The sequence below is a fragment of the Streptomyces iranensis genome (assembly GCF_017874715.1).
Classification (GTDB): domain Bacteria; phylum Actinomycetota; class Actinomycetes; order Streptomycetales; family Streptomycetaceae; genus Streptomyces; species Streptomyces iranensis.
This window is the reverse complement of the sequence record NZ_JAGGLR010000001.1, coordinates 570,508-628,178: the sequence shown is the minus strand read 5'-3', so window position 1 is coordinate 628,178 and position 57,671 is coordinate 570,508. Positions and strand designations below refer to the sequence as shown.

The window sequence follows — 57,671 nt, the reverse complement described above, 5'->3', positions numbered from 1 at the left end:
CACCGTCCGTTCCCTCATCCCTATGGACTTCACGGAGCCTGAAGACCAGGTCGCACGCGACATCCAGGCCGGCTATCCGTACGTCGCCGTCACCGCAGACGGTACCCACCACGTCGTCTCCGTGGACGGCGGCAACCGGCTCTTCGCCGACGGCAGCCTCCTCGCGCAGCTGCCGCTGCGCAGTCCGCGAGATCACCCTCACACCGAGTTCTGTCAGGAGAGGTGGCAGGTGGCTGCCACGGACGCCTTCGAGTACCGCGCCCAACGACACCTCCATGGATGCTAGGCCATCGTCTATGTGGAGGATTCCTCCCTGTACCTGAGCTACAGTCGTGGCTTTCGTAAGCGGGAACAGTGATCGGTACACGGTCGCCGGGGACGTCGCCGAAGATGCAGGGTGGGTCTGCACAACTGCGGAACTGACCGTGCAGGCTTACCTTTCGCATCGCTGATCACGGCCATCGGCAGATGCTGCCTTCCGCCGCATCGGACAAGATGTCCCGACAGTGGATCTGTGGTTCGCGGATCGCGCCTTGGCCCAGCCGATCCACCCCTTGAGTAAGGGGCGTCATCGGCCCATGACCCTTGGGTTCATGGGGATCACGACGTCAGTATTCGTGAACTCGCAGACCATGGCGTGCATCCGGGCGTCGGTGTCGAACAGTTCGCGCTCGCGGGGGTGGAGGAGGTGCTGGGTGACGAAGGAGCGGCCCGCGACCTTCCACAGGCCGCGTCCCCTGGTGAGACCGGAGACGGCCTGGGTCTCGACACCGGTAAGCCCGAGCAGGGATGCTGCGGCGGCGAGTTGGTCCGCTTCCTGGCGGTAGATGATGCGGGTGGAGCAGTCGGTGAGCAGGCCCTCCGCCAAGGCGCGGCCCCGGGAACCAGCGTCGCCCGCCGTCAGCAGGTCCGAGAGGCGGTGGATGATCATCATGTTGGCGATGCCGAGGCCCCGGCTCAGCTTCCACTGGGACTGCATGCGCTCCAGCAGGGCGACGTGCCTCATCACGCGCCAGGCTTCGTCGTAGATCATCCAGCGCCGTCCGCCGGTGGGGTCGGCGAGGGCGGATTCCATCCATGTGCTCGCGCAGGTCATCGCCAGGACCAATGCGGTGTCGTCACCGGCACCGCTCAGGCGGGAGAGGTCGATGGACAGCATCGGTGCGCTCGGATCGAAGGCGACGGTCGATTCCCCGTCGAACATCCCGGCGAGGTCACCGTGGACCATCCGCCGCAGGGCGTGGGCGAGGTCTTGGGCCGCGTTCCCGAGGCGGCCGGAGGGCTCGCCGTTCGCGGCGTCGAGCTGCTCCGGTGAGCCGAGGACGTGCGCGATCTGCCCCAGCAGCGGGGTGCTGCCACTGGCCTCGGCGCGGGTGACGACCTCGTCGAGGGCGACGTCCAGCGCGGTGTGTTCCATCGGATGCAACTCGCGCCGCAGCACGGTCTTGGCCAGCGAGCCGAGCAGCAGGAGGCGACGCTTGCGGACCTCGTTGCGCCAGTCCTCCTCGCGGATTCCGCTTGGCCGCGCGGGGGCGTCCAGCGGGTTGAGGCGCCCGGGCAGGCCGGGGCCCAGCGCGATGGTGTGGCCGCCCAGCTCGCGTGCGACGACGGTCCACTCGCCCTTCGGATCGCAGGGCACGTAGATCCGGTAGCCGAAGGCGACGGCCCGCACCGCGAGGGACTTGGCCACCGCGGACTTGCCCATGCCGATCACCCCGGCCAGCAGGATGTTCGGGTTGGTGAACCCGTCGAGACGCCCGTATAGAGCGAACGGGTCGTAGCAGAAAGCGGCTTCGGCGTGGACGTCCCGGCCGACGTAGATGCCTTGTGCGCCGAGGCCGCCTTCGGCCAGGAAGGGGTAGGCACCGGAAGCGGTCGCGGTCGTCATGCGGTGGGCGGGAAGGTTGATGCTGCCGCCGCGGGCGGAAGCGGGACCGGACCGACCGGCTGCGGCGTAGGTGGCCCGCAGCTCGGGGTCGACGCCGGAGTGGGTGGGCCGGGTCCCAGGACGGGCGGAGTGCCGGGCCTGTTCGCGGGCGGTAGCCAGGTGGGCCCTCGCGGTGCGCGAGGTGCGACGGTCGCTCTTGGCCGGGACGAACAGCGGGCTGGCCGAGGCGCGGGTGCGTATCGAGGGGGCCATGCGGGGTGGTGCTCCTGGTGGTCAGTGGTGGATGAGGCCGGTGAAGGGGTCGCGCAGATCGGCTGGTGTGTGATCCCGGCGGACCCGTGCGGAGGTGGCCAGGTGGCGCTGGCACACGGTGAGGTCGGGTGTCCCCTCGGGAAGCCGGGTCCGGCATGCCTCGCGGCTGGGCAGGTGGCCGGTGTCCGGGCGCGGTGCGGTGTGGAAGGCGGTGTGGAGGTGGTCGGCGGCCTGCCACAGCCGGATCCGGCACGCCCGCAGGTGGTTGCCTTCGACGCCTGCGACCGGAGTGGTGCGGGCGGTATGCGCGTCGAGGAGCCCGTAGAGGGCGACCAGATGTGCGTGCAGGGAGTCCAGTTCGGCCCGGCCAGCGGCGAGGGGCTTGACAGGCATGTTGATCGCCCGGTGGAAGTCGAGAGCGGCGGTGGCGAACGGAACGAAGTCCGAGGCCGGTTCGGCGGGCAGGGGGTCGGTCGGCATGGGGATAGGGACCTTCGGTCGAGCGCGGCAAAGGGGGTCTGGCGCGGGTTGGCTACACCGCGAGGGCGAGTGGCAGGGCGGCGCGGGTGAAGGCTTCGGCCTGCTGCCAGGTCAGCCGCCGCAGGTCGGTCATGGTCGAGACGGCGGCGGTCTCGATGGCCGCGCAGGCGGAGTTGAGTTCGTCCTCGGAGGTGGCGCTGACGGTGAGCAGCCCGGTGAGGGCGACATCCGCGTGCCCGGCGAGTAGCTGCCGTTCGCGCTCCTTGACGTCGGCGTACTCGACCGCGTCCTCCTCGGAGTCGACCTGGCCCTTGCGGGCTCGCTCGGAGGCATCCGCGATGACGGACGCCTTCTTGCGCTGCACGTCCTTGAGCGCGGAGTCCAGCCCCTTGGGCGCGTAGGTGAGGGAGAGGGTGCGGTGCACCCCGGTGGTGAACAGCATCTGGTGCAGGAACCCGGGGCTGGTCTCGGTCCTTGGCCAGTTCTCGATCCAGTACGTCGCGTGGTGCGCGGAGTCGGTCTGGACGCGGTCGCCCTTCTCCACCAGGACCACCGGACCGGCGGCAGCGGGGTCAGCCTGCGGCCGCCCGGTCGCGGACCACTGGTCGAGTGCGGCGGAGGCATGCGGGTCGTAGGCGGTACGGACCACCGCTGCGATCTCGCGTGCGGCCAGCCAACCCCTCGGGGTGAGCCCGGCGTTGCGGGCGGCCTGGTCGAAGGTGGCGGTGAGCTGGCCCAGCACAGAGAAGGTCCCGGTAAGTCCGCCCCCGGCCTGGTTGATCAGGCGGCGGGCGGCCCGCATGTCGAGGGCGAGCGCGACGTATGCCTCGTGCGGCGCGGCGGCCGGTCCTGCGGCGTCCAGCAGGTCGCGGTAGACCGGGCCCGCCAGCGGGGTATCGGGAATGCCGTGCTCGTGCCAGTACCGGTTGAGCGCGTCACCGCTCTCAGGGACGGTGCGCTCCAGCACCTGTACACGGGCGACGTGGCCGGTGCGGGCGAGTGCGGCCAGCGTGCGGCCCCAGCCGGTCACGTTGGCGGACTGGGTTGCCGGGTCGAGCAGCGCGAAGGCACGGGCGGAGACGCGGACAACGGCGGTCAAGGTGCCCGCGTGCGGGTCGTGGACCGCGCCGAAGTGGCCGGTGGGAGCGGTGACGACCCGCAGGGAGGCTGCGGTACCTGGCAGGTGCAGCAGCCCTGCCCGGCGTGGCCGGGTGGCGGGGCGGGCGAGCCAGACCAACTGACCCTTCGCACGGCGCAGTACGTAGCGCAGGGCGATGGGCGTCCAGTCGGCCAGCGACCGTCCCCGGTGCCGCACGAAGACGGCCGCCAGCAGGAGGACCCAGACCGGTATGAGCTTCAGCGCTCCGAGAACGCCGGAGGTGAGCAGGACCGCGAGCAGAAGCAGGCCGGTGATCGCGACACCGAGCAACTGCGCGACAGAGAGCCCCATCAGAACGCCACGGCGCGTGCGGTGCGGGAACTTCACGGTAGCCGGGCCGTCGGAGGGGGAGGTTTCGGAGAGCATGAGACAGCCGTCCTTGAAGCACAGGGGAACGAGGGGGAGGCGACGGGGGCGGGCGGCCGGGCGCGGACTGAGCCCGCCCCCGTCAGATGAGGGCTCTAGGAGCCGGGATCGCTCGGCGGGCCGGGGTAGACCCACCGTTGCGGTGCGGCACCGCCCTGCGGGGGCGGGCTGCTCGATGGCGGCCGACCGCTCGCTCGCGAGGAGGAAGGCTGGTGCAGGGGCCCTGCCGGTCCGCCGGAGGCGCCCTGGGGCGTGGGACCGGAGGAGACCGGAGCCGAATCTGCACCCGACCCGGACTCCTGCCCCGGGCGCTGGATGAGCGGCTGGCCACGGTCGCCGTCGGTCGGCGGACGGCGGATCAGGGCCTTGCCCTTGTCACCCGAAGCATTGGGATTCTCGCCGAAGCGGAAATGGGTCTGCTTCGGCTCGCCCAGGCTGCCGCCGCCCGAGCCGCCACTCGGGTCGATGCCCGAAGCCACGCCACCGGCCCCTTGACCAGGCACCTTCGACGGACCCTGCGGTGCGATGCCAGCGGTCTTGGCCTGCAGCGCCAGCTGACCAGCGGTCTGCGCCGCACCAGCTGCCGTACGGAGACCGGACACGCCTGAGCGGTGCAGGTCGTCGTGCCCACCGCCGTCCGAGGCCCAGTGCACGAACTTGTACGTGGCGTAGGGGCACAGCAGCACCAGGACCATCACGACGATGCCCGCCATCGCGTCCGACAAGGCGCTCAGCCCGTCATGGGAATCCGATTTGCCCATCGCGGAGACGCCGAGGAGGAAGACGATCGTCATCAGCAGCTTGGAGACCACCAGGGTGGCGGTGGCCTCGATCCAGCCGCGACGCCACCGCTTGGCGACCTCCCAGCCTCCGCCGGCCCCGGCGAAGACCGCGAGCGTGACGAGCACGAGGATGCCGACCTTGCGCGCGACCATCACCGCCCAGTACAAGAACGCGCCGACCGCGCAGCCGAGAGCCACCAGGGTGGGAACGGCCCAGCCCAGGCCGTACATCCTCCCCAGCTGCTGCACCTTGATCAGGCGGCGGATCGCGTCATCGACGGAGCTGTTGGCCGCCTTGAACAGTCCTGCGGACAGGGCGTCGGTGACGGTGAGCGCGGCGGTGGTGCAGGCGATCGCGGCGAAGGCGAAGAAGACCCCGACCATCGTCCCGAACGCCGCCTGCGCCAGCGCGCGCTCGTCCCGGCGCCAAGCGGCCCGGGTGAGCTGGAGACAGAACGTGCCGACGGTGAGCACCAGCCCGATGGGGAGGACCAGTTCGTAGTTGTGGCGAAACCACTCTGCGTTCAGGTCCACCGCCGTGGTCTTGTCCACGGCCCTGGAGGCCAGGTCGGTGGCTGACTGCGCAAGCTCACCCATCGACTTGGCGATCCAGGCGCCCATGCCACTGGTGATGGCCTCACCGGTCTTGCCGACCACGCCACCCACCGCACCGCACACGTGGTTCATCAGGGGAAGGTCACAGGCCCTCATCGGGCACCTCCTTCCTCGTCGGGGCGGCGGTCATGGGGCGACCTCCGGCAGGACCCCGGACAGGGCGCAGTCGTGGTGGGGTCGGCACTGGATGGCGAGCGTGGCCGAGCGGGGCTCGGCGCCGGAACCGCCGTGCTTCCAACCGATGGACTGCTCGCCGGTGACGGTGACGGCGTAGACGTACGTCTGCGTGATCGCCCCGGGGTCCTGGGACATGGCGGTCTTGAACGCTTCGGGGAAGTGCCCCTCGCTCACCTTCGCCCTGGCCCGCTGGTGGTTGTCGTGCATCCGCAGCCACAGCACCTCGCTGGGTACCTGGCTGGTCACCGATTCCCAGTCGCGGTAGTTCCTCTCGCCGGTCATCCACGCCTTGAGCCCGGTCAGGTGCTCGGCGCGGGAGCCGTGCCGGGTGTCGTAGGTCCACAGCGCCTTGGTGGCCGCCTCCGCGAAGGTGACCGGATCGCTGGTGTGCGGCGGCTTCGCCACAGCGCGCTCGGAGCCGGGGGATGGGGTTTTGTGCGGCGCCGGGGAAGCGGAGCGCGAGCTGGACGGTGGCGGCGCCGGGGCACCCGGCCGGGTCAGGTAGCCGACCAGACCGGCTATGCCCGCCAGCATCGCGAGGATGATGCCGATCATCACCGCACGCCGCAGCACCGACGACGAGGCATCGACGGGCCGATTCGACGGCTTGAAAAATCGTTTCTTCGGCATCAGTGAACCTGCGTCCCCATCGCCGAGAAGAACGCGATGATCCCATTCGCCGCCCCCAGCAGCAGGGCGACACCTGCGGCGATCGTCGTGCCCTTCTTGCCGTTCTGCTCGGCTTGGTGACCGCCGCTGTGATGCCCCCAAGCCCAGATCATTGCCGAGAGGGCCAGGGCGCCGACGGTGGCGACGATCCCGAAGAGGTTGATGCTGCCCATCACCTTCTTCAACACGTCGAGGCCGGGAAGGCCGCCCTCCCTGGGGTGCACGCCTGGGTCGTAGGCCAGGTACTGGAGATGCTGTGCGAGCTTCAATAGGGAACTCCTGTTGTGTGGGCGCGCGAAAGCCCGGAGTTGGTGCGAGAGGGAGAGGAGAGAGGGAGAGGCGCGTCAGGCGACGCGGCGTGCGGCGAGGATGGAGGGACGCCAGTCGGCGAGCCGGGTGATCTTGACGACGTCACCGGTGCGCGGGGCCTGAAGGATCAGGCCGCGCCCGATGTACATGCCGACGTGTTCCGGCCGGGCGGCCGTGCCGCGGGTGAAGAGCAGGTCCCCGGCCTTCAAATGGTCCGGGCTGACGGCCTTGCCGTCCTTGACCTGCGTGTACGTGGTCCGGGAGAGCTGAACGCCGCTGGCCTTGTACGACGCCTGCATCAGGGAGGAGCAGTCGCACCGGCTCATCGGATCCTTGCCGTGCGCATTCGCGCACGAGCCGCCCCACTGGTACTCGGTGCCGAGCTGCCCCAGGCCCCAACGGATCGCCTTGCGCACCGGCACGGGCGCCGAGTCCGGGATCTTGTAGCCCTTGGGTGCGGACCCCTTCGGAATCGGGCCGAACGAAGAGCCGTCCTGGCCGCCGCACTCAGCCCCGGCGAGAGCCTCGGCCTCGCCACCCTTGGCTGCGCTCTTACCGGAACCGCCGCTGGTCATGGAGGACTTGGCGAGGGCCTTCTGCAAAGCGGTCGCCAGCGGCTCCCACTTCGCGTACGCGTCGGGCAAGGCACTCGCCTGGACCGCCTGGGCGGCCTGGGCGATGGTCATCGACTGCCAGCCCGAGACCTTCTTCAAGTGCGTGTAGAACGAGGTCGAGGCGTGCACCGGATCCCGCACCTGCTCGGCCGTTCCCCAGCCCTGGCTCGGCCGCTGCTGAAACAGCCCGAGCGAGTCCCGGTCGCCATAGGACAGGTTCCGCAGCCCCGACTCCTGCAAGGCCGTGGCCAGCGCGACCACCTGCCCCCGGGCCGGGACCTTCAGCGCGACACCGGTGTCCTGGATCTTCTTCGCGTTCGGGACCTGCCCCTTGGGCGCATCGAGCCCGGACGCGTGGCCCGGCCCGGCCTTGTCGCTCTTGAGGATCGAGCGCACCTGCTTCGCGACCGCCGCAGCGTCAACGTCGCCACCCGCGTCGTCTTTTACAGGCCGCGTCGGCGCCGTGCGTACCGGCCATCGCCATCGCCAGCGGAGCGATCAGCAGCAGCGGCGCGGTGACCACCGCGCCGACGACGTACAGGGTCTTCACGGGTTCGGGATTGGTGCGGGGTGAGAGACGTGTCGCGTACCGGGATATGGCGCCGGGCGTGCCAGGGCGTGCCGCATCGGCAACTCCTTGTGCGTAGGCGGCGCGGTGCGGGTGCTCTCGTCGAAAAGGTCACCGGCACCGCGCCGGTCAAGAATCTGAAATCCCCGTGCAGGGACAGCGACCGGTGGCCGGGGCCAGTTCACCCCGGCCGCCCGTATCGCTTTAGCGAGGAGCGGCAGTAAGCCGCGCTGGTAATCTCACGCGCCACATTAGAAGACGCCTTTCTCCGGTCAGGAGACGCTCGACAGCATGCCGATGCGCCCCGCCCATCGGACGACGCAGCAGGCATCAGCACCGCTCATCAGGGAGGTAACCGAGTCCTTCCCGATGAGCTTGCCGAGACTGTAGGGAGGAATTCCGGCCGCACCAAACGAGGAGATACCGACACCGAGGGAAGCCTCGTTCTGACTTGGTGCGGCCGGGATCCGCGATTAACCTCCGGCGAAATGGCCTGACTCCGAGGTATGCCGTTCGGCAGTTCCTGGAGCCGCTCACCTCCCCGCGCGCTACCCCGTAAGGAATTCACGCGCCCGGCTCCCGAAAGAGAGAAACCGCGTGCCCTATACCCTCCACCGAGGCGACGCACTGACCGTTCTGTCCGACCTGCCCGACAACAGCGTCGACGCCCTGATCACCGATCCGCCCTACAACTCGGGCGGACGCACCAGCGGCGAGCGCACCGGACGCACCGCGCGGGCCAAGTACACCGCCGCGGACGCCGAGCACCACCTCGCCAACTTCCCCGGCGAGAACCGCGACCAGCGCAGTTACGGATTCTGGCTCACCCTCCTGCTGACCGAGTCCTACCGGGCCACCGTCGAGTCCGGTACCGCTCTTATTTTCACGGACTGGCGCCAACTGCCCACTACGACAGACGCGTTGCAGGCGGCGGGGTGGACGTGGCGGGGGATCGCCTCCTGGCACAAGCCGGTGTCCCGACCGCAGAAGGGGCGCCTCAAGCAGTCCTGCGAGTACATCGTCTGGGGCACCAAGGGCCCGGTCGACGCCAACCGGAACCCCGTCTACCTTCCCGGGCTCTACACCGCCAGCCAGCCGCGCAAGGACCGCGTGCACATCACGCAGAAGCCGGTCGAGGTGATGCAGGACCTGGTGAAGATCTGCCCTCCGGCCGGCACCGTTCTTGACCCCTTTGCCGGATCCGGCAGCACCGGAGTCGCGGCTCTGCGCGAGGGACGGCAGTTCATCGGCATCGAGCTGTCCGACCACTACGCCGACATCGCCGAACAGCGCATGGAGCGCGAACTGACCCAGGACGACTTCGACCTTGCCGGACCCGAGGAGTGACCCCGGGACGAGAGACATAGGAAGAGGGCAGAACGCACGAAGGGGCGGTCGCACCCCCGATACGGGTATGCGACCGCCCCTTCGTCTGCCATGGTCAGGAAGCCGCGACGCTCCGCAGGATCAAGCCCTCGGCTCGCTCCAGATCGGCTCGCGAACGCAGGCTCACCTCGACCCCCGAGATACCGAGACAGCCGACCTTGGTCACGTCCCGGGTGAATCCCTCCTCCAGCTCCACCGTCGCCGGATCGAGATTCAGATTCACCGCCACGACCTCCTTGCGCGGCTGAACACGCACGGTGGCGAAGTTCTTCATCCGCCGGTAGGTGAAGTAGTGCTGCTGTGGCTCCATCCGCGCCCCCTCGGGCACCAGAAGCCGCTCATCGACCGCGTCGAACAGCTCCTTGAGCTTCGCAGGCGCCCCCTCCAGCCGCTGCTGCACACTGACCACCGGCCCCGACCCGGTCATGTGCGACGCGGCCGGGGCATTCGTGCGCGAGGAAGCCGCCCTGGTCCCGGCGACGGAGGTGATCAACTGGAGCGTGACCACGTCGTCGAAGACCCGATAGGTGACCAGATCGATCCGGCGACCGATCTCCTCCACGGCCACCGTGTCGTGGTACGTGAACTCTCCCGCCACGCACACCACCCGCGGATTGCTCCAGTCCACGGCCCCGGCTGCCTCCGGACCGAGCCGGTCCGCGACCAGCCGCTCGAACTCGTGGTGATGATCACGCAGCCACACCAGATAGGACAGCGCCTGGCTGATGACATTCTGATCCCTCGAACGCTTGTACTCGATGACCACCGGGGTGCCGTTCTCATCGAGCCCCAGCGAATCGACCCGGCCTCGGTGCCGACCAGTCCGGTACTCCGTAGCCAGGAACCGGATGCCGAGCATCGCCTCCATGTTGGCCTCGATCAGCGACTGCAGCTCACGCTCCACCGCCACCGACGCCCCTGGTATCTCCGTGGCCCGGGCGCCTCTCACCCGGAAGACCTTCAGATTGCTCATGTCCCTCCCGGGCCTCCTACGGGATCACTGTGCACGAACAATGGAGGTCAGCGGACCTTTATTCCCGGGGAATCACCGCAGACACTTACGGGCACGGCAGACGCCGCTGCGCGAAGCGCCCCCTTCAGCCACATCCAGCCGCCCGGCCACCTGGGACCGGTGTGCTGCAGCACCAGTCCGCCCAGCGGCCCGCCGACGAATCGCACGATCACCAGGCGTCCTGTGGGAGGAGAACGCCATGATCGGGGTGCTTTAGGGGCGGGGCGTATGCGCACGCCGCACGCGGACGCTAGTGTGGTGTCACATAAAACTTGACCGGAGGCACCTCTCCACACAGGAAGAGGGCACCCCGGGAAAGACGAAGAGCGTCGGCGCGGGTTGCAGCCCGTTGCGCCGAACGCCCTTCACCTGCTATTTGCAGTGCACAGCGGCCCGGTGCTCTTCCGGGCCGTTTTGCTGTGCGGTCACAGCAGCTCCCCGAGGAACTGGCGGGCCTTGTCGACCCAGTCCTCTGCCAGCGGCCGGAACGCGGCGGTTGCCACGGTCGTGACCACCACGGCGACTAAGCGCTTCCCGGTCCGCCGGATCCGCGGGAGCCAGCGGCTGTGCCTGCGGGGTGGTGATGCCGTCTGCACCTCCCCCCGGTCTCCCTCGGCTGGCTGGTCGCCAGCCTCCGCTCCCGGTGGTCGGTTTGGTGTATCCGACATCGCGTGTCTCCTCTTTGTCGAGTGAATGGGACGGTGGGTAGCACGAACATCTGCTCGTGCAGCCCGTCGGCCCATCCCGGCGACGGAGACAACGAGGTCACACTACCGGCCCCAAGTGCTCGTGAACCGCTCAGCCGGGCCCACGTAGCCCAAAAACACGGTGGCGACCGAGAACTGACGGGAAGTTGACAACGAACATCCCGCAACCGCAGCAAGGTTCATGAGTCTGACGGACAACCCCTGACCAAGCGTGTGATATACCTCACCTTTGATGGTTTCCGGGTGAGACGCCCCTGGCGCGGCGGAGAGGCCCGGCCGGACAGACCGGGCCCGACAGCCGTCACATCGCGGCCACGGCCCACCTCAGTGGCCGCGCGCGGTTAGTGGTGGGCCCCGCTCCCGTTCGCAGTGGGAGTGGAGGCCGTCGACGGCGCACCGCTATGGACATAGCCCCGCAACCCCAGCGGCCACCGCAGACCCTGGTAGCCGTAACAGGCTCAATCCAGGGCAGCAGTGCCACTTTTTCCGGACACCGCAGGCCCTCCTTTGGCTACCGCGCCCGGCGGGTGAACCTGACGGCCAGGAGTCACCGGCGGCCGCGAACCGGTGAGTGAACGCCCTCGCCGGAGCGCACGTGACGGCTGAGACACAGCAGGGCCTCGGTCGGTCGACCGTCCGTCGCCCTGCTGTCTGCCGGGTACGTCCGCCATCGCGTTGGTGTTGAATGATCGCCTGGTGAAAGGGGCGCCGGGTAGCGGCGCTCATTGGTCCCCTGTCATGGCTACCGGGTACCGCCCCGCGTGGTGGCGGCGGCTTGACCAAGATCCGTGTGTTGTGCACCGAGGCGCTTGAGCTTGCGGCGCACGCGCTCGCCATAAGCTGCCGGCAGACCGGCATCGCGCGCGGCCTGACGCCATGTGTCCCCAGTTTCTGACCAGCTGTGAGCCACTGTCGCCTCGTCGCGGTACAGCTTGCGCAGTACCGCGACTACTCGGCGGTCGGCGAGTACGGCGCGTAGCACGGCGTCTTCAGGCGTACTGCCGTCGGTGACCAGATCCGCAAGCACTAGTCCGTTGCTGACCGGCTTAGAGGCTGTTGTCTTTCCGAGTCTGAGGACTGCGTTTTCGCTGGTCAGGGGTAGGGGTGGCGTCCGTGTGGGAGTGATGGACCGTCGTTTCGTCGCTCCTGTGGAGGTCGTGAATGCCGTCGGTTGTCGGACTGCTGGAACAGCACGAGCTTGCCGCCCGTCGTCGCGTGGACGGGCTGCGCGAGGAAGCCGAACGCATCCAGGCCGAGCTCGCGACGGCCGAGCAGGAGTGGCTGGAGTGGACGATCGCCCGCGAGCGCGTTGGTGCGGTGCTGTCCGTGCCGGGCGGGAGTCCAGCCGACGTGGTGGTCACCGACTTGCCGGGCGGCGCCGGGACGGAAGGCGAGGTGCAAGCGTCGCCGCCTGTGGCGGCGAAGGCGAAGTCGCAGGTTCCGGTGTGGCGCGAGGGGTTGGCCTGGACGGCACTGTCGGCGGACTACCAGCGCATCCTGGCCGCGCTCGCAGATCGGGTCCGTCTCGGTCAGGGCCCGCTGACCTGCCAGGAGATGGCTGCCGCCTTCGGCATGGACGTGGTGCCGGCCAGGGTGGAGGCGCTGCGGTCGAAGTCGAAACGCCTGGTCGCCCGGGGCTGGCTGGCCGAGCCGGCGCCGGGCCGGTTCACGCTCGCGCGAGGCGTGAGCGGACCAGGCGGCGGGTCATGACCATGGTCATCGACCAGTAGACCATCGCCTCGGCGCTGGTGGTGCGGCGTTCGAAGTCGCGTACCAGGCGGCGGCTTCGCATCAGGTGGGCGAAGAGCCGCTCGACGATCCACCGCTTGGGCAGCACCACGAAGCCGCGCGTGTCGTCGCTGCGTTTGACGATGGCCAGGACCAGGGCGAACGCGGCCAGGCAGTGCTCGACGAGGCTGCCGGTGTAACCGCCGTCGGCCCAGACGAGTTCCAGCCGGTGATGGGCGTCGGCCACCTGGGCGAGCAGGACCTTCGCGGCGGCGCGGTCGCCGGTGTCCGCTGCGGTGACCATCACGCCCAGCAGCAGGCCGAGGGCGTCGACCACGACGTGCCGCTTGCGGCCGTTGATCAGCTTCCCGCCGTCGAAGCCGCGGCTGTCGGCGCCGACGACGGCGTCAGCCTTGACCGACTGCGAGTCGATCACGCCGGCCGTCGGCTCCGCATCCCGCCCTTCCTTCTGGCGGACCCGGCCGCGCAGCCGGTCGTGGAACTCCCTGACCAGCACGTGGTCGCGCCAACGGCGGAAGAACGCGTAGACCCGGTCCCACGGTGGGAAGTCGCCGGGCATAGCCCGCCACTTGATCCCGTTGTCCACGAGATAGCGCACAGCGTCCAGCATGGCCCGGTGGCAGTACGCCTCCGGCTGTCCGCCCCGGCCCCGCAGCCAGCCCGGCACCGGCAGCAGCGGCCGGACCACGGCCCACTCCGCGTCCGTCATGTCCGAGGGGTACCGCCGAACACGTTCCGGGTGATCGGCCGCATTCCCGAACCGGTGAGCGACGCAATCACACCTCGGTGCAGCCGAGTTGAACTCCACCGGCGCGAGCACGTACAACTGCGGCAACAGGGTCTCCTGGATCTCGGTCGGCTTCGCAACCCCGAGCTACCAAGAGGCCCTGCCTTCATGCCCGCGGCCGGCCGCGATCACCCAAACGAGACTCCCGTTCGACACCCACCCCTCAAGATCGGAACGACAACAGCTACTTATCGAGAAGGTGTGTCCGGCATCCGCCTGACCTGCGTGTCCACACCGGCTGTAGCCGCCGGTGCTCCATCAGCGTCTCTGTTTTGAGCAGTCGCAGCACCGACTCCTCGGCCATGCTTGGCGTGCTCAACGCTGCCGTCCAGTCTGTGAGGAGTGCTGTGGAGACTGCCTCGCGCCACTGCCCCGCCTTCGCCGGACGGATACCCAACCAGTCGACGGCAAAGTCGTCGACTGCACGATCGCGCCCTTCGATGGCTGCCTCCCGGGCAGCCATGGCCGCAATTAAGCCGGACCGTGAACCTGGCGCTGTCCACGTACGCGGCTGTAGCGCGGCTGAGAAGGACTTATCCCGGAAGCGGAAGGGCGGCAAGAGCACGGAGCTGGTCCCAGGAGAGTGATCGACATTCACCTCAACACGGGAGAAAAGGTTCAGTTGTTGGGACAGTCGCTGGGCAACGTCGATGAAGAATGGCGGCACTGTCAGCGGATCCATGCCGCACCCGTCAGTGGCGAGGCTCGTCTCGTAGCTGATGGAGACGGGGGTCTTGCAATCGAGTGGGAAGACGGCGCTGACACTGCTGATCGTCACGCCAGGCTTCGGCGTGTGGTGGGCGGGGGTAGAGGTCATGAAGGGAGGTCCTCCTCGGGGCAGGTCGTAGAGCCTTCACCTCTAGGTGCGGCAGGGTGCCGTAGCGGCAAAGAATCTGAGATCGCCCCCTGTGATCTCCGTCACTACCTGGGCCGGCATGGTCGTGCCCGCCAGTCGGAGCCATCTTCCGGCGGCCCGGGTGGAGCCCAGCTAACTCGTCCAGCCGGAAGTTGGATGGACGCTCTTGGACGGAGCAGCACGAGAGCGAAGTAGGTGGACGGGTGCACGTACTCTGATCAGGCGCGACTTCAATCCGCGGTATCAGCGGGCGCGAGCCAGCATGATCGCCCATGTGCTCGAACTGCGTGAGTTTGCGGCGCAGCTGCTGTGTGGCCTCGTTCTCGACTACGTATCCGGGCCCCGTGGCGCACTCGCAGACCTCGTAGCTGTCCGATGAAGAGTCGGGATCGTCGCCGAGCATATGGCGGACCAGTTGGGCAAGTGCCGGTCCCGTACCCCGCTCCCGGGGGAGCGAACATGCGGATGCTGTGCCCTGTCTGTGTCTCACACCGGAACGATCACACGCGGGAAACGGCGGCCCCACTGTTCGGTGATCGCGCCGGGCTGATTTTCGTGATCACCGCCGCAATGGTGGGATCCCAATGCGGTTCACGGCGAACTTGTCCTCGGGGGCAGCTGAGGTTGAGTGCACCGACGCTCTCAACTATCACGGCATGACGGTCGCGCCAAACCCTTGGTTCTCTAGATGCTGATCCTGCCCGTCAGTAGTAGTCCGTGCGGCTTCTCCGCGTGGTTGGCGGGCGGAATGGCATGCCCGCCTTCCTGGCGGCGTTCACCTCGGAGGCACGTCGATGCGTAATGAGCCGGAGCCCTCGATCGAGGCTGCGTTCCTGAATGCTAAGAATGCAGCGAAGTACATGGGGATCTCCGTGAATACCCTTTACATCTGGCGTCACCGGAGGCAGGGGCCGCCGAGCTTCCGCCTGGGGCCTGGTGGGCGAGTCATGTACCGGCGGGAACTGCTGGATGCGTGGCTGGCTGAACAGCAGGAGGCCGATTCGCGGTCCAACGCGGCTCTCAACCCGCTGAACAAGGCGCCGCAGCAGCGCGAGCGCCGCCGCGCAGCCTGACATGCAATCCGTCTTCAGGAAGTTCCAAGCACCCGGAATTTCATGCACGCGCAGATCGTCTGTGTGTCTGATCGCGAGATAGATCGCGTCGAGGCAGCTCTCATCAGGCCAGGAAGGAGCGGCGCATGGCGGGCTACATCGAGGACCGATGGCTCAAGAAGCGGCCGAACAAAGAGACCGGCAAGCGCGAGCGAACCGCGTTGTGGGGCAAGTGCACGCGCTACCGGGTCAAGGGCATCCCGGGGGTCCGCGACCGTTCCTTCGACACCGTCGCGGACGCCAAGGCCTGGCTGGCGGAGACGCAGACCGACGCGCGCCGGGGTGACTTCGTCGACTCGCGGGACGGGGCCATCAGCCTGAGCGAGTACGTGGAGAAGCACTGGTGGCCGTCTCAGGTGCACCCGGCACAGACGCTGGAGAGCATGAGGTACCGGATATGGGGGCAAGTGCTGCCGCACCTCGGCGAATTGGCTCTCATGGATGTTGGCATCGCCGAGCTGCGGAAGTGGTCGGCTGACGTTCAGCGTGAGGTCGGGTCGGCAACGGCCTATGTCGCGTGGGTGTACCTGAAGGCGATCATGCAGGCTGCGGTTGAGGACAAGCGTCTGTTCCGCAATCCGTGCAAGGGCAGCAGTTCGATCAAGCCACCGAAGAAGCCGGAGCGTAAGGCCCGCGCGTGGCAGCAGGATCGTGTGGACGCGGTTCGGGAGAAGCTGCGGGACCGCTACCGGATCGTGCTCGACCTTGGTGTGGGCTGTGGACTCAGGCAGGGCGAGGCGTTCGCCTTTAGCCCTGGCGACGTCCGCAGCGACTCGCTGCATATCGAGCGGCAGATCCTTCGGCATCAGTCGCAGCTCTACTTCGGACCGCCGAAGGGGCGCAAGGAGCGCGATGTACCACTACCTCCGGCGCTGGCGAAGAGGCTACTCGACCACCAGGAGCGATTCGCGCCCGTCGAGGTCACTCTGCCGTGGCTGGATCCTGAGGAGCCGGACCTGCCGCGGGAGCAGCGCCGGAAGGTAACCGTGCCGCTTCTGGTCTACTCAACCCGGTGTGGGGCGATCAATCGCACCACTTGGAACACCAAGACGTGGAAGCCCGCGCTTGCAGCCGCCGGAGTCATCCCGCCGCTCCCGAAGCAGGGTGAGGGGGAGAAGGTCACCCGCGTGTGGGAGCCGAGCCGGGAGCACGGGTTCCATGTGCTCCGCCATACGTACGCGTCGGTCATGCTCGAAGCAGGGGAGTCGATCGTGTCGCTCGCGAAGTGGCTGGGGCACTCCGACCCTGCCTTCACGCTCCGCACCTACACTCACTTCATGCCGCAGGCCGGAGCGCGCGGCCTCGCCGTAATCGAGTCTTGGTTCACGGATTCTGCGGAACGTCCCTGAAGGGTCTCAGGAGCGGAGGAGCGGGCAATGCTTCTGAGCTGGCTTCAGGCAGCAGATTCGCACCTTGGTGGAACACATGATCAGACGGAAGCCGCCTCAGAGTCCGGAGACTACCCAGGCGAACGGCGTAGGTGTGCTGTTCGGGGACGTTGATGACGTGGCTTTCGTCGTCGGCCATGAGGTGGTGGCCGCCGACGCGACCGCGGACGGGAGCGGTGTGCAGGCTGTTCTTCGTCTTGGCGGGCGCATGATGTCGCGGCGTGTCGGCCCTCAGCGAGCGCGAGCGCAGGGTCGAGGGTCATGGAGCGCTCGTAGTTAGTCGTCGATGACCTGGTAGAGCGTGGTCCAGAAGTCGTGGACGGCATGCCCCGCGTCCGGGGTGGACATTCCGGTCTGGGTGAGCAGGATTCCGGTGAGCTGATCGCTCGGGTCGGCGTATGCGGTGGTGCCGGTACCGCCGTCCCGGCCGAACTGACCGATGGGCGCGTAGTCGCCACGGTAGGTGCGCACCGCCATCCCGAAGCCCCATCCGCCGTGCAACCCCTGTCCGGAGGACAGATAGGCGATGTTCCTGTACATGGCGTCACGAGCGCCTTGTTGCTCGGGCGTAAGGCGATTGCTGGTCATCAGATCGACGGCGGGCCGGGACAAGAGCCGCTCGCCCCCGTGCATACCGTGATTCAGCAGCATCTGGAAGTAGGCGTGGTAGTCGTCGACAGTGGAGACCAGGCCACCGCCGGCGCCCTGGAACGCCGGAGGCTGGCCTCGTCGAGCAGAACCATCGCCGCCGCCATCGTGACCGGTTTGGACGTGGACGCCATCCGGAAAATCGTGTCCCCGCGCATCGGCGCGCCACCGTCATGGCGCATCGTCCCGAACGCTTCGACGTGGGTCTGGCCGCCGCGGCTGACCAGGAAGACGAGGCCGGGAATCTTCTTGGCTTCGATATGTTGTGCAAGCACGTCGCGCAGTCTGCGCAGTCCTGCATCGGAGAAGCCGTGGTTATTCGTTCCCCTCATGAATCTCCTTGTCCACGGTGTTGGACCTCACGGCAGCCACCACGGGAACCGTGGCTGATCATGCCGGGCACAGGTCCTCTACCGTCGGGTCCGGGAGGAGCTGTGCCCACCGATGCTCGGTGCTGAGACGACAGACGCGTGTGGCGACGTACTCGGCGTCGGTGCTCCAGACGCGGGCGGCGCTGGGCGGTCCGAAGGTTGCCAGGGCGTGGCCGCCGGGAGAGAAATACGCCGGGGACTCGGCGTCTGTGGGGCCGCTGAGAGCGGCGTGCAGGCGCGCGGTGCGGGTGTTCCACAGCCGTACGATGTCTTCGTTGCTGGTGGTGGCGAGGGTAGAGCCATCGGGGCTGAAGGACGCTCCGATGACTTGGCCGACCTGACGGGCCGTCAGGATGGCCTTGATGCGGCGGGCGGCGACGTCCAACAGGCGCAGACCGTTGTTGGTGCCGACGGCTAAGGTGCTCCCGTCGGGGCTGAAAGCCAGGGCCATGTTGGCGTCCCTGGGGCCAGGTAGACGCGTGGCGCGGTGTCCGGAGCGGAGATGCCACAGGCGTGTGGTGCCACCGCTGTTCACGAAGGCCAGAGCGCGGCCATCGGGGCGGAGTTGCAGAGCGGCCAGGCTCCGGGCTCCATGGAGGACAGCGGTGGTGCGTTGGCTGGCGACATTCCACACACGAATGGCGCCGTCGGCGGTACTGACGGCCAGGGTGTTGCCATCAGGGGTGAGAGCCACCTGAGTCACGGCGCCGGTGCCCTTTTGGAGGGCGGTGGTTCGCCTGCCGGTGTTCAGGTTCCACACTCGAACGGTACCGTCCCGGCTGCCCATGGCCAGGACACGGCCGTCGCGGGTGTTCGTGACTGCGGTGAAGGACCGATTGGTGCGGATGGGTGCCGGGCGGGTGCGCCCGGGCGGCGTGGACCAGCCCAGCATGTTGCCGTGGTCGACCGTGACGGAGGCGTCGCGGTCAGCGAAGGGCACGCGTGCAGTGGTGGTGCCGGAACGGCCGGCCAAGGTGGCGAGGGGACGATGCGAGGTCACGTTCCACAGGCGGATGGTCGAGTCTTTTCCCGTCGTGGCCAGAATACGGCTGTCGGGCGAGAACGCCGCTGCATAGGCGAACTCGTCTACGTGCAGGGTGGCCAAAGCCTTGTGCGTGCGGGGGTGCCACAGCCGGACGGTGCGGTCCGTGCTCGCGCTGGCCAAGGTCCGGCCATCGGGCGAGAACGCCACCTGCTGCACCGTGCGGGAGTGGCCGGTCAGGGTCGCGAGGCGAACGTGGGTGCGGGCGTCCCACAGCTTGACGCTGCCGTCGTTGCCAGCCGTGGCGAGGGTACGGCTGTCAGGGGAGAACGCGACGGTACGCCCGGCACCGGTGCGGTCGGCCAGGACCGCGAGGTTTTTGTGGGAGGAGACATCCCACAGGCGGGTCGTGGGCCCGCTGTCAGCGCTGGCCAGGGTACGGCCGTCCGGCGAGAACGCCAGGCGCAGTACCGCATCGGAATGCCCGGTCAGGACGGCGAGGGCCCGGTGGTCGCGCACCGACCACAGACGCACCGTGCGGTCGGCACTGGCGGTGGCGAGGGTATGACCGTCAGGGGAGAATGCGACGCCTTCGACCATGTTGGTGTGGCCGGTGAGGGTCGCAAGGAGGCGGTGGGAGCGGACGTCCCACAGTTTGACGCTGTCGTTGCCGGCGGTGGCGAGAGTGCGGCCGTCGGGAGAGAACGCGACGGTGTTCACGACGTCGGTGTGGCCGAGCAGGGTGGCAAGCAGACGGTGGGAGCGAACATCCCACAGCTTGACGCTGTGGTCGAAACTCGCACTGGCGAGGGTACGGCCGTCAGAACTGAAGGCCGTGCTCTGCACCGCGCTGGTGTGCCCAGTGAGCTGGTTGGCGTAAAAGCGGGAATAGGCGCTCAGTAAGCTGCCACGCGATTCCGTGGTAACGGCCTGCCGATATCCCCTCAGAGCAAGAATCATGGCCGCCTCAGGGTGATCATTGCTCAATTGGGCAGCGCGGGCCGCAGTTTCCCGGGACACGGCCAAACGCCGCTGGTGCTCAGCATCGTTGCGCTGATGATAAGCCATCAATGTGGCGATGAGGGCAAGGCACAGGAGAGTGGCGAGAGTGATCACGGTGCGGCGGGTACGACGTTCGTGACGGCGACCAGCGACGACCGAAGCATCGAGAAAAGCGAATTCCAGGGGGTTTAGGGCCTCCTGGCTGGTGCCGGTGAAGGCTTCCTCGGCTTGGGCCAGGCGCGTGCCGCGGTAGAGAACTCCTGCGTCGCGGTCGAGTTTGTGCCAGGCGAGGGCGTCGTGGGTGAGCTGGCGGTGCAGGCGGATGCGGTCGCGTTCTTCGTTGATCCAGCCCTGCAGACGGGGCCATGCGGTGATCAGCTTTTCGTGGGCGAGGGATACCGTTCCGTCGTCAAGGGTGAGCAGGCGGGCGCGTGCCAGCCGGTCGAGGACGGCCTGGGTGTCGGCCCTGGTGTTGAGGTCGAGGACCGTGAATTCGGTGCGGGGGGTGGGGCGGTGGGTGTCCTCGGTCCCGTCACCGGGGGCGATCAGGCGTAGCAGGATGCGTCGGGCGAGGGTGGCCTGGGTGGGGGTGAGCTGGTGGTAGGCGTCCTCGGCGGTGCGGGCGATGGCGCCGTGTAGGCCGCCGGCTGCGTCGTATGCGTCGTGGGTGAGGATGTGTCCGCGTCGGCGGCGCCAGGTCTCCAGTAGGGCGTGGGACATCAGGGGCAGCGCGCCGGGCTCGTCGGTGACCTCGTCGAGGATGTGGGCGGTCAGGTCTCGTTCAACGTTCAGCCCGCGCGCCTGTGCCGGGCGCACGATGGCCGCGCGCAGTTGCTCGGTGTTCATCGGGCCGACCAGGAGGGTGGCGTCGTTGAGGGCTGCGGCCAGGGCGTGGTTTTCGGTGCACCGGCCGAAGAAGTCGGCTCGTAGGGCGAGGACTACCCGTAACCGGTTTCCGGGTTCTTGGGCAGCCAGTAAGCGCTCCAGGAAGGCCGCGCGGTCGTCGGGAGAGGCACAGAGAGTGAACAGCTCTTCGAACTGATCCACCAGCACCCAGGTGTCCCCCGCGCCCTCGGCCGGTGTCAGCAGATCGAGACGGTCCATCGGCTGGGCGCCGGGGGTGAGAACTCGTACTGCGGCAGGCCTGTCGTCCGCGTCCTGATCGGAACGGCGCAGTCGTGGGATGAGGCCGGCGCGCAGGAGGGAGGACTTGCCGCTGCCTGAAGCTCCCACCAACACGCTCAGCCGGTGCCGATGGGCCATTGCCTCCAGCTGTGCGGTGGTCTCCTCGCGGCCGAAGAACAGCTCCGCATCGCCCGGTTCGAAGCGCTCCAGCCCCCGGTACGGCGGCTCACCGTCCTCCTCGGGCGGTCGCGGTACCGCCGTGATCTCCGCATCCGCCTGTTCCCATCGGTGCCGCCACTCCTCCACGTCACCTCGGCAGGCCCGCACATAGGCCAGAGCGGCCGGAAGCGTGGGCAGCCGCTCGCCACCCGCCGCCTGGGACAAGGTCGCGGCCGAATACCCCGCACGGCGAGCCATGCTCCGATAGCCCGGAGCCCCTGCCTCGTCGCGGAGCTTGCGTAACTCGTAGGCGAACCGCGCGATGGGCCCGTCCTGCGGATCGATCGGCTTCTCTGGACGCCCCACTGGCCCTTCCCCTCCACGGCAATTCGCCTGCCTCTTTCCACCAGCCTAAAGATCGACTCACGGCCACGGCAATGACGCCCACCACGAGCCGACGATCGCGGCCGGATTGATCAGACCAGCTCAGACGGGCTGCCAAACAACTTCCCGGCGGGTGAAGTCAGTGATGTCCGGGCTGCGGGAGGCACGACGGGGGGAGTGACCTCCTGCGGCCCGGATGGACAGCCTCGTCTTTCACAAGGAGTAGATGAAATGACGCGTAAGAAGAAGACAGTCGTTCTGTGGGCCCTTGCCACCAGCGTGCTCGCAACCTCGGCCAGCCCCGCGCTCGCTGACCGCAACAACACGGTGGCTCCGCCCGAGCGTAACCAGACCGTAACGGCTCTTCGCGTGAAGAGCTGTGTCACCACGGGAGGAGCAGGCAGTGTCCGGTACAAAGGTTTCTCCCAGCCCGTGCAGAAGCTCAAGCTCAGGCTGTGGGCATGGGACGCCGTCGCAGACGGTCAACACGTGCGCGTTCGGCTCGTCACGAAGAATCACAAGGACCACAAGAGGTATTGGAAGTGGCACAAGACGTCCTCCGACAATAAGTGGCGCACTACCGCCCGCGACAATCACGGGATCTTTAACGTGGGTGTCCAGGTAGCACAGTTCAAGGGAAACAAGCGCTTGGAGCTTTGCACCTCTTGGAAGTAGGCCGCGCTCGGCATCGTCCTGATCGCCCGGATCCGCACCTCCAATGACCCGGACGAGTCCAGAACCTGTGCTGGCCAAGCACCGCGCGGCTGTGGAGGGCCGACACCGGCGAGTCCCCCCGCGCCGCCCTCGTTGGCCACACCCGCTCAGTGATCTGTGGCGTTACGCGCTGCTCTCCCTTGCGAGCTCTGCTGCCCCGACTGCGCAGGTGACGACTATGGCTCGGGGCGAGGTTTGGACGATCTGATCAACCCACCAAAGGAGAATTTGGACAAATGCTCGAATTCCGTCGTGCATTCGCGTCTGCGGCCGTCATCGGGGTTGCCGTCATGGGGCCTGCCATCGTCGGTGCATCTTCGGCTAATGCGACGCAATCCGCCGCAGCAGCCGTTTCGTCGGCCCCCGCGCTCTCTGTCGAGAGCGCCTGCAATCCGGCCGAGCTCATGCACAAGGCGAAGGAGTACCAGCTCAGGTCCGACGACTACAAGGCCAAGGCGCGGCAGGAATCGTCGAGGGGACACAAGAAGAAGGCTGCCGCTTACCAGAAAAAGGCGAAGGCGTACGCGAAGAAGGCAGTGGCCTACCGCGCCAAGGCCAAGCGCTGCCAAGCGGATCGACGCACCCACGCGACAGCACTTGTGGGGTGACGCTCCGGCGGTGACTCGCCAGCACTTGAACACTGTGCGGCCCCGCGACGCGCGGGGCCGCATGCCCATTCGTAACCTTATGCCCGGCCGGGTGCCCGACGTCTTCAAGTAGGGGGTGACGTGCATGAGTGTGGGGTCAGCGGGTTGGATACGCGGGACAAACTGGCGCAAGTTCCTCGCCGCCGAGGTATCTCGTCCGTTCCTGGGGGCTGAGGTTTCGGCGAACGGTGCTGCAGAGTTGTTTGATGGACTCAGCTTCGTTGGGGATTGCCGTGTCCCACAGCCGCACAGTTGCGTCCTGACCGCCTGTGGCGAGGTACTTGCCATTGGGACTGAAGGAGACGGAGCTGACGACGTCAGCGTGTCCGGCGAGCTTGTAGCGTGCCTTTTGGGTGGCCACATCCCAGAGTTGAGCTGTGGTGTCCTCACTTCCGGTAGCCAGCGTCTTCCCGTTGGGGCTGAACGCCAAGGAAGTCACCAAGCCGGTGTGACCGGCAAGTGTGTACTGGGCTTTGCCGGTGGTGGTGTCCCAGACCTGCACGTCGTTTTCGTTCGTCGTGGCGAGCGTCTTTCCATCAGGGCTGAACGCCAGATCTGACAGTCGGCCGTGCTGCTTGAGGGTGTAGTGGGTCTTTCCTGTGGCAACTTCCCAGATGTGAATTGTGCCGTCATCGCGGCCAAAGGCGATCATCTTTCCATCGGGACTGAACTTCAGGGCCCGTACGGTATCGCTCTCGCTTTTGTTGGGGTTGAGGTATGTCTTGCGAGGTTTGCCCGTGGCCATGTTCCAGGTGTAGGCATTTCCGTAGACGTCATTGGCGGCGATGACTTCCCCGTCGGGACTGAAGGTGACATTTATCAGGTAACGCTTTTTGATTCTGTACCGGAGGTCTCTGGTGGTGCTGTTGAAGACGGATATTCCGTCCTTGCTGCCGACCGCCAGTGTCCTGTCGTCAGGGCTGAATGTTGCCGCGCCGGGGAGATTTAGCCATGTGGTGCGGTTTCTCCCGCGTCCCAGGTTCCATTGCCGCAATGTCCCGTCCCCGGTGCTGTTGGTGTTCAGGAAGGTGCCATTCGCGCTGAAATCAACGGAGGTCACGAGGCGGGTGTGACCTTTGAATGTGCGGCGCGTCGTGCCGATGGCCACATCCCAAAGCCGAACCTTTTCGTCCTCGCTTCCGGAAGCCAGGGTCTTGCTGTCCGGGCTGAAGGAGAGTGCCCACACCTTCCCGGCGCGGTCGGTGAGTGTGTCCTGGACCTTTCCGGAGGTCGCGTCCCACAGTCGCACTGTCCGATCGATGCCGGCGCTTGCCAGATGTTCGCCGTCGGGGCTGAACGCTACCGCGTTGACGACATCGTCGTGACCGCGAAGTGTCCGTTGGAGTTTTCCGGTGGCCGGATTCCACAGTCGCACGAGCCCGTCTTCGCCTCCAGCGGCGAGTGAACGGCCATCAGGACTGAATGCTGCAGGGGCGGCACCTGGGTCGGCTGTGGTGTACCAGTCGAGGGTGTGCCGCGTTTTCCCGGAGTCCACATCGACGATCTCCACCTCTCCGCGGATGTGGTTGTTGATGGCCAGGGTTTCGCTATCCGGGCTGAAGGTCAGGGAGGATCCGGTCCACACCGCAGGGGAATCACGGAAGGACTCGGTGGCCGTGTCCCAGAGTTTGAGTCGGCCGGTGTCGGTTCCTATCGCCAACGTTTTGCCGTCCGGGCTGAATGCCACTGACGTGACCTTCGAGTAACGGTTGCCCCTCAGTATCGTGTGGGGTTTGCCGCTGGCCACATCCCATACCACGGCGTCTTCGTCGCGATTGGACGCCAGGGATCTCCCGTCCGGGCTGAAGGAAAGCGACGTCACACTGGCGGGCTGCCCGGTGAATGCGCCGCGACTTTTGCCAGTGGTGGCGTCCCACAGCCGCACAAGGGACCTGTCTCTGCCGCCCCGTGAGGGGCTGTCATTGACGCTACCGGCAGCCACGGTTTTGCCGTCAGGACTGATTGCCACGGTTTTGAAGTGCTCGTCGTGGCCGGACAAGCGGCCCCTTAAACGCAGCTCGGCGGCTTTGTACAGACTGGCCGTGGATTCTTCAGTGGGGCTGAGCTGGTGGGCCTGTACTGCCAGCAGGGAGGCCAGGTCGGGGTTGGTCTTCAGCAAGGTGGCCGATTGCGAGGCCAACTCCCGGGACTGGGCCTGGTGCTGTGCGGTGACGGCTTCTTGCCGTTGCCAGAGGGCAGTCCCGGTGGCGATCAGGGCGAGGACGAGCAAGGTGGCCAGGACGGTGTTGATGCGTCGGGTTCTGCGAGCTGCGGCCTGCTCGTGTCGTCGGCTGGCGCTGAGAAGCCCCTCGACATCGGCCGGCAGCGGGCGTTGACGAGCCCACTCGGCGCCTTCCGCCAGGGCGGTTCCGGACAGCAGGTCATCGGGCCGACCACTGTCATCATGGCGTGCTGCTTGCTCGGCCGCGCGATGGAGCCAGACCTGAAACCGTCGGTCCTGAGCCACCCAGGTGCGTAGATCGCTCCAATCGCGGATGAGGGCATCGTGGATGAGTTCCGCCGCCGGGTCACCCGTGGCCCCGCCGGGCTGAGGCGTGCTGCTGCCCGTGGTGATGATGCGGTGGCGGGTCAGAGCAGCCAGCACATCGTCGAACACCGCATCTGCTCGCACTGCGTCGGCTGCGGGATCACGGGCCAGATCCCGCAGCCGGGCGAGCGGGACCTGTTGGCGTGTCGCCGGGATGGCGTGTGCTTCGTCCGCGGGCCGTACCAGCGCGGTGAGGAGGCGACGAGCGGTGGGTCGCTGATCGGCGGGCAGCTGGGCGAGGGCGGTGTCGCACCACGTCGCGAGGCTACCGGTGACCCCGCCGATGCGCTGGTAGGCCTGGTGTGTGAGCCGGCCGTCGGTGCGGCGCTCCCACAGCTGGCTGAGCGCCAGTTCCAAGGGAGGCAATAACGTGACGGGCGCCTGCTGGCCGGGAGCGGCGGCCAGGACGTCGGTGATGATGCGTTCCGGCAGACCGTCCTCTATGCGTGCGCCTGCTCGGAGGACCGGCAGGGTAATGATCGCTTGCAGCTCCGGGGCGCTCAGGGACGCCGGCACGTTGACCACCCCTGACCCGGCAGATGCCAGCAGTTTCGGGGCCATCGCGGCCAGCCGTGAGTAGAAGTCATCGCGCATGACCAGCATCACCGAGACGGGAACCGTCCCGTCGCACAGCGCCAGGAGCTGCTCCGTCGCTGCGGCACACCGGTCGCCGGACGAACTGTGCGCCTTGGGGGACTGCTGGGCGAGAAGTTCCTCGAACTGGTCGAGGATCACCAGCAGGCGGTCGTGGTCCGGCTCGCGGGACAAGCGGCGTTCCGCAGCGGCGGGGAGGCCGTCGGCTTCAGCACCGGGCAATCCAGCCCGCTCCAGCTCCGCGTTGATGTCTGTGCCCGGACGAGCAACAAGAGGCAGCCAGCGGTCGCTGCCGGGCAGCCGTCCTGCGGCCAGGGCTGGCAGAACACCGGCCCGCACGAGGGAGGACTTCCCGGCGCCCGAGGGCCCCAGCACCAACAGCAGCCGCTGCTGGCCACCCAGCGCGGCCAGCACACTCTCCACGGCGGCGTCCCGGCCGTGGAACCACTCGGCTTGCTCCTCGGTGAAGGGTTCCAGCCCCTGATAGGGGCGCACCTGGCTCTCGATAAGTTGCGGCCGGGCTCGCCGGAGCACCTCCATGGGGGTGCAATAGGCGATGCCCAGCCCCTTGAGGTGACTGTCCGGCGACGTGATCGAGGTGACCATGCCGATCACCAGACCGGTCACCTCATCCACGACAGGCCCGCCGCTGAACCCGGTGGTCAGATCGTTGGCCCCCGTCAACTGCAGCAGCCGGCCCACACCGTCGCCGCCTTGGAGGAGGTTGCCGACCGTTCCATAGCCGAAGTGACCGCCCTGAGGGGCCTGAGAGGGAAACCCGAACGAGGCCACCCGGTGCCCTCTGCCCCCTACGCTCGACCCCAGAGGCAGCTCATGGGCACCTGCTGGGATGCTTTCCAGCTGAACGAAGGCGATGTCTTCCCCTTCAGGCGCCCGCCACTGCTCAGCGATGACAGACCCCGCCACGCGCGACGCCTCCGGCAACTGGGGGAATCCGACCTCGACCCTGCTCTCCGGCCCGTGCCCGGCGGCGGTCACCACATGCGCACAGGTGACGAGAATGCCCTCCCCGACCAGAAACCCCGCACCGGCCACACCGCCGTCATCGCCGAAAATCTGCGCGACCGCAGTGGAAAACGGGGGCCTGTCCGAGTCCTTCATCCCCCGCGCCTCACCGCGCGTCCTCTGCGCCCTGGCCGTTCTTCCACAGCAGGCGGACCTTCAGATGGACGGCGATATCACCTTTGGCGATCACTGCCCCCGCCTTCGCGGAGACGTTGACCCCGAACTCCACCTCGACCTCCTCCGGACCGGCCTGCCGCAACTCCTCCAGAACCGTCCGTGCCGTTTCCCGAACGGGAGCCAATGACTCCCGCAAGGTATGCGGCATGTCGTGAAGAGTGTCCCCGACCCGTCCAGCCTTGACCGGACCCTCATGTTCCTGCGCCCCGTCGAACAGGATGTATCCGCCACCCTCAAGCGGCACACGCGCCATGTCCTGCATCAATTCCCCCTTGAAAAGTGCCAGTTTGCACCGCCGGAGCTCGACAGGACAACACCCGCAGGCAGGCTGCACGACATGAAGAGGTACGGCTCGCCAGGTGATACGAAGCTCAGGAGTTGCCATACTCCGCTGTGGAGTTGGTCGGGACGGGGGAGCAAGAGGGGGAATCATCGTGCCGGATTCGCGGAGCCCGGAGGCGGTGCTGGGGGCGGCGATCCTGCGCGTGCGCGCACCGGACAGCACCGACGGAGCTGCCGGCGACATCGGCGGGGCGGGATTTCTGATCACCAGCGAGCTCGCGCTGACCTGTGCGCACGTCGTGTGTGACGCGTTGTCGCTGCCGCGGGACGCGCCCCGGCCCGACGGGGTGTGCCTCACCGTGGACCTGCCGCTGGACGGCGGTGGGCGAGGACGCGCAAGCGCCGAGGTCGAGCATTGGGTGCCCACCGGGCCAGACGGCAGGGGCGACATCGCCGTACTACGGCTGACGGCTCCGATCCCGGGGGCGCGGCCGGCGCGCATGGCGGAGGCGGACACCGTCTGGGAGCACGCTGCACGCGTGGCCGGGTTCCCGGCGATCTCGCCGGGAGGTGTCTGGCACCGGGGGAGACTGTTGGGCGGGACCGCCGAGGGATGGGTGCAGTTCGCGGCGGCCGACGGCGAGGCCGCTCCCGTACAGGGCGGTTTCAGCGGCAGCCCGGTGTGGGACGAGCAGCTGGGTGCTGTGGTGGGGATGGTGACGCGAGCCCAGGTCACCGGGGAGCGGCGGCAGAGCTTTCTGATAGCGACGCGCACGATCGCACAGGCGGTCCCGGAGCTGGCCGAGGTCCTGCGCCCGGCGACGCCGTTCCGTGGGCTGGCCGCCTTCCAGGAGGAGGACGCGGCGGTCTTCTTCGGGCGGGAGACGGAGGCCCAGGACATCGCACGGCTCGTACGGGCGCATCCGTACGTGACGATCGTGGGGCCGTCGGGCAGCGGGAAAACCTCCCTGGCGTTGGCCGGTGTCGTACCGCGGTTGCGCACGGAGGGCTTCGAAGCCGTCGTCGTACGGCCGGCCGCCGGGCGGTCGCTGCTGACCGTACTCGCCTCCGAACTGGTGGCGCTGCTGCACCCGGAACTGCGCGGCACGGAAAAACTGCTCAGGACACGCGAGCTGGAGCCGCTGCTGAGCGAGCCTGGCAGGCTGGCGGAAACAATCAGGCTGACGTTGGAGGAGTCGGGGGCGCAGCGTCTGCTGGTCGTCCTGGACCAGAGTGAGGAACTGTTCGCGGGCGGCGGGGAGGCGGCCCAGGCTGCGGCCGGGGTGCTGTTTCCCTCCGACCCGTCAGAGGAGCTGCGTGTCCTGGTCACCTTGCGCGCGGACTTCCTGGAGGCCGCACTGTCCCATCCGGCAACTGGCCCGGCGCTCAGCCGTACGGTCCATGCCCTCGCGCCGATGAACCGCGAGCAACTGCGTGCGGTGATCACCCGGCCCGTGGAGACCGTCGCGGGCGTGGAGTACGACCCGGGACTCGTCACGGCCATGCTGGATGACGCGGGCGCCGAGCCGGGCGCGCTGCCGCTGCTGGGCTTCGTCCTGGAGCGCTTGTGGCGCGGACAGCGGCATGGAGTCCTGCGCTTCGACACCTACCAGGAACTGGGCGGCGTGCAGGGCGCCCTGGGCCGGCAGGCCGAGACCATCTGGCACGCGTGCGTGGCGGACCAGGACACGGATACGGCGCTGCGGCTGCTGACCGGGCTGGTGCGGGTGCTCCCGGGCGGCGAGGGCACCCTGCGCAACGTCCTCACCCGCGAGGAGGCGGGCCCGCAGCGGTGGCGGATCGCCCAGGCGCTCGCCCGGCAGCGGCTGCTGGTCCTGGGGAGCAGCCCGGAGGCAGGCGAGACCGTCGAACTCGCGCACGAAGCGCTGATCCGGGCCTGGCCCCGCCTCGCTCAGCGAGTGGAGGACGATCGGGCGTTTCTGACCTGGCGGGCGGGCCTGCGCCGGGACATGGAACGCTGGGAAGCCTCGGAACGGCGGACGGAACGGTTACCCGGCGTGGACGAGCTGCGGGCCGCACGGCCGTGGCTGGACAGCCGGAGCGCGGAGCTCACCGCAGGGGAGCGGGATTTCCTGCAGAGGGGCCAGCAGCACCGCCAGAAGGTGACGAGAGCCAAGCGTGCCGCGTGGGCGGCCGGAGCCCTGGTGATGGTCCTGCTCGTCACGCTCAGCACCAGCCTGGTCGTCACCTCGGGAGCCAAGGAACAGCGGGAGGCCGAGGCACACTCGCGGGAGCTGGCCGACATCTCGGCGGATCTGGCGGAGCGGGATCCGGTGCTGGCGGCCCGAGTGGCGATGGCGGCATACAAGGCCGCGCCGACGAGGGAGGCCGGCAATGAGCTGCTCCGGCGCTACATGGGTTACCGCGATACGCAGTGGGCCGTTTCCGGTACGCAGGGCGCCCTCGACGCGATGGCGACCAGTGCTGATGGCGCGGTCACTCTGATCACCACCGAGCTGGGCCGGGGGACCCTCTTCGTACGGGGCGCGGGCGGGAGAGTCCGCAGGGTCCAGTTCCCCGTCGAGCGGTACCTGAGCTATCCGATGGTCAGCGCGGACGGCAGACGAATCGCTTACACGACGGAGAAGGGCTCGCTGGTCTGGCACGAGGTGTGGCCCGACTCCAAGGCGCTGCTGGGGCGTGGCCGCACTCTCCATGGCGGTGGCACCGCACACGACGACGACAAGAGGATCGACTTCACCCAGCGCCGCGTTGCTGTCCTTTCCCAGGACGGCACGCGCGCCGCGACGATCTCCGGCAGGCAGATCGACCTGTGGGATCTGGAGGCCGGTAAGCACTGGACGTTGCCGGTCTCGGCGCCGGCTGCCCTGTCCGTGTCGTTCGGTCCTGACAATGACACGCTCGTGGTGGACGAGGCGGCCAAGACTCCCAACCTGGCCCAGATGGGCCCCGTGGTGGCCATGGACGCCCGTACGGGAAAGACCCGGAAGCTGGGAGCAACGATCACCTCGACCGCGGTGTCGGGTGGCGGCTCGACGGCCGTGATGTGCAAGCAAGGCGGGGGCGACTTGGACGGGCAGGTGGTCTACCGCGCGGTACGGGTTAAGGACGGCCGGGAGATCAGCCGTTATTCCGACGGGAAACTGATCAGCTGCAACGACATGGCCGTCGACAGCGCGGGGCACCGGATGGCTCTGGAGGACGAAAGCCGGCGCGTACTGGTCGACGTACCGAGCGGGAAGCAACTGGCCACGACCGACGGTTTTACCGAGTCCGGCGACGGCGAGCTGACCAACCCGCAGCTACTCGGAGGACCAGAGAAACCCGTCCTGGTCACCGCGCGGGGCACTCAGGTCACCGCGCGCCCCCTGGCCACCCGACCGCAGCCCGAACTCGCATTGCCCACCCTGCTCGACCACGGCCGACGGCTGATCGGACGAGAGGGAACGGCGGAACACCAAAGGATCAGGTTGGTCGACCCGTTGCGGCAGATGAGGTCCCTTGCCGCGAGCAGACCGCTGTCGAAGAAGGACCTCGGCGGGCATCCGGTGTGGGCGGAGGAACTGGAGGATCTACCGCTGGCAGTTGGCCGGAACGAGAAGCTGATGGCCGACGTGGTGGCGTACAACAAGGTCGTCGTCCGGTCCTTGCCGTCGCTGCGGGAGGTGTCACAGATCACCCTTCCCCTGGGCAGGGCGAACCACTTCGGCGACCGGGAGGCACCGTCCGCCCACTTCCTCAGCAGCGGTGCGCTCCTGACCCAGGTGGAGGGCCGGCTGGATCGCTGGGACCCCGAGACGGGCCGGCGGCTGTCGACGGTCGATCTACGTGACCTGAAGCTGTCGAAGCGCGGCCCCAAGCCGTTCGACCCGCAGGAAGATCCACCTGTCTCCGGCTTCTGGGTGGGTTCGTACCCCAAGAAGGACCACGTACTGGTCAAGGTCGAAGGCGACGCCAAGGTGCATGTGGTGGACCTGCGCGAGCAGCGGGAGGCGAAGGAACTCGGGTTCCGGGTGGGAGCGGATTCCGTGACCGTCCATATGGACCGAAGCGGCAAGTATGCAGCTGTGTACGCCCGAGGGGCGATGGTCGAACTGTGGTCCATGCGGGCCGACGGGGAGGCGAGACGGTCCCTGGGCCCGATCGGGCCCATCACACAATCCGGCGAAGGCCGTGGATTCGTGGCGAGCTTCCTTTCCGGACAGCGATTCCTCCTTGCCGAAGGCGACTCCGCTCGCATCTACAAGGCAGGCGGCCGTTCCTACGACATCTCATACGACTTCGGTGAGCCGCAGACCTTTTTGAACGCATCGCAGGACGGGAAGGTCTTGCTGAGCAAGACACCGGACGACTTCGACATCGTTCCCAGCGGGGGTTTCGATGTCGTCCGGCTCGACCCCGCCCTGTGGCGTGACAAGCTCTGCCGGGTTGTCGGCCAGCAGAGGTTCACGGCTCCGGAGCGGAGCGCCGTCCCCGCCGAGCTGCCGGATCGCGTCTGCCCCGACTGAGCCCGTCAGGTGCCAGCTGTCGGACGAGGCAAAGGCCACGCGCGCGTCGTGCACTCCCCGCTAACGACTTCACAGCGTCAGCCCCGGCATTCTGCTGAGGTATCTACCGGTCAACGCGCGGTGAGAGGGCGATTCCATGGTCTGGTTGAGCAGACGCAGCGCACTGGTGGGCCTGACAGCGCTGGGGGCTACGGCGGCAATGGGCGGCACGGCGCAAGCAGGTGCCTCCCGCGGCCCACACGTCCCGCCGTTGGACATCGTCACGGGAGAGGACGGCTTCTCTGCTCCCCAGTCAGCCGCCGCGGGAGCCGTCTCCTTCCGGTTACGGACCACGAGCCACCTGACGGGCGCTGTTGGTCTCGTCCGGTTGCGACGCGGCGTATCCGTGGCGGCATTCCGCACCCGGCTGCGGCGGATCTTCGCAACCGAAGGGAGGGAGAACATCGAGGCGACCAAGGCCCTGATGGCCTCCGCCGAACTGTACGGCGGCGGCTTCACCCACGTGGGTACCGACACCGTCTTCACCCTGGACCTGGAAGCCGGCCGCTACCTGGTTTTGGAGTTCCTTGACTTCGAGGGTGATCGCGGCCGCAACCCCGCGCCGGGGCAGGAGTACATACGCATCCTCACCGTCCATCGACCCCGCAACCAAGCCCAGACCCCACCCGCCGCCATCGTCACGGCAAGGGAAGTACCTGGCCTGGGGCCCCGGTTCGACTTGTGCGGCAATCCCAAGCCCAATCGCCCGCTCCGCTACGTCAATCACATGCGAGGTCAAGTCGACGAACTGGTTCTCTACCCCATCGCCGACGACGCGGTCACCGAAGCCGATATCCAAGCGTTCTTCGACGACACCACCCCCTCGCCCCCGCCCTTCGACATCAGCCGATGGCTGGGCAGCCCGCCGCTCTCCCCGGGGCGGACAGCAACCCTGACTCCTCCTCTTTCCCTTGGCCGGTACGCCGCTGTCACCTGGGTCACCAGCATCCACGACGCCCGCCCCTTGAGCGCCCACGGCCAGCATCGGATCCTCACCGTGGCCTAGAAGACTTGCGAGTACCGGGCCATCGAGGCCGAGCGCAGGCCGAGCATGTGCCAGGAGCGGAAGCCGCGCGGAAGGCCAGCGGCTGGCCCTTCCGCCTCTGCTCCTGACTCGGTACGCCTGCCGACCTCGGAACGGGGTAGCGTGAGCGGCGGGCCGGGCAGTGCGCCGGCCTCGCCGTCATCGAGTCCTGGTTCACGGCCGCGGCGGAAAGTCCCTGAGAAGTCCCAGGCGGCGTACTCAGCGGCGAGGTGCGGGCAAACTAGCAGGTCAGAGCTTGACCGACGCTGGAGCAGGACAGAACCCGGCGTACAGGCCGACTCGTCCGCCATCAAGGCTCTGACCAGGGAATATGCCCTGTTCAGGGAGCCGTCACCTGAGGCGGAGGTCCGGGAGCGCCCCGTAGTGCACGCTGCGCGGTGCGGTCGTGAGGGCGACCACGCCAGGTGCGGGGCGGGGACCAGTAGCCCTCATGGGTCACTTACTGTCATTATGACACTCCAAGTTGTCAGCGTGAGCAAGAAGCGGGGACGGTCAGCGTGGCATCGACCAAGCGTGGCGGGATGAGTGAGCAACGGCGCCATCGCTTGCGACTGGAAATCTCACGGGAGGCGGCCCGCCTGTTCTGGGAACAGGGCGTGGATGCGACCAGCGGTGACCAGATCGCCGAGGCCGTGGGCTTGTCGACGCGCACCATCTGGCGGCACTTCCGCAGCAAGGAGAGCTGTGCCGAGCCCATTGTGATGCAAGGCGTGAGCTGGGAGACGTCCATGATAGGCAGCTGGCCCCGGGATCTCTCCCTGGAAGAGCATGTCTCCGCGGAGGCCACCAGGTTCGGTCGGGAAGCCAGCGATATCGAGCGGGCCGACGAGATGCTCGCGATGAAAATGATCCTGCTGGCCGCCAAGGAGCCGGCCATTCGCACTGCCTGGCTGATGGCCTGCGACCAGGTGGAGCGCGAAATGGCCGGGATCTTCGCGGTGCGACTGCGACTTCCGGGCGACGACCTTCAGGTGCGCCTGCACGCCGCGGCGGCCTCGGCCGCTCTGCGGGTCATCAACGAGGACATCGGCGCCGCCCTCCTGACGGGCACCGACCGCGGGGAACTCACCGACGCCCCCGAACGTCTCGCGCGCGCGGTCCGCAACGCCACCGGGGGAGCGGTGGGGGACCCGGTCACCCCGTGACCCGACGCCCTGACACCGCGCCGAGCGGGTGATGACGGGGCGAGGCTCTCAACTCTCCAAACGCGGACGCCCAGTTGCTCGTCATGACTGCTCGTCATATGATCCAGTCTCACCTCCCGTATTTCGGTGTCCAAGCACAGGGAATCGATCAGTGAGATTCGACAGAACCCTATCCGCCGACGCTGCAAACCTGTTCCCTGTCTGAACCACCAATTCGTGAGATGGCGGGCACCTTGCGGTCGACGAAGTGCCCGCGAGATCCGCGCGCCCGGGAGACACCCGCATCTGTGGGGCCCAACCGGCGACATTGGCGGCCGGGTTCGCCGCCGAGACGAACCCGGTCAATGCTTGGGCCGTGACTTGCAGCATGCTGCTTGCGCGGGCCCAGCTTGTCGGTCTCGGCTTATCTTCAAGTTTGCGCAGAAGCGCGAAATCAACAGAAACGGGAAAGTTCAAGTGTCCCATAAACTTAAGTGGACCCTGCGGGTCAACTTGGCGGCGGTAATTACCGCGACCACCACTGTGGGTCTTTTCGCCTCGGACGCAAGTGCGGCCAACAATACTTTCATCAGAAACCTGTCATACAATCAATGCATCGCTTCCCTTAATAATCACGCTGGTCTCACTGCAAAGTATTGCCGATCTGGCAATCCCCTGCACCTCTGGGACCGACGCGGGGCCACGATCCGCATGGCTCACACGAACATTTGCCTCGACAGTAATTCGGCTGGGGATGTGTATATCAGGGAATGCAACGGCGGTAAATATCAGAAATGGACGTATCCAGCCGGGAACTACGTGCGAAACGTGAAAACCGGCAAGTATCTGACTCAGCATGGCCCCGCGATTGAAGCCTGGGGTGGGAAGTCAAACGCGGGTAAATGGAAATTCTCCGGCGGAAATTGATCGCCCTGCGGGCATAGGTGCCGACAGATTTGGGGCAGCCGCTGTGGTTGGGGTGCGGCTGAGGTTTGGGTGGAAACGCAAAAGTGCCTTCCTGAGCTGGGACGATGGACCTTGTCCAGGGGTTCTGTCGTCGCCAGAGGAAGGCACTTTCTGCGTGAAGGACATCGGTTCGCGGCCCCGGCTTGTGGTGTCCACCGACGGGTCGGGGGTGGTCGGGCACGCCGGAGCACGTTTGCCGGCGGACCTCGCCGAAGCAACCGGGCTGACAACGGCGTACTTCACTGTGCTTCGGCCGCTATCGATCTTCTGGCCTGGACCCGCGTCCCGCTGCTGGACGGAGAACCGGCTACCGCCGAACCCAAGAAACTCCGCTACCGGATCCTGCACGTCGCTCCACCCCAAGCGAAACAGCGAGGCTAGAAGGGGAGAAAATCGCCGGAGCGCGGCTCGGAGACGACGTCGGGCAGCCGAAAGGCCCGGCAGCGCGGCATCGATTCGCCGTTCGGATCGTTGCCGACGGTGCGCCAGGTCCCGGCCGTGAACGGGTCAGGAAGCGCGGTCCAGCCCAGATTCACTTCGAAGTAGTGGACCGCGGTGCGAACCGAGGGCTTGTCGGCGTCATCGATGACCACCAGCCCACCCGGCTTCACGACCTTCCGCAGGTAGTAGAAGTCGAGAAAGACTTCGTGGAACAGGTGGCTCCCGTCGACAAAAGCCGCATCGGCGATCAGTCCCTCCGCGATGAGCCGGGGAAAAGCATCCGAGGACCGGGCCGGAAGAAGCGTGGCGATCCGGTCGAGACCGGCGGAGCAGAGCAGGTCCCACCCCGTGTTGGCCCACATGTCTTCCTGAAATGGGTCGATCAAGATATGCCGGGGGTCGGCGTGACCCCGAGAAACAAGAGCCTCCCCCACGGCAAGTGCCGAACTGCCGTAGGCAAGCCCGACCTCGACGACGGTCTCGGCATGTTCGGCAATCAAGAGATCGCGAAGAAGGTCACAGTCACGCTCGGGAAGAGTGATGTACTCGAAGTCATGGTCGAAAGGCCGCGTCCGAGCAGGGCCATCATGCGCCAACTGACGCCGAACTTCCCGAACCCGAACAGCACGGTCATCTGTCTTCATGGACGTTTCATCCTTTGTTATGACATGTGGCAGCCAATGGCCGCCTCCACCATCCGCCGGTTTTTGCGCAGCCGCCGAATCCCGCTACGGGGGGCACGGCCGCGGGAGCGAATCGGCAGATCACTGCTCCGCGAGACGCGCCAGCGTGCGGTCCCGAACCACGGGATCGAGCATGTCGGCGTTTATATAGAAGCGCCGCGCTGCCCCAACGAGTTCGCTCATGCGCCGCTTCATCGCCGTGAAGGCGGCACTGTATCGGTAGAAGTCGCTGCCCAGATGGGCGAGCATGTCGTCCTTCAACCCGTAGGTGCCGGGCGCGCAGGCAAAGAGGTCCAAGAATGCCGTAAAGGGCTCCTCGCCGACCTCGTCGAAGCAGGGGGTCCGGTCCGGGTTGTAGTCGATGACGCACAGGTTGCGGACCGTGGCTTCGGCGATCGCCTCGTGACCGAAGATCATATCGGGATCAAGCCGATATTCGGATGCTTCCAGGTGTTTCTCCAGCCGACCCGAAACGATGAGCTGGTCGAAGCCCGGACCCTTCCGGATCCGCATCGCGGACGGTACGCCGTATACGGTGGCTCCGCCTGTCAGCACATGCGTATTGCTGAGGAACCGCGCACCCGCGGCACAGGCCTGGGTGAGGAAGACGGTCTTGCCGCCCTTCTGGCGGCCGAACAGCAGCGTGGCACCCTGCGGCTGGACAAAAGCCGCGGCTTTGAGGTGCACAAGGCCATGGTCGATGGCAAAGCTGGTGAGCAGACGTTTGGTGAAGTACGGCCAGAGAGTGCGCTCCAGCTCACGACCGAAGACATAGATCCGGTTGCCACGGGTCACCAGGTAGGCGGGTGGGCCGAAATGGTGGGTGATGTAAGAGCCTCCGCGAAAACGGTCGGCGCGGTATCCCTGGTCCGCAAAGGGCTCGATCAACGCTGGATCGATCGGGTCTTGGTCCAGATCTACAAAGACGAGCTCGTATGCGCAGGCCTGCTCGGGAGGGGCGAACCGAGTGTAGAAGGCGTACCCGGCGAAGTCCGTGACGTTGCTGGAGACGCGAACCTTGAACAAGTTGAGATCGATCACCCGGGATGACCTGATTGTGTAGCGTTGGCCGAGAGCGTCACGCACGTAATCATGTGTGTCCGGTTCGGCCGAGGCTGGAGTGATCAGCGAAGTCACGCTGCCCTGCCTTTCGAGAGCGCCCTCGGCCGTCCAGAATGAACGACCAACGACACCACCCTGGACCTGTGCATGCTGGTCTCCTATCCGTTTCCTGTGGTACCTGTCGTGGCCGTTACCCGGTCCACTGCCAGAGATCGCGAGTCGACCGACCAAGCGGACCGGCTCACGTCAGGAATGACTGGTTCGGCCTCCAGGTGTCGGGCGCTCAGGTGGGCTGCCACCGCTACCCGGTCCCAATGCGACCACTGCAGCCCAAGCCTGTCCGCCAAGGCGAGAAGCGACTGCCAGTCCTTACTCCGGCCGGCTCGCACCTGTTGGAGCAGCGCGGCCAATTCCGCGGTGTCCGGATGGCCGGACAACTGCGCATCCAGTCTGTCCAACGCTGAATTCCAGAACAGGTCGGATGCCTCGGTGCATGCCTCGACTTCTGTCAGGGCCGTCAGCACCTGCTGCGTAACGTCCTGACGGCTGTTGAGGGCGGCGAGGAGGCGCTTCCGCTCCGAGCTCTCGAAGAAGACGCCCAGCTCCCTCAGGATGTCGGCGGGTTCGTCCGCGACGTGAATGTACGTGAGCACCGAGGCTTGGGCCGCTCCTGCGATCCACCTCAGGTGGTGTGCCTCCCGATCCTCAGGGCGAGTCGGCCCTTTCATGTCGCTCAGTCTGGCGGTGGCCGGTATCCCCGACTCCGCCGTGTCCCGGAGAAGGATGTACAGCGACTCCGCCGCCGGCATGATCATGTCCATCACGTCAATGCGCTCGCGGGTCGCGACGTTCAGCTGGTATCGCCACAGTTCGCGGGTGACATGGCGGTCGAACCGGAACTTGCTCCAGGCAACCGGGACAAAGCCCGCGGCGCGCACTGCGGCCAGCAGCCTCGCTCCGCCCCGGATGGCCACAGTGTCCGGCTTCAAAATCATCGGGGCGACGCGATGGAGCTGATCGGCTACAGCCCATTCGGTGCCGAGGAGGGCGGTCAGATCGTCCCAGGCGTCTCGGTAGTAGGGATCGCCCGCGTAAATTTCCCGTTTGCGCCCCTCCCGACTCAGCCATTCCGGTACGACACACGCTCTTTCGGGCCGATCCACGCTCAATGCCCCTCGCACCTGACCCGGAAGCCGTCAATGCTCTCCGGGCGCGCGGGCAGCGTGTAGTGCGCTACCCGGGCCGCGTGCAGCGGGCGCGAAAACCCGTCGGCGGGATCTGCGTCCAGCAACTCGAACTGCATTGGAACAGTGATGTTGACGGACGAAACCGGTGTCTCGGCAGTGTGCAACGTCATGAATCAACTGTGGTAGCCGACTGCCCTTCATCTCAATGCGTTGTCCATTGTCCACCCCAGAGGCACCGGGCAACACCAGATTGTCCTCCCGATCGTCGACGCTTCCCTCGGGGCCGGTGATCTCTTGCGGAGCGATGTGCGAGAGATCGTTCGGCGGCCGCCGCTCAGAACAGATCGGCGCTGCCCAGGCCGCGGGCCCTGGCCATGAAGCGGTTGAAGGCCACGTACGCTCCCAGCAGCCATCCCGCGCCGCACAGCAGGGCGAGCCCGGCCGCGCCCAGGACCCGGGACGCCCCGGCACCGTCGGACACCAGCCTGATGGCGTGCAGGCTGTGCGTCAGCGGGAGGATGTCGGCCACCGCCTGTACCGCCGGCGGCCATTGGCTCACCGGGATGTTGACTCCGCAAAGGATCATCATCAGCAGGTAGGCGACGTTGGAGACGATGTTGCGCACACCGTTGGCGTTGAGCACGAAGGCCGCCAGGAACAGCCCGAAGCAGTAGGTGGTCAGCGCGGTGAGCGGCACCAGCACCACCAGCGCGGGCACTTGGCCGGGATGCCAGGAGACACCGAACAGCGGGGCCAGGAACAGGAGCGCGATCAGCGACGTACCGCTGCCGCTGATCGGCCACTGCAGGCTGCGGCCGAAGAACACCCACACCGGACGGGCCGGGACCGCGCACAGCAGCACCAGGGTGCCTGACAACCGCTCCCAGGTGGTGGATGCGACCACGGACATGCACTCCAGGGCGCACGTCATGACGCTGTTGCCCACCGCGATGTACGCGGTGTGCTCCTCGCTGCCCGTGGTGCGGGCGAGCAGGGTGAAGAACGTGACCTGTGCGAGCATCCGCCCGAGCCAGCCGAAGATCCACACCTTCCAGGTGTAGACGGCCCGCATATCGGCGAAGGCGATGGCCGCACTGTGCCGGACGACGCGGGCCGCCTGCACGGCGGGCCGCAGAGCGGGGAGAGCGGGAGCGGCCGCGGTAAAGCGCACACCGGCACCTTTCACGTCTGGGAGAGTGTTCCGGCGCGCCGGACTCGCATGATGACGCGGTGAAGCAGGACCATGCCTGTCCCGTAGCCGACGGCGCCGAGCGCGAGCACTGCGAGCAGCCGCAGCGCGGGCAGATGGACCGGGGGCGCGGCCAGGCTGTCGCGCAGCAGGTCCGCACACCAGGACAGGAAGATGGCACGGGAGGCCGGCTGGACCCAGTCGGGCAATGAGGAGGCCGGGACCAGGACCCCGCCCAGGAGGTAGAACGGAAAGCTGAGCGTGTTCTGCACGGTGCGCGCCGAGGGGGTGAGCACGAACAGCGGGGCGAGCAATCCCGCGGTCCCCGCGGTGGCGACCGCGGTGGCGAGCAGACAGCCCGTCAGGACGAAGGGATGCGGGACGGGCAGCCAGCGCCCGAAGAGCAGGCCGGCCACCAGCCAGGACTCGGCGAAGGCCACCAGCCCCACGACGACCACCGAGCACATCCGCCCGAGAAAGGTCAGCTCCATCGGGGCCGGGGCGGCGATCTGACCCTCCAGAGTGCCCAGGTCCCGGTCCTCGGTCAGCGCGGAACCGGCGGTGGACAGCGCCAGCATCCACAGCGACATGAGCGTGGGCGCGGCCACCGCGAAACTGGTGAGGTCCCCGGCCCCGGTGTACTTGTTGATGGCGAGGAAGATCACGGTCAGCAGGGGCGCGGTGGCGCAGACCTGAAAGGTGTCCGGCGACCGGCGGGCCAGCCGCAGCTGGAACACGAAGCCGTTCAGGAACAACTTCATGAACGCACCGCCATACCCCGGCTGCCGATCAGGCCGAGGTAGACCTCTTCCAAGGTGGGCGGGGCGGTGCTGATCCGGGTGACCCCGGCGTCCACCAGCAGCCGCAGCGCCTGTTCCGTGCCCGATTCGGCGTTCGGCACGACGCGCACCGTGCCGTTGTCGGAGGCGTCCACCGATGTGATGCCGGGCAGTTTCCGCAGCGCCAGGACCGTCGTGTCGGGGACGCCTGCGGCCTCGATCCGGTCACCGCGCGCCAGGAGCGAACCCACCTCGGTGACCGACTCGGTGACGATGACCTGTCCATGATCCACGAGCGTGACGCGGTCGCACAGCGCCTCCGCCTCCTGCATGTCGTGGGTGGTCAGCAAAACGGTGCGCTCCTCGGCCCGCAGCTGCTCGATCAGCTCCCGGAATGCGTGGGCGGCCACCGGGTCCATGCCGATGGTCGGCTCGTCGAGGATCAGCACCGACGGGTCATGGACCAGCCCGCGGGCGATGTGCAGCCGCTGCTTCATACCGCGGGACATGGTGTCGACCCGGTCGTGGGCCCGATCGCCCAGCCCCATGCGGGCGAGCAGCATATCGACACGGCTGTGCAGGTCCCGGCCGCTGAGCCCGTACAGTGCCGCCCAGAAGCACAGGTTCTGCGTGGCCGTCAGCCGGCCGTACAGCCCCCGCTCGCCGCCGAAGACGATCCCGATGGACCGGCGGACCGCGTCGGCCTCGGCCAGTACATCGTGCCCCAGCACCTCCGCGGTGCCGCTGGTCGGCAGCAGGACCGTGCACAGAATGCGGCACAGCGTCGTCTTGCCCGCTCCGTTCGGGCCCAGCAAGCCGTGTATCTCGCCGCGTTCGACGGTCAGGTCGAATGCGTCGAGCGCGAGGTGCGGACGGCCGTCGGAGCCCTTCCGCGCGGGGTAGGCGCGCGTCAGCCCGCGCACGCGTACAGCGGTCACCGCCCGGTGTCCTCACGATGCGCGGAGGTGCCCGCGGCCCTTGTCGGCTCATCCAGCGCGAGCCACCACATCACATGGTCGGGACGCCAGCCCTGAGACCTCAGGGCGGCGACGACTCGCTCACCCGGGTCAACCTCGCCGGTGAGGGTGTGGACGACATTGCCGATCAGGGGCAGCCGCCGGGCCCCCGCATGCCGTGCGGCGGCGGAGACGAGCGCCATGGTGGCTCTGCGCCGGTCGGCCGGCGGGGCCTCCACCAGAATGTCGAACAGCTCGGCGATGGGCTCGCCGGTCACGTCGTCCCGCTCATCGCAGAACACGGTGGCGTGGCCCGCGGGCGCTCCGTCGAGCAGCACCACGAAACTGGCCCTGCCGGGGTGATCCAGCAGGCTCTTCAGCACGTCCTCCTGCGGCCGCGCGTCCTCGGCGCCGTGGCAGAGGGCCGCGTTGGAGAGCGCCACGCCCAGCCAGGCGACGATCAGCCCCTCGTGCTCGGGCCGGGCCGGGACGACCTCGGGCAGGTCGGGTGCGTGGTCGCCGGCTTCGGCGGGTACGGCGGCCGCGCCGTGGTAGGACAGGTAGGTGAGGTAGCGGTGCCATGGCGTCGGGGGCCGGTGGTCCGACGGGACGCGGGCCACCACGGCCCGCGTGGCCGGGTCGGCCGTACGGGCGATCCCGGGCAGCTCGGCCCACCATGCGCAGGAGGCCGCCAGGTCCGGATCGACGTAGGTGACGAGGTACTGGAGTTCGCCGCGAACCGGTTCCTCGTAGGAGCCCGCGACATAGGGCGACCCGGCGAACCGTCCGAGCAGACCGGCCTCCTCGGCGCCGCGCAAATACATGTCCAGGCCGGTGCTCATGACTTCTCCGGGCGGATGGTGACCACCAGGTCGTCCAGGATGTTCGCCGCCGACGCGGCGATCTCCTCCGCGGTCACCGCCGCCAGGGCGGCCTCTTCGCCCTCAGCCGTCCACGACGGATCGGCCACACGTTGCCGTGCCAGCAACCGCGCGTGGTCCAGGGGGCTTTCCAGACCGAAGCGGATCTTGCTGCGGGCCTGTTTGCGGGCAGCGAGCAGATCGTCGGGAGCCGGGCCGCCGCGGGCCATTTCGCCGAGCGCCTCGATCACCACATCGACGACCTCCTCGCCCTTCCCCGCGTCGGTACCGACCAGGACCCGCCAGGCACCTGCCTCGGTGTAGCCGCGGTGCCATGCCTGGAACGAGTACGCGAGACCCCGCTCGCCCCGCAGCTTCCGGTAGAGGGGCGAGGAAGGACTGCCGCCGAACAGTTCGGCGAGGACCTGGTAGCTATGGCTTCCGGGCGCGTCGGCAGCCGCGGAGCGTCCCCCCACCGATACCCAGGTGAACGCATCCGGCCAGGCCGGCGGGCGATGGGCGACCCTGCCCAAGGGCTGTGGCACGGTGCGGCGAGGCGCGGCGCTCAGGGGTCCACCGACGGTGGCGCCGGCCGGCAGACCGGCGGGAGCCTCGGGCGCTACGACCACGAGCGCGCACCGGCTCGGCAGGAAGTACTCCTGGTGTCCGGTGTCGATGTCGGCGATGCCGAGCGAGCGCACCTCGTCGACGGAGCCGCCCACCGGACGGCCCAGCGGGTGGCCGGGAAAGAGGTCGGTGAGGAAGGCGTCTTGCACGACGTCCAAGGGATCGGCGGCGGCCGCTGCCAGTTCCTGCAGTACGACCTCGAGCTCGGAGGCCACCAGATCGGCGTCGTGTTGCGGACGCCAGATCGCGTCCTGCAACAGGGCGAGGACCTTCTCGGTGTCCTCGGCGAGGACCTGGGCGTGGAAGAGCATATGTTCCAGGCCCGTCTCGGCGTTGGCGCTGCCGCCAAGACGTTCGACATGCTCGCAGAGGGACGTGCCGGCGTTCACGGGGTAGGCCATCAAGAGGTGTTCGAGGCAGTGCGCGAGCCCGCCCCGGCCATCCGGGTCGTTCCGGGCACCGTAGTCGACCGCCAGGCATATCCCGGCCGTCCGGAGCCTGTCATCGACGACCAGATGAGTTGAAAGCTGCTCGAGCAAGTGACCACCTCGTTGGGCTACCGGTTGCATGAAAAATGGGTAGGGGCGCCCCGCGTATAACGCGGTGACGCCCCCACTCATCAAGGCACTATTCAGCGCGTCCTGGTCTTGATCTTGTCAAGGCGCGGGCGCAGGAGCACGATGTGCTTACGCATGTCACTCTCCTCTCTCTAAACGAGGGGCAGCTTCAATCGAATTGCTGGTCAATTACGAGCTGCCCTGCCTTCGCTCGAAACTCTGGCACACCGTCGTCAGGCGAATCCAGGTGTTGCTCATTGTCCACAGCCAAGGGCAACGGGAAACCCAGGGGCCTTGTCGGCGATCGGCCGTTGCCCCAGCACGGTGCCGGCGTGGTCCATCGCGGCCGACAGCCACACGGCTTTCCGGCCCGCCGCGCGGGATCCACACCACCCTACGGCGGCGCGAATCAAGAGGACTCGCGTTTCTCACTCAATGGACAATGGGCAACATGCTGTCCGGCACACGGCAACACTTGTCGACGCCGATTTGCTGGGCCAGGATGTGTGCCTATGGCAGAGGAACGAATGCCGGTTTCGCCGGAACTCACACTGGATATTCTCTACGATATTTTCGACGTAGTGCCTGACGAGGGCTTGGGGCGTCTCATGCTTGCCGCCCGGCAGGCTCATTACACTCTCCCGTTTCTCGTCCTTTCGGTCATCGAACGGGACGGCATCGCCATGGGCCCGGCCGCGGCGGGAGAACTCGCCCGCGCGCGGCGGCGAGCCCTGCACTACCGCGATGTGCTGGGGAGGCTGCCGGCCGAAACGGGGTTCACCGTCCTCAAGGGGCCGTCGCTGGCGTCCGCGTACCCTCCCGGGGTGCTTCGGCCGCAGGGCGATATCGACCTGCTGGTGCCGGACGAGGAACAGCTGTGGCGGCTGGTCGGGGAGTTGTCCGATCCGGCGCCCACGGCGGTGTGGGTGACCGTGCTGGGCCAGGAGCGCCATCTGCTGGTCACGATGGTATGGCCGCCGGAGGAACCGCTGCTGGACCCCGAGATCAGGATCGAACTCTGCACGGCGGCCCTGGTGGGCAACGCCGACGTACCGATCCGTGTCCATCCGCCCGACGGCCCCTGGCTGCGGAACCTGGTGTGCCTCGCCGAGGAGCGACTGCAGCGCCCCTTCCATCCGCGGGACGCCCTGGACCTGTACATGTTGACCGGTCAGGACATCCCTGACGCCGACGACCTGGTGCGCACCGCAGCCGATTTCCATCTGGCGGCCGAGGTGGCCGAACTGGTGAGGTACACGGCCGCCGAGCTGCCCGTCGATGGGCTCGTCACCATGCTGCCCGCCCTGGACCAGGCGGGCGACACGGAGCACGAACGGCGCCGCTCGCAAGAGGCGCCGTCCGCACCGGCGACCACGGCGGACTCACTGGCGTCGGGGCTGCCCCTGCATGGGATCCGTCTGGGGGCGCTGCCGCCCGGCGCGGCGGTGACCCGAATACGGATCCACAAGTATGGTGACGAGGCCCTACTGCTGACCCCGGTAGGTGTGTATTTGCTGGTGAGCGAGGCGCTCGTATCCCATGAGCGCCATGAGAGGGCCCACGCCGAACTGGCCGAGCTGCTGAAAGAAGCCGGCTGGTGATTTCCGCTCGGAGCCGAGGCACCGCACCTCCAAGTGGCCTACACCTGGCAGCCGTTCCGCTCGGACTCCACCGCGCCCGCCCGTTCGATCGCGAAGGCGCGGTGCACGGGATCGAAGGCGAACTGCCCATCCCGGTACTGGAGCAGGTGTATATCGGCCAGTTCGGACAGCAACTCCTCGGCCGCCGACTGTCCGGTGTCCAACAGTCTCGCGGCGTCGCGGACCGTGAACCACCCTTCGGCACAGGTGCCCAGCAGCCTAAAGGCCCACGTGGCCTCTCCGGTCAGCACCTCGTACGACCCCATCAGCAGGGACCGTAGCGACGTGGAGTCGTCACCGACCATGGAGAAGAGCCGCAGCATCGCGGCGCTCTCCCGCCGGTAGAGGCTGTCGTAGAACTCCGGGTTCATGTTCCGGCGGGAGGCGATGCGTATGAGCAGGGGTATGTGCCCGCACGCATCGAGATATTCGGGCCGCTGGGCCAGACGGCTTTCGGGATCGAGGGTGGCCAGCAGTTCCAGGCTCTCCTCCGGAGCCATGGGCGGGACCTGAAGGCGCAGCGCACCGTCTCTGGCCAGCAAGCCCGGCATACGGCTACGGCTGGTCACCACGGTCATGCAGCCGGGACTGGCAGGAAGTAAGGAACGCACCTGTTCGGGTCGGGTTGCATTGTCCAAGACGATCAGCATGCGTTTGCCGGTCAGCAAGCTGCGGAAGGGAACGCCCAGTTGCTGTGCGTCCATCCCCTTCAGATCGGCTCGCGTCTCGCCGAGGTCGTAAAGAAAGCGGCGGAGTACCTGCTCGGCGGTGAGGGGCGAACCGCCCTGCCGGAATCCGTTCAGGTCCGCGAAGAGCGTGCCATCGCGAAACCGTTCCGCTGCGACATGCCCCCAGTGCAGGACCGTCTCGGTCTTGCCGATTCCGGCGGGTCCGTCGACCAGGACGAGCGGAGAGCCTCGATACTGCCCGTCGGAAGCTTCCGGACACGTTCCGTCGAGTTGACGAAGCAGATCAACTCGGCCGACGAAATCGGTGATGGAACGCGGGAGTTGCCGCACCGAAGGAGTCGTCGTCGCCGCCTGTGTCCTGCGACGCGGAACGCTCATGGCGATACGGATAAGACGGCCTTCGCCGCCCAGCGCGTCGTCACAGTGCCGCGCCAGATCCGCGGTCGGCTGCTTCTTTCCGGTCTCCACCCGACTGAGGTAGCTCTTGCTGTAATTGACCAGGTGGGCGAGGTCTCCGAGAGATAAGCCCTGACTGCTCCTCAGCGTCCTCAACGCGGAGCCGAACTCCGCGGGTGCGACGCTCACCGGCGCCCCCATCCGCTCCGCACCGGCGCTCCGGCGGCGTCCGAGGAGCCGTATCCCATCTGCCGGGCCGGATTGGTCAGGCCGATTCGCCCGGCCTCCCGGGGGCTGCTCCGGTCCGTTCGGGAGGTGCCGGACGTGTGGGCCGTTCGGGGCGGCCGCCGGGTGGGAGGGGCGTACGCGTTCGGTCATGCGAAATCAACTCACCAGGTGGTTCTGTGCCGTGAGGCGTCGGCTACTGCGTATCGGGCCGTCCGCCCAGGTGGCGGCCGAGGAAGCGGTCGGCCGCGCGGAACATGTCGATGTTGTTCTCGGGGTTTACGAAGCCGTGGCCCTCGTTGTCCTTGACCAGGTATTCGACCTCGACGCCACGGGCGCGCAGCGCATCGACGATCTGGTCGGACTCGGCCTTGACGACGCGGACGTCGTTGGCCCCCTGGACCACCATCAGGGGTGCGCGGACCCGGTCCACCCGGCTGATCGGTGAGCGAGCCCGAAGGTCCGCCTCCTGCTCGGTGTCGTCGGGGTGGCCGGCGTAGAGGTACCAGTTGTTGACCAGCAGCGGTTTCGCGAACTCCGGCACGGTCCGAAGGAAGCTGACGAGGTTCGAGGGGCCGTAGAAGTCGATGGCGGCGGCGAAGACGCCGGGGGTGAAGGTGACGCCGACCAGGGCGGCGTAACCGCCGTAGGAGCCACCGAAGATCGCGACACGGCCCCGGTCCGCGTACCCCTCCTTGACGGCCCAGTCGACGGCGTCGATGAGGTCCTCGTGCATCTTCCCGGCGAGCTCGCCGATGCCGGCCTCGAGATGGTCCTTGCCGCAGCCGGTCGAGCCGCGGAAGTTGACCTGGAGAACCGCGTAGCCGCGGTTGGCCAGCAACTGCGCGGCGGGGTTGAACCCCCAGCTGTCGCGGGACCAGGGACCGCCGTGGACCAGCAGCACCAGCGGCAGCCCGGCCGGCTCGACCCCCACGGGCAGGGTCAGGTAGGAGGGCAGGGACAGTCCGTCGCGTGCGGTGATCGTGACCGGTGTCATGGGGGCGAGGGCCTCGGGCCGCCGCGACGGACGTCGGGCCCTGAACAGCCGCGGCGCCGGGGCACCCTTCAGCCGAGCAGCACGCCGAGGAGGGTTGCCAGGCCGTTGTTGACCGCGTGAACGATGACACCCGGCCACACCGACTTGGTGCGCACCAGCAGAATGCCGTTGATCGTGCCGACGACGAGCGCGGGGATCATGGCCAGGTTGATGCCGTGGGCCAGGGCGAAGATGACGGTGCTGCCGATGACGCTCACCCATGCGCCGTACCTGTTGAGCGCGGTGGAGATCACGCCCCGGAAGGCGAACTCCTCGCCGATGGGGGTGAGGACGGCGATGAACAGCAGCTGCAGAATCAGGGCGAGCGGACCGGCGTTGGCCGCGTCGTGGTAGTCGCCTTGCGGATCACCGTCCGTGCTTCCGATGATCGCCACGGCGATGCCGGCGACCACACGGGTCATGACGATCGCGAGCAGTCCGAAGCCGACCGAGAGGAAAATCCAGCGAGTCGTGATGGCGCGGACATTGAACGCGGACCATGAGCGGTCACGGATGACAAAAGCGGCGAAGAAGGCGAGCAGGCCCATGATCCCGGAGAGCGCCGCGAGAGACAGCCCGCTCGCGACCGACTCGTCGTGGGTGAGTGAGCTGATGATCGGCGGGCCGATGATGTAACACAGGATGTAGGCGACGGCGGCGGCGAGTATCTCAGGCCACCCGGGCCGCCGCTCTTCCGCACCGATCAAATCTGTCGGAGCGTGAGTGGTTTGGGGAACCATGGCAATTCCTCTCCTGCGGGTCGGATATTTCGACGGGTCGTTTGTATTGGTGTGGTTCGCGTATGTGGTGGCGCCGACCGGAGAGGTATTTCGCCGAGCGACCGGGAAGTCGGCCCGCGTGGAACCCGGGCCGCGACGACGCCGTCACCTCACGCCGCCGGCCCACTCAGGCCAGTACGTTGGCGTCGCGCGTGGCCGGCGCCGCGGCGACCGCGCCTGGGACCACGGGTTCCGGTCTCTTCCGATGCAGGCTGCGGCACGTGCGGCACACTGTACCGCACAGTGTGCCGCACGTCGTGCGGCACACTGTGCCGATACGCTCCGTGCTGCGGCTGAGGCGGAGCGTTGCGCTACGCCGCCCGCCGTACCGGTGAGGTTCCGCCTGGCCCGGGGTGGTCGATCACGACTCCGGAAGCGCTGTGCGGCTACGGGGTGTCCGGCGGATCGCGGCGGAGCCGCATATCGACGCTTTCCCCTCCCCGCCCTTTCCCGCACCATTTCGATATGCGGCTCCGCCGCATATCGTCAGGTGCCGGGAAGGGGCGGGGAGGGGAAAGGTCCGCCGCAGGCGCGAAGCCCCGCCGGACACCCCTGGCGCTCGAACCGTCCAGAGCGGTCTCGGGCCCCCGCGATCCTTCACGCCGGATTCGCGTCCGGGGCATCCTCGCCGGGAGCGGTCAGTGACTGTTCGGCGAACCAGCGAAGCGTGTTTTCCGCCCGGTCGAGCGCCCCTTCGCCCTTGTCGAACAAGAGGCTCAGGTGCAACCCGTCCACGAGGGCCACGAACCGGACGGCCAGCACCTCTGGCGCGTCCTGCAGCGCGCATCCGTCCGCTGCCAGAAGCGTGAACCAGCGCGTCACGATCACGACCGACTCATCGTGCCCGGAGAGCACCATTTCGAGAACCTCCTCATTGGCATGGGGGCCAAGAGCGAGGGTGACGAGTTCGAACCACATCATGAGCGCGGAATGCCGTTCCGCCGCGCCGGGGAGGAACTGCCGCAGGCTCGCGTACAAGCGATCCGCGGGGGCCAGGGAGACGTCCTGGATCCAATCGTCGCTCAGCGCATGGGAGACCACCCGCCCCGCGACGGCCCGGTAGAGCAACGCCTGTGATGGGAAATACGCCCGCAAAGTCGTCGCGCCAATACCGGCCGCGGCGGCGACAGATCGCACGCTCAGGCCCCGAAGACCGTCCGTTCCGGCGAGGCGCGTCGCCACGTCCAAGATGTGCTGTCGCTTGTCGGCATTCCCAACCACGTCGCGATCTTATAGCGCGGCAAGGCCCCGCGGGGGCCTGGGCCGCCGCACCGGCTCACGACACCACTCGGCCACCCGCCGCCCCGCCCGGAAGTGTGGTTGACACACTCAGGAGCCATATATACGTTAAGTATACGCCACCCCTTGGAGGGTAAATGCCAACGCCCATCACCGAGATCGAAGGCATCGTCGGACGTAAGGTGCGCCGCGACATCAGCCGGCTGGTCGCGTTCGCGCGGGGGGATCTGGAGCGCGCCGCCCAGTCGGTAGCGGACCACCCCTCGCCGCACATCGGCATCGTGTGCGGGTTCTTCGTCCGGCACGCGGAACCACCGTCCCCCGAGACGGACGGCCTGAACGGCATGGGCCAGCTCGCCGCGGGGTTCATCGAGGCCGGTATCCCCGTCACGGTGATCACCGACGCGCCATGCGCCAAGGCGGTATGGGCGGTCACCGGTGTTCTGCCGGGAAGGGTCGCGCTCGAGGTCGTATCGGTGGACGCCGATGCCGTACGGAGCCTGCGCGGACGCCTGGAGTCGGCGGAGCAGCCGCTCACCCACCTCATCGCGATCGAGCGCTGTTCGCTGGGCGCCGACGGGAGGGCGCACCGCGAGCACGGGTGGGACATCTCGGACGACACCGCTCCGCTGGACTACCTGTTCCAGGACGACGGCTGGAGCCCGCCCTGGACCACCATCGGCATCGGCGACGGCGGCAACGAGATCGGCATGGGTGTACTGCCCCGGGAGATCGTCGAGGAGGACATTCCGAACGGCGCCCTGGTCGCCGCACGGACCGGCGCCGACCACTTGATCGTCTCCGGTGTCGCCAACTGGGGTGCCTACGGGCTGCTCGGAGCGGTCGCAAGTCTGCGGCCCGACCTTGCCCCGTACCTGCTCAAGCACTTCCACGCGCAGTCCGAGCACGACGTCCTCACCGCGGCGGTCACCATCGGCCAGGCCATCGACGACAGCCGTGTCGATCGGCTCGGCCAGTTGCAGATGACGATCGACAGGCTGCCGCTCAGCGACCACATTGAGATCATCGAGTCCATCACAGCCGTTTTGTCACGAAACGCCTGACCGGCCGCTGTCGGCCCGCCATCAGCGGGCCGATGCCCGGTGCGACGCGAAGAGCAGAGAAAGCAATGACAGGCACAGCACGTATTGTCCTTATTCACGCCACGCCCGTCGCCATGGCACCCGTCCATGACGCGTTCCGCGGCGAATGGCCCGAGGCGAGGCTGACCAATCTGCTCGATGACGGGCTCACCACCGAGCGGGCACGCCGGCCGGAGCTGGCCGAGGAGCTGATCGAACGTTTCGTGGATCTGGTGCGCTACGCCCACCGCACCGGCGCCGACGGCATTCTGGCGACTTGTTCGGCGTTCGGCCCGGCGATAGAACGCGCGGCCGCTCTACTGCCGGTGCCCGTGGTCAAACCGAACGAGGCGATGTTCCGGGCGGCGCTCGCGCGCGGCACCGACGTCGGGATGCTCGCCACGTTCGCGCCCTCGGTCCCGACCATGGAGGACGAATTCGCCGCCGAGGCGGAACGGCTGGGCTCATCTGCGAAGCTCAGGTCGATCGTCGTCGACTCCGCGATCGACCTGCTGCGCGCGGGGGACGCGGGGTCACACAACCGGCTGGTCGCGGAGCAGGCACCGCGGCTCTCCGGCTGCGACGCCGTCGTCCTCGCCCATTTCTCCACGTCACAGGCGGCGGAGCGGGTCCGCGCACGGGTGGACGTGCCCGTCTTCACCGCGCCACAGACGGCCGTCCTCGCCCTGAAGGAGGCTGTTCATGGCGCCTCGTGACCGCTGCCGTCCCCCGGTGGGCCCGTCGGCCGATGTGATCGGAAAGAGGTGCGGGCATGTTGCTCGGATGCATCGCCGATGACTTCACGGGGGGTACCGATCTCGCCTCCGTACTGGTGGCGCAGGGCATTCGAACCGTGCAGGTCATCGGCGTCCCCGATACCTCGGAGGACGTTGTGCGGTCGGGGGCGGAGGCGGTCGTCGTCGCGCTGAAGACCCGCACCGCGCCGGTCTCCGACGCGGTCGAGCGGTCCCTTACCGCACTGCGGTGGCTACAGGAGATCGGCTGCGATCGCTTCTACTTCAAGTACTGCTCGACTTTCGACTCCACCCCGGCGGGCAACATCGGCCCGGTCGCGGACGCCCTGATGGACGCCCTCGGCATGGATTTCACCGTCGTATGCCCGGCGCTGCCGGCCAACGGCCGTACCGTCCGCGACGGTCGGCTCTTCGTGGGTGACGTACCGTTGGACGAGACGTCCATGCGCCAGCACCCCCTGACGCCGATGGATGACGCGAACGTGGTGCGGCTGATGCGGCGGCAGACTCCCTCGCGAGTCGGTCTGGTCGACCGCGGAACCGTGGTGCGGGGGCCGGAGCGGATCCACGCCGAGTTCAACGCGTTGCGCTCGGCGGGAGTCCGGTTCGCCGTCGTCGATGCGACCCACGACCAGGACCTCCTCGCCATCGGCCGTGCGTGCGCCGATCTGCCGCTGGTCACGGCGAGTTCGGGGCTCGCGATCGGACTCGCCGAAACTCTCCGTGGCCGGCCGGATGACCTCGCCAACCGTGCCCCGGAGGCCCACCTGCCATCCGGCGGGGCGCGGGCCGTCATCGCCGGTAGTTGCTCAGCGGCGACGAACGCCCAGGTCGAGGCGGTGCGAACGGTGTACCCGACCTTCCCCGTCGACCCCTTCGCGATCGCCCGGGGTGAGAACGTCGTCACAGCGGCACTGCGCTGGGCGCGCCCACTTCTGGCACATGGTCCGGTCCTGCTGCACGCTACGCAACCGGCGCCGAACGTCACAGCGGCGAAGTCACGGCTTCCCGACGACATCGCCTCGCGGATCGAGTCCACCCTCGCCTCGATCGCCCGCGGCCTCGTCGGCATGGGGGTCGGCCGGTTGATCGTCGCCGGTGGGGAGACATCCGGCGCCGTCGTAGGGGCACTGGGTGTTACGGGGTTGCTCATCGGGCCGGAGATCAGTCCAGGAGTCCCGTGGACCTGGGCGCTCGGCACCCCCCGGCCACTCGCGCTCGCGCTCAAGTCGGGGAATTTCGGCTCGCGCGACTTCTTCCTCGACGCCTGGGAGCGACTGCCATGAACCTGGCCACGAAAAGCCACGAAGCCCGGCCGCGGGAACGGCTCGCCACGCTGGGCGCCTCCCTGTTCGCCCGCGGGCTGGCCACCGGGACCAGCGGTAACCTCAGCGTGCGCGTGTCCGACGGATGGCTGATGACGCCGACCAACGCGAGTCTGGGCACCCTTGACCCGGATCGGCTGTCAAAGCTGGACGAGAACGGGCGCCACGTCGGTGGGGACCGCCCGACCAAGGAAAGCCTCCTGCATCTGGCGCTGTACGGGCAGCGACCGGACGCCGGTGGCATCGTTCATCTGCACTCGACCTACGCGGCGGCGGTGTCCTGCGTGGACGGGCTCGATCCTGCCGAGTGCGTTCCGCCGCTCACCGCCTATTTCGTCATGCGGATCGGCCGGTTGCCCCTCGTCCCGTACCACCGGCCCGGCGACCCGGCGCTGGCCACCGCGATCCACGACCTCGCCGCCCGTCACCACGCGCTTCTGCTCGCCAATCACGGGCCGATCGTCAGCGGTACGACTCCGGACTCCGCGGCGGCGGCGATCGAAGAGCTGGAGGAGACCGCGAAACTCTTCCTGCTTCTGCGCGGGATACCCACCCGCCCACTCAGCGATCAGGAGACCGCACAACTCTCCCATGGCCGCTGACCTCACCCCCTGGTGACAAGGCGACTTCCCGGCCCCGCGTCGCATGGCCGGCTGCCGAACCCGACAACCGCTTCCGAGAGGACGGCAATGAGTGACATCGAGCTCCAGCACCGCATGGTGTGGGCGGACGACCTCCGGTTCCACATCGTGGAAGCCGGCGAAGGACCCACGATCGTCCTGGTCGCGGGTTTCCCGCAGAGCTGCTACGCGTGGCGGCGTCTGATGCCGCTGCTCGCGGACCGTTTCCATGTGATCGCCGTCGACCTCCCCGGGCAAGGCGACTCCGACAAGCCCGTGGACGGCTACGACACCCTGACGACCGGCAAGCGGCTGCGCTCGCTGCTGAAGGTCCTCGGTGAGGACCGGTATGTGCTGGTCGGGCACGACATCGGCGCCTGGGTGGGATACGCCTACGCCCATCAGTTCGCCGCCGACCTGCGAGGAGTGGTGCTCCTCGACGGCAACATCCCGGGGGTCACCCTGCGGCCGACGATCACGCTCGGCCCGGACAACTGGCGGAACTGGCACTTCCTGTTCAACCCGATCCCCGACCTGCCCGAGGCACTGCTCCAGGGACGCGAGCGCATCCTCATCGAATGGTTCTTCAGCAGGAAGACCGCCAACTGGAGGTCCACTTTCAGCGAGGCCGACATCGACGAGTACGAGCGCGTGTACCAGGCCCCGGGAGGACTGCGGGGCATGCTCGGCTACTACCGCGCGGTCCTGGAGGACATCGAGCAGAACACCCCCCTGATGCGGCGGAAGATCGGCGTCCCGGTGCTCGCCCTCGGCGGCGAGGTCGGCTCCGCCCCCGACCTCTACGAGAGCATGCGGCCGCTGGGCAGCGATGTGCGCGGCGGAGTCATCGCCGGCAGCGGTCACTACATTCCGGAGGAGGAACCCGAGGCGCTCGCACGGGAGATCTCCGGCTTCGTCAATGATCTCAAGGCATAGGGAGCGGAAGACGGTGACACCGAACGAGAAGGCTTCCGCCCCGAGCGGCTACGTGACCCCCGTGGTGGTGCACCAGGGCGTCGCGTACGTCAGCGGCCAGCTTCCCCGGAAGGACGGCCGGATCGCGTACCACGGGAAGGTCGGCGCGGACGTCGACCTGGAGTCCGCCAAGGCCGCCGCGCGGCTGTGCGCACAGGCGTGCCTCAACACTCTGGACAGCGAACTCGGCGGAGAGGGGGGCCGGGTCCTGCGGATCCTCAAGATCACTGGATTCGTTGCCTCGGCCCCGGATTTCACCGCTCAGGGCAAGGTGATCGACGCCGCCTCCGAGGTCTTGATCGAGACCCTCGGCGACTCCGGTCGGCACGCACGAAGCGCCGTCGGCGTGGCGCAACTCCCCCACGGTGCTTGCGTCGAGATCGAGGTCGTCGCCGCGCTCGGCGCCCCGTCATGACGACGGACCATGGGCTGCGCTTCTGCGCGAATCTGGGCCGGCTCTTCGGTGAGGTGCCGTTCGAGGAGCGCTTCGACGCCGCGGCCGAGGCCGGATTCTCCGCCGTCGAGTACGCCTCGCCCTACGGCCGTTCACCGGTGGAGCTACGCCGGCGGCTGAAGGACGCGGGGCTGCGCCAGGTGCTGTTCAACAGCCCGGTGGGTGCTCCGGGAACGCCCACGGCCGCGGGAACGGCGTGCCTGCCGGACCGGGTCGGGGAATTTCGCGACGGCATCACCCGGGCGCTCGACTACGCCGTCGAGCTGGAGTGTCCGCTTGTCCACCTGCGGGCCGGCGTACGGCCCGCGGACGTCCCGCGCGACACGGCCTTCTCCCGGTACGTCGCGAACGTGGCATGGGCAGGGCAGCTCGCCGCCGGCGCGGGCGTCCGGCTGGTCATCGAGGCGGTCAACGCCCGGGACATCCCGGGCTACTTCCTCCAGACCCAGGAACAGGCCGCGGGTGTCGTGGCGGCTGTCGGCGGTGACCAGGTCGGGTTGCTCTTCGACATCTACCACTGCCAGATGAGCCAGGGCGACGTCAGTACCCGTCTGGAGGAATTCCTGCCGTCCATCGCCCATATCCAGGTGGCGGACGTGCCCGGCCGGGCGGAGCCGGGCAGCGGGGAGATCGCCTGGGATTTCGTGTTCGACCGGCTGCGGGCACTTGGATACCCGGGCTGGATCGGCTGTGAGTACCGTCCCGCGAACGCCACCGCCGACGGGCTCGGATGGCTGACGAGGTACGCCCCGGAATGGAATGGGTGAAGTAGCCATGTGCGCGTCCAGCCATGGGCATGTCACGCTCTTCAGTACCCTGGCGGTGCGGAGCGCCCTGGAACACCGACTGCTCGAAGAGTTCACCGAGACGACGGGGACAGCCGTCAGGACCGTCTTCGACCCGACGTCCGTACTGAGGAAACGGATGGCCTCGGGGGATCACCCCGACGTCCTGATCGCCATCACCGGTGACATCGGCCAACTTGCCGCGCAGGGCGTCGTCGACGGCGCGGCGCGACTACCGCTCGCCAGCACCGGAGTCGGCCTCGCGGTCCGTGCGGGAGCACCGCACCCGCGGATCGCGACCGTCGCCGAGCTCGTTCGTACGCTGCGCGACGCGCGGTCGGTCGCCTATTCGAGAACCGGGGCCAGCGGCATCTACTTCGCCCGGTTGCTGGCCGAACTCGGGGTGGCCGAGGAGGTGAACGCACGCGCCACGGTCGTGGAGAAGGGCTTCACCGCGGCCGCCGTGCTGGACGGCAGAGCAGACCTCGCCATCCAGCAGGTGAGCGAGCTGATGGCGATCCGCGGCGTGGACGTGGTCGGCCCCTTCCCGGCCGGTGCCGACCACGACACCGAGTTCAGCGCCGTACCGTCCACGGCCGCGGCGGGCCTGCCCGCCGCGCTGGAGCTGGTGCGCTTCCTCGCGTCCGAGCAGGCGCGTTCCGCCTACGGGGCATTCGGCCTCAGGGCCGCGACCGGCAACGGGACCCGGGCGAGCTGAGCCATGAGCCGGGTGTGCTCAGTCCCCCGGCAGGACGAGCGGGCGCAGCTTGACGGGGAACGGAGCGACCGTGTTGCTCTGCAACAGCCGTACCAGCCGGTCCTGCGTGGCGCCCGCGTGCTCCGGCAGCACCTCGGTGAGCGCCTCGCGGTCCTTGTCCCGCACCGCTTCGATGATGCGGTCATGCTGCCGGACATTGAGCTCGAACTGCTCGTCCTGCTGCTCGGGCAGTGCCGACTCGAGTGTGTAGAGATAGACGAGCAGCCGGCGCACATGGCGGTGGGTCGATTGGGCGAAGTCATGGAAGAAGCTATTGCCGATCGACTGGTTCATGCGCATGTGGAACTGCTCGTTCAACGCCGTGATGTTGAGGTACCTGCGGTTGTCGACCTCCACGCGGTACACCGACTGAATGCGTTCCAGATCGTCGGCGAGCGTCTCGTCGTCGAGCCTGCACAACTGAGCGAGGTTGTTCTCCACCAGTTGGTGGGCCACCACGATCTCGCCGATCTCCGCCAGATCGAGCTTGCGGACGAATGTGCCACCCCGGTTGGGAAGGATCTTCACAAACCCCTCCGCGGCCAGCTGGTTGATGGCCTCCCGCGCCGGGGTCCGGCCCAGCTGGAACTCCTTGAGCAGCAGCGGCTCGTCGATCCGGCTGCCCGGCGGAATCGTCAGGTCGATGATGCGGGAGCGAATCTTCTCCACGGCGGCACCGGTCTGGGAGACCTTCTTCGCATTCGAAGAGGCCGGGGGCCCGCCCATTTCGGCGCTCGTCCCCGCTGCCGAGACAGTGGGCTCAGTCGGTCCGGTCTTCGACATGGGAACCGCCGCTTTCCGGCTTTCCGGCATTCATCACTCTCCTGCGAACGGGAACGACGGGTGAAGCGTCATCCGGACGTTCCGCTGTGGTCCACGGCGCCGGCCCGGAAGGGAACGCCGTCGCGTAGCCCTCGGCCGCCCGAACGCCACCGATGGTAACCGGCGTCCGCCTCCGCGTACGGGGGCGGACGCCGCACCCCATGGGCCCGCCAGCTCGCCAACAGCCCCGCTTCCTGTCATTGCACCCGTGTGAGAACCCTGGACGCGCCACCAATACGCCAAGTATACGTTAGGTATCCATCGGAAGGGCGGAAAACACTGATGCCGAATACACCTGACAGCGACCTGTCTCGATCGCGACCGGCCGTGACCACTGCCGGTGCGGCGGCCGCATCGGCCGCCCACCACACGCCGACCGGACCGGAGGGCGATTCCGGGCTGACCCGAGGACTCAGTCCGCGGCACATACAGATGATGTCCATCGGCATGGCTATCGGCGTGGGGCTGTTCCTCGGCTCCGGGCAGGGCATCCATATCGCGGGTCCGGCGCTGCTCATCGCCTACGCCCTCGCGGGGGCGGTCGTGTACTGC

48 protein-coding genes and 2 pseudogenes (2 of these 50 only partly in view) are annotated in these 57,671 nt (G+C 67.7%); 21 read left to right on the top strand and 29 right to left on the bottom strand.

Annotated features, from left to right (window positions below):
- On the top strand, positions 1–286 hold the final stretch of the coding sequence (locus J2Z30_RS02760; RefSeq protein ID WP_209468517.1) for a hypothetical protein. The gene continues 626 nt to the left of window position 1, outside the view; the window shows 286 of its 912 coding nt (coding positions 627–912); the start codon falls outside the window, past its left edge; its stop codon occupies positions 284–286.
- A 282-nt stretch (positions 287–568) separates the two neighbouring features.
- Here J2Z30_RS02760 and J2Z30_RS02755 read toward each other — a convergent pair whose 3' ends face one another.
- The 7 genes and pseudogenes from J2Z30_RS02755 to J2Z30_RS02725 form a co-directional block, all read right to left on the bottom strand.
- Complete coding sequence (locus J2Z30_RS02755) at positions 569–2,140, bottom strand: putative type IV secretion/conjugal transfer ATPase (protein WP_044576362.1); 1,572 nt, start codon at positions 2,138–2,140, stop codon at positions 569–571.
- A gap of 21 nt (positions 2,141–2,161) precedes the next feature.
- Entirely contained in the window at positions 2,162–2,620 is a 459-nt protein-coding gene (locus J2Z30_RS02750) for a DUF6238 family protein (RefSeq protein ID WP_044576365.1), read from the bottom strand.
- A 52-nt stretch (positions 2,621–2,672) separates the two neighbouring features.
- Positions 2,673–4,145 carry an SCO6880 family protein gene (locus J2Z30_RS02745; protein WP_044576366.1) on the bottom strand — a complete coding sequence of 491 codons (1,473 nt, stop codon included), beginning with the start codon at positions 4,143–4,145 and terminating at the stop codon, positions 2,673–2,675.
- 95 nt (positions 4,146–4,240) lie between these two features.
- Positions 4,241–5,638, bottom strand: a complete 1,398-nt coding sequence (locus tag J2Z30_RS02740) for an SCO6881 family protein (RefSeq protein ID WP_044576369.1) — start codon at positions 5,636–5,638, stop codon at positions 4,241–4,243.
- Between the two features lie 30 nt (positions 5,639–5,668).
- Complete coding sequence (locus tag J2Z30_RS02735; RefSeq protein ID WP_044576371.1) at positions 5,669–6,349, bottom strand: hypothetical protein; 681 nt, start codon at positions 6,347–6,349, stop codon at positions 5,669–5,671.
- Entirely contained in the window at positions 6,349–6,657 is a 309-nt protein-coding gene (locus J2Z30_RS02730; protein ID WP_044576373.1) for a DUF6112 family protein, read from the bottom strand. Before J2Z30_RS02730 ends, J2Z30_RS02735 begins: the two co-directional genes overlap by 1 nt.
- Before the next feature lie 75 nt (positions 6,658–6,732).
- Positions 6,733–7,861, bottom strand: a pseudogene (locus J2Z30_RS02725) (C40 family peptidase).
- Positions 7,862–8,476: 615 nt separating this feature from the next.
- Here J2Z30_RS02725 and J2Z30_RS02720 point away from each other — a divergent pair.
- The gene (locus tag J2Z30_RS02720) at positions 8,477–9,226 is read left to right on the top strand and encodes a DNA-methyltransferase (RefSeq protein WP_044576375.1); all 750 of its coding nucleotides are present in this window, start codon (positions 8,477–8,479) and stop codon (positions 9,224–9,226) included.
- A gap of 94 nt (positions 9,227–9,320) precedes the next feature.
- On the opposite strand, the gene J2Z30_RS02715 is transcribed toward J2Z30_RS02720, so the two are convergent.
- Both J2Z30_RS02715 and J2Z30_RS02710 read right to left on the bottom strand, forming a co-directional pair.
- Positions 9,321–10,238 (bottom strand): DUF5655 domain-containing protein, encoded by a 918-nt coding sequence (locus tag J2Z30_RS02715; RefSeq protein WP_044576377.1) that lies wholly within the window; start codon positions 10,236–10,238, stop codon positions 9,321–9,323.
- A 464-nt stretch (positions 10,239–10,702) separates the two neighbouring features.
- A complete protein-coding gene (locus tag J2Z30_RS02710) occupies positions 10,703–10,873 on the bottom strand; it encodes a hypothetical protein (protein WP_209468516.1) in 171 nt (56 codons plus the stop codon).
- A 1,272-nt stretch (positions 10,874–12,145) separates the two neighbouring features.
- On the opposite strand from J2Z30_RS02710, the gene J2Z30_RS02705 reads away from it, so the two are divergent.
- On the top strand, positions 12,146–12,694 hold the full coding sequence (locus J2Z30_RS02705; RefSeq protein ID WP_044576379.1) for a hypothetical protein: 549 nt from the start codon (positions 12,146–12,148) through the stop codon (positions 12,692–12,694).
- On the opposite strand, the gene J2Z30_RS02700 is transcribed toward J2Z30_RS02705, so the two are convergent.
- On the bottom strand, positions 12,651–13,442 hold the full coding sequence (locus tag J2Z30_RS02700) for an IS5 family transposase (protein ID WP_078956928.1): 792 nt from the start codon (positions 13,440–13,442) through the stop codon (positions 12,651–12,653). The genes J2Z30_RS02705 and J2Z30_RS02700 overlap by 44 nt on opposite strands.
- 262 nt (positions 13,443–13,704) lie before the next feature.
- The gene (locus tag J2Z30_RS02695) at positions 13,705–14,337 is read right to left on the bottom strand and encodes a hypothetical protein (RefSeq protein ID WP_044576381.1); all 633 of its coding nucleotides are present in this window, start codon (positions 14,335–14,337) and stop codon (positions 13,705–13,707) included.
- A gap of 833 nt (positions 14,338–15,170) precedes the next feature.
- Between J2Z30_RS02695 and J2Z30_RS02690 the strand changes: the two genes are divergently transcribed.
- Together J2Z30_RS02690 and J2Z30_RS02685 are read left to right on the top strand one after the other, a co-directional pair.
- Complete coding sequence (locus tag J2Z30_RS02690; protein ID WP_044576385.1) at positions 15,171–15,449, top strand: helix-turn-helix transcriptional regulator; 279 nt, start codon at positions 15,171–15,173, stop codon at positions 15,447–15,449.
- Positions 15,450–15,574: 125 nt separating this feature from the next.
- Positions 15,575–16,837, top strand: coding sequence for a tyrosine-type recombinase/integrase (locus J2Z30_RS02685; RefSeq protein ID WP_044576387.1), 1,263 nt, complete (start codon positions 15,575–15,577; stop codon positions 16,835–16,837).
- Positions 16,838–17,152: 315 nt separating this feature from the next.
- Here J2Z30_RS02685 and J2Z30_RS02680 read toward each other — a convergent pair.
- Both J2Z30_RS02680 and J2Z30_RS51255 read right to left on the bottom strand, forming a co-directional pair.
- A pseudogene (locus J2Z30_RS02680) lies at positions 17,153–17,856 on the bottom strand (serine hydrolase domain-containing protein).
- A gap of 58 nt (positions 17,857–17,914) precedes the next feature.
- On the bottom strand, positions 17,915–21,529 hold the full coding sequence (locus tag J2Z30_RS51255) for an nSTAND1 domain-containing NTPase (protein WP_052701626.1): 3,615 nt from the start codon (positions 21,527–21,529) through the stop codon (positions 17,915–17,917).
- 249 nt (positions 21,530–21,778) lie between these two features.
- Between J2Z30_RS51255 and J2Z30_RS02670 the strand changes: the two genes are divergently transcribed.
- Both J2Z30_RS02670 and J2Z30_RS02665 read left to right on the top strand, forming a co-directional pair.
- Entirely contained in the window at positions 21,779–22,222 is a 444-nt protein-coding gene (locus tag J2Z30_RS02670) for a hypothetical protein (protein ID WP_209468515.1), read from the top strand.
- A gap of 275 nt (positions 22,223–22,497) precedes the next feature.
- Positions 22,498–22,869, top strand: coding sequence for a hypothetical protein (locus J2Z30_RS02665; RefSeq protein ID WP_044576390.1), 372 nt, complete (start codon positions 22,498–22,500; stop codon positions 22,867–22,869).
- Between the two features lie 136 nt (positions 22,870–23,005).
- Here J2Z30_RS02665 and J2Z30_RS02660 read toward each other — a convergent pair whose 3' ends face one another.
- Together J2Z30_RS02660 and J2Z30_RS02655 are read right to left on the bottom strand one after the other, a co-directional pair.
- Positions 23,006–27,172 (bottom strand): nSTAND1 domain-containing NTPase, encoded by a 4,167-nt coding sequence (locus tag J2Z30_RS02660; RefSeq protein WP_044576393.1) that lies wholly within the window; start codon positions 27,170–27,172, stop codon positions 23,006–23,008.
- A 10-nt stretch (positions 27,173–27,182) separates the two neighbouring features.
- A complete protein-coding gene (locus J2Z30_RS02655; RefSeq protein ID WP_044576396.1) occupies positions 27,183–27,515 on the bottom strand; it encodes a CU044_2847 family protein in 333 nt (110 codons plus the stop codon).
- Positions 27,516–27,687: 172 nt separating this feature from the next.
- On the opposite strand from J2Z30_RS02655, the gene J2Z30_RS02650 reads away from it, so the two are divergent.
- The 4 genes from J2Z30_RS02650 to J2Z30_RS51620 all read left to right on the top strand — a co-directional run bounded on the left by J2Z30_RS02650 (position 27,688) and on the right by J2Z30_RS51620 (position 35,160).
- Positions 27,688–32,025 (top strand): serine protease, encoded by a 4,338-nt coding sequence (locus J2Z30_RS02650; protein WP_209468514.1) that lies wholly within the window; start codon positions 27,688–27,690, stop codon positions 32,023–32,025.
- A gap of 250 nt (positions 32,026–32,275) precedes the next feature.
- Positions 32,276–33,070, top strand: coding sequence for a hypothetical protein (locus tag J2Z30_RS02645; RefSeq protein ID WP_209468513.1), 795 nt, complete (start codon positions 32,276–32,278; stop codon positions 33,068–33,070).
- A gap of 536 nt (positions 33,071–33,606) precedes the next feature.
- Positions 33,607–34,254 carry a TetR/AcrR family transcriptional regulator gene (locus J2Z30_RS02640; protein ID WP_308279653.1) on the top strand — a complete coding sequence of 216 codons (648 nt, stop codon included), beginning with the start codon at positions 33,607–33,609 and terminating at the stop codon, positions 34,252–34,254.
- 126 nt (positions 34,255–34,380) lie between these two features.
- Positions 34,381–35,160: an RICIN domain-containing protein gene (locus J2Z30_RS51620; RefSeq protein WP_372453224.1), complete on the top strand. Its 780-nt coding sequence runs from the start codon at positions 34,381–34,383 to the stop codon at positions 35,158–35,160.
- Positions 35,161–35,576: 416 nt separating this feature from the next.
- On the opposite strand, the gene J2Z30_RS02630 is transcribed toward J2Z30_RS51620, so the two are convergent.
- From J2Z30_RS02630 to J2Z30_RS02590, 9 genes are all read right to left on the bottom strand, one after another.
- Complete coding sequence (locus J2Z30_RS02630) at positions 35,577–36,284, bottom strand: class I SAM-dependent methyltransferase (protein ID WP_044576404.1); 708 nt, start codon at positions 36,282–36,284, stop codon at positions 35,577–35,579.
- A gap of 120 nt (positions 36,285–36,404) precedes the next feature.
- Positions 36,405–37,460 (bottom strand): FomB family phosphonate monophosphate kinase, encoded by a 1,056-nt coding sequence (locus J2Z30_RS02625; RefSeq protein WP_209468511.1) that lies wholly within the window; start codon positions 37,458–37,460, stop codon positions 36,405–36,407.
- Positions 37,461–37,543: 83 nt separating this feature from the next.
- A complete protein-coding gene (locus J2Z30_RS02620; protein WP_044576406.1) occupies positions 37,544–38,548 on the bottom strand; it encodes a nucleoside-diphosphate kinase in 1,005 nt (334 codons plus the stop codon).
- Between the two features lie 2 nt (positions 38,549–38,550).
- Positions 38,551–38,742: a hypothetical protein gene (locus tag J2Z30_RS02615; RefSeq protein WP_044576407.1), complete on the bottom strand. Its 192-nt coding sequence runs from the start codon at positions 38,740–38,742 to the stop codon at positions 38,551–38,553.
- 164 nt (positions 38,743–38,906) lie between these two features.
- Positions 38,907–39,743: an ABC transporter permease gene (locus J2Z30_RS02610; RefSeq protein ID WP_052701628.1), complete on the bottom strand. Its 837-nt coding sequence runs from the start codon at positions 39,741–39,743 to the stop codon at positions 38,907–38,909.
- A gap of 11 nt (positions 39,744–39,754) precedes the next feature.
- Positions 39,755–40,522: an ABC transporter permease gene (locus J2Z30_RS02605; RefSeq protein WP_044576408.1), complete on the bottom strand. Its 768-nt coding sequence runs from the start codon at positions 40,520–40,522 to the stop codon at positions 39,755–39,757.
- Positions 40,519–41,478, bottom strand: coding sequence for an ABC transporter ATP-binding protein (locus J2Z30_RS02600; RefSeq protein ID WP_044576409.1), 960 nt, complete (start codon positions 41,476–41,478; stop codon positions 40,519–40,521). Before J2Z30_RS02600 ends, J2Z30_RS02605 begins: the two co-directional genes overlap by 4 nt.
- The gene (locus J2Z30_RS02595) at positions 41,475–42,338 is read right to left on the bottom strand and encodes a hypothetical protein (RefSeq protein ID WP_044576411.1); all 864 of its coding nucleotides are present in this window, start codon (positions 42,336–42,338) and stop codon (positions 41,475–41,477) included. The genes J2Z30_RS02600 and J2Z30_RS02595 overlap by 4 nt, the downstream gene beginning before the upstream one ends.
- The gene (locus tag J2Z30_RS02590; protein ID WP_044576414.1) at positions 42,335–43,522 is read right to left on the bottom strand and encodes a M16 family metallopeptidase; all 1,188 of its coding nucleotides are present in this window, start codon (positions 43,520–43,522) and stop codon (positions 42,335–42,337) included. Before J2Z30_RS02590 ends, J2Z30_RS02595 begins: the two co-directional genes overlap by 4 nt.
- Positions 43,523–44,121: 599 nt before the next feature.
- Between J2Z30_RS02590 and J2Z30_RS02585 the strand changes: the two genes are divergently transcribed.
- Positions 44,122–45,141 carry a nucleotidyltransferase family protein gene (locus tag J2Z30_RS02585; protein ID WP_209468510.1) on the top strand — a complete coding sequence of 340 codons (1,020 nt, stop codon included), beginning with the start codon at positions 44,122–44,124 and terminating at the stop codon, positions 45,139–45,141.
- Between the two features lie 38 nt (positions 45,142–45,179).
- Here the strand turns inward: J2Z30_RS02585 and J2Z30_RS02580 are convergent, their stop codons facing one another.
- The 4 genes from J2Z30_RS02580 to J2Z30_RS02565 form a co-directional block, all read right to left on the bottom strand.
- Positions 45,180–46,454 (bottom strand): helix-turn-helix domain-containing protein, encoded by a 1,275-nt coding sequence (locus J2Z30_RS02580; protein ID WP_209468509.1) that lies wholly within the window; start codon positions 46,452–46,454, stop codon positions 45,180–45,182.
- Between the two features lie 232 nt (positions 46,455–46,686).
- A complete protein-coding gene (locus J2Z30_RS02575; protein WP_209468508.1) occupies positions 46,687–47,487 on the bottom strand; it encodes an alpha/beta hydrolase family protein in 801 nt (266 codons plus the stop codon).
- 68 nt (positions 47,488–47,555) lie between these two features.
- The gene (locus J2Z30_RS02570) at positions 47,556–48,233 is read right to left on the bottom strand and encodes a CPBP family intramembrane glutamic endopeptidase (RefSeq protein WP_209468507.1); all 678 of its coding nucleotides are present in this window, start codon (positions 48,231–48,233) and stop codon (positions 47,556–47,558) included.
- A 669-nt stretch (positions 48,234–48,902) separates the two neighbouring features.
- Positions 48,903–49,526: a TetR family transcriptional regulator gene (locus J2Z30_RS02565; RefSeq protein ID WP_052701631.1), complete on the bottom strand. Its 624-nt coding sequence runs from the start codon at positions 49,524–49,526 to the stop codon at positions 48,903–48,905.
- Between the two features lie 155 nt (positions 49,527–49,681).
- On the opposite strand from J2Z30_RS02565, the gene J2Z30_RS02560 reads away from it, so the two are divergent.
- From J2Z30_RS02560 to J2Z30_RS02525, 8 genes are all read left to right on the top strand, one after another.
- Entirely contained in the window at positions 49,682–50,608 is a 927-nt protein-coding gene (locus J2Z30_RS02560) for a glutamate cyclase domain-containing protein (RefSeq protein ID WP_044576420.1), read from the top strand.
- Between the two features lie 113 nt (positions 50,609–50,721).
- Positions 50,722–51,342: an aspartate/glutamate racemase family protein gene (locus J2Z30_RS02555; RefSeq protein ID WP_209468506.1), complete on the top strand. Its 621-nt coding sequence runs from the start codon at positions 50,722–50,724 to the stop codon at positions 51,340–51,342.
- Between the two features lie 56 nt (positions 51,343–51,398).
- Positions 51,399–52,667 (top strand): 3-oxo-tetronate kinase, encoded by a 1,269-nt coding sequence (gene otnK, locus J2Z30_RS02550; RefSeq protein WP_044576423.1) that lies wholly within the window; start codon positions 51,399–51,401, stop codon positions 52,665–52,667.
- Positions 52,664–53,308 (top strand): 3-oxo-tetronate 4-phosphate decarboxylase, encoded by a 645-nt coding sequence (otnC, locus tag J2Z30_RS02545; RefSeq protein WP_044576425.1) that lies wholly within the window; start codon positions 52,664–52,666, stop codon positions 53,306–53,308. Before otnK ends, otnC begins: the two co-directional genes overlap by 4 nt.
- A gap of 87 nt (positions 53,309–53,395) precedes the next feature.
- Positions 53,396–54,262, top strand: a complete 867-nt coding sequence (locus tag J2Z30_RS02540) for an alpha/beta fold hydrolase (RefSeq protein ID WP_044576427.1) — start codon at positions 53,396–53,398, stop codon at positions 54,260–54,262.
- Positions 54,263–54,275: 13 nt separating this feature from the next.
- The gene (locus tag J2Z30_RS02535) at positions 54,276–54,716 is read left to right on the top strand and encodes a RidA family protein (RefSeq protein WP_308279649.1); all 441 of its coding nucleotides are present in this window, start codon (positions 54,276–54,278) and stop codon (positions 54,714–54,716) included.
- Entirely contained in the window at positions 54,713–55,522 is an 810-nt protein-coding gene (locus J2Z30_RS02530; RefSeq protein ID WP_044576429.1) for a hydroxypyruvate isomerase family protein, read from the top strand. The genes J2Z30_RS02535 and J2Z30_RS02530 overlap by 4 nt, the downstream gene beginning before the upstream one ends.
- Positions 55,515–56,258 carry a molybdate ABC transporter substrate-binding protein gene (locus tag J2Z30_RS02525; protein ID WP_245387438.1) on the top strand — a complete coding sequence of 248 codons (744 nt, stop codon included), beginning with the start codon at positions 55,515–55,517 and terminating at the stop codon, positions 56,256–56,258. Before J2Z30_RS02530 ends, J2Z30_RS02525 begins: the two co-directional genes overlap by 8 nt.
- An 18-nt stretch (positions 56,259–56,276) precedes the next feature.
- Here J2Z30_RS02525 and J2Z30_RS02520 read toward each other — a convergent pair whose 3' ends face one another.
- Positions 56,277–56,966 carry a GntR family transcriptional regulator gene (locus J2Z30_RS02520; RefSeq protein WP_209468505.1) on the bottom strand — a complete coding sequence of 230 codons (690 nt, stop codon included), beginning with the start codon at positions 56,964–56,966 and terminating at the stop codon, positions 56,277–56,279.
- A gap of 435 nt (positions 56,967–57,401) precedes the next feature.
- Between J2Z30_RS02520 and J2Z30_RS02515 the strand changes: the two genes are divergently transcribed.
- Positions 57,402–57,671, top strand: the 5' end (the start) of a protein-coding gene (locus J2Z30_RS02515; RefSeq protein ID WP_078956936.1) for an amino acid permease. The gene runs 1,191 nt beyond the window's last position; 270 of the gene's 1,461 nt are visible here — the first part of the coding sequence; it begins with the start codon at positions 57,402–57,404; its stop codon lies off the right edge, out of view.

Excerpts from the sequence above, each read along its gene's own strand:
- J2Z30_RS02755 (WP_044576362.1), bottom strand. The coding sequence starts at position 2,140 with ATGGCCCCCTCGATACGCACCCGCGCCTCGGCCAGCCCGCTGTTCGTC.
- J2Z30_RS02750 (WP_044576365.1), bottom strand. The coding sequence starts at position 2,620 with ATGCCGACCGACCCCCTGCCCGCCGAACCGGCCTCGGACTTCGTTCCG.
- J2Z30_RS02745 (WP_044576366.1), bottom strand. The coding sequence starts at position 4,145 with ATGCTCTCCGAAACCTCCCCCTCCGACGGCCCGGCTACCGTGAAGTTC.
- J2Z30_RS02740 (WP_044576369.1), bottom strand. The coding sequence starts at position 5,638 with ATGAGGGCCTGTGACCTTCCCCTGATGAACCACGTGTGCGGTGCGGTG.
- J2Z30_RS02735 (WP_044576371.1), bottom strand. The coding sequence starts at position 6,349 with ATGCCGAAGAAACGATTTTTCAAGCCGTCGAATCGGCCCGTCGATGCC.
- J2Z30_RS02715 (WP_044576377.1), bottom strand. The coding sequence starts at position 10,238 with ATGAGCAATCTGAAGGTCTTCCGGGTGAGAGGCGCCCGGGCCACGGAG.
- J2Z30_RS02705 (WP_044576379.1), top strand. The coding sequence starts at position 12,146 with ATGCCGTCGGTTGTCGGACTGCTGGAACAGCACGAGCTTGCCGCCCGT.
- J2Z30_RS02700 (WP_078956928.1), bottom strand. The coding sequence starts at position 13,442 with ATGACGGACGCGGAGTGGGCCGTGGTCCGGCCGCTGCTGCCGGTGCCG.
- J2Z30_RS02695 (WP_044576381.1), bottom strand. The coding sequence starts at position 14,337 with ATGACCTCTACCCCCGCCCACCACACGCCGAAGCCTGGCGTGACGATC.
- J2Z30_RS02690 (WP_044576385.1), top strand. The coding sequence starts at position 15,171 with ATGCGTAATGAGCCGGAGCCCTCGATCGAGGCTGCGTTCCTGAATGCT.
- J2Z30_RS02685 (WP_044576387.1), top strand. The coding sequence starts at position 15,575 with ATGGCGGGCTACATCGAGGACCGATGGCTCAAGAAGCGGCCGAACAAA.
- J2Z30_RS02670 (WP_209468515.1), top strand. The coding sequence starts at position 21,779 with ATGACGCGTAAGAAGAAGACAGTCGTTCTGTGGGCCCTTGCCACCAGC.
- J2Z30_RS02665 (WP_044576390.1), top strand. The coding sequence starts at position 22,498 with ATGCTCGAATTCCGTCGTGCATTCGCGTCTGCGGCCGTCATCGGGGTT.
- J2Z30_RS02660 (WP_044576393.1), bottom strand. The coding sequence starts at position 27,172 with ATGAAGGACTCGGACAGGCCCCCGTTTTCCACTGCGGTCGCGCAGATT.
- J2Z30_RS02655 (WP_044576396.1), bottom strand. The coding sequence starts at position 27,515 with ATGCAGGACATGGCGCGTGTGCCGCTTGAGGGTGGCGGATACATCCTG.
- J2Z30_RS02630 (WP_044576404.1), bottom strand. The coding sequence starts at position 36,284 with ATGAAGACAGATGACCGTGCTGTTCGGGTTCGGGAAGTTCGGCGTCAG.
- J2Z30_RS02615 (WP_044576407.1), bottom strand. The coding sequence starts at position 38,742 with ATGACGTTGCACACTGCCGAGACACCGGTTTCGTCCGTCAACATCACT.
- J2Z30_RS02605 (WP_044576408.1), bottom strand. The coding sequence starts at position 40,522 with ATGAAGTTGTTCCTGAACGGCTTCGTGTTCCAGCTGCGGCTGGCCCGC.
- J2Z30_RS02595 (WP_044576411.1), bottom strand. The coding sequence starts at position 42,338 with ATGAGCACCGGCCTGGACATGTATTTGCGCGGCGCCGAGGAGGCCGGT.
- J2Z30_RS02575 (WP_209468508.1), bottom strand. The coding sequence starts at position 47,487 with ATGACACCGGTCACGATCACCGCACGCGACGGACTGTCCCTGCCCTCC.
- J2Z30_RS02560 (WP_044576420.1), top strand. The coding sequence starts at position 49,682 with ATGCCAACGCCCATCACCGAGATCGAAGGCATCGTCGGACGTAAGGTG.
- J2Z30_RS02555 (WP_209468506.1), top strand. The coding sequence starts at position 50,722 with ATGGCACCCGTCCATGACGCGTTCCGCGGCGAATGGCCCGAGGCGAGG.
- otnK (WP_044576423.1), top strand. The coding sequence starts at position 51,399 with ATGTTGCTCGGATGCATCGCCGATGACTTCACGGGGGGTACCGATCTC.
- otnC (WP_044576425.1), top strand. The coding sequence starts at position 52,664 with ATGAACCTGGCCACGAAAAGCCACGAAGCCCGGCCGCGGGAACGGCTC.
- J2Z30_RS02540 (WP_044576427.1), top strand. The coding sequence starts at position 53,396 with ATGAGTGACATCGAGCTCCAGCACCGCATGGTGTGGGCGGACGACCTC.
- J2Z30_RS02530 (WP_044576429.1), top strand. The coding sequence starts at position 54,713 with ATGACGACGGACCATGGGCTGCGCTTCTGCGCGAATCTGGGCCGGCTC.
- J2Z30_RS02525 (WP_245387438.1), top strand. The coding sequence starts at position 55,515 with ATGGGTGAAGTAGCCATGTGCGCGTCCAGCCATGGGCATGTCACGCTC.